The sequence below is a fragment of the Streptomyces sp. NPDC037301 genome, from assembly GCF_055602785.1.
In genome coordinates this window covers 57,672-105,012 of the sequence record NZ_JBVJWD010000015.1, presented here as the reverse complement: position 1 = coordinate 105,012, position 47,341 = coordinate 57,672, and the positions used below count along the sequence as shown (strand labels likewise).

The following is a 47,341-nucleotide window of genomic DNA, read 5'->3' as shown; positions in this document are numbered from 1 at the left end:
ACCCCCACCCCCCCCCCCCCCCCCCCCCCCCCCCCCCCCCCCCCCCCCCCCCCCCCCCCCCCCCCCGCCGCCCTACCGCCCGGCGCCTCGTCAGCTGGTCGCGCGTACCGCATCGCGGATCAGTTCGGCGACCTCCTTGGGCCGGGACACGGCCACGGCGTGCGAGGCGTCCTCGATCTCGACGATGGTCGCCCCGGCCCGCTTGGCTCCGAAGCGCTCGACCTCGGGGTTGATCGCCTGGTCCGCGCCGGCCACGAGCGCCCAGGAAGGCTTGGTCTTCCACGCGGCGGCCGAGGCCGTCTCCGTGAATGCCGAGGCGGCCAGCGGACGCTGCGCCACCGCAAGGACCTTGGTGGCGGCGGCCGGGACGTCGGCGGCGAAAATGTCCGGGAACGCCTCGGCCTTGATGGTGACTTCGACGGCAGGCTCCGATCCCTCCGCGGGGTACGTCGCCTCCTTCAGGTTGCTGACGAGCGGCGAGAGGGGGAAGCGGCCCTGCAACTCGCCCAGGCTCTCGCCCTCTTCGGTGACGTAGGCCGCTACGTAGACCAGCCCGACGACGTTCTCCGCGGCGCCTGCCACGGAGATGATCGCACCGCCGTAGGAGTGGCCGACGAGCACCACCGGACCGTCGATCTGAGCAGCCACGGACGCGATGTATGCGGCGTCGGACGCCAGGCCGCGCAGCGGGTTCGGTGGTGCGACCACGGGGATGCCGTGGTTCTGCAGTTCCGCGATGACCCCGGTCCAACTGGCGGCGTCCGCGAAGGCTCCGTGCACGAGAACAGCTGTGGGGGTGGGGTTCGTGGTCATGTTCGGGTTGTTCTCCCTGTTGTCGGGGGCTTTCGGAGGTCGGCGTGGAGCGCGGTATCAGCCGGTGTGGAGCGCGGTGCGCAGGGTGTCGGCGGCCAGCGTGATGGCGGCCTGGGCGGCGTGGGTTTCGCGGAGGGCGTTGAGCATGACGAAGTCGTGGATGATGCCCTGGAAGCGGACGGCGGTGACGGGGACGCCGGCTGCGCGGAGTTTGTTGGCGTAGGCCTCGCCTTCGTCGCGCAGGACGTCGGCCTCGCCGGTGATGACCAGGGCCGGCGGCAGCCCGGTGAGCTGGTCGGTGGTGGCCCGTAGCGGGGAGGCGGTGATCTGGGCGCGGTCGGCCTCGTCGGTCGTGTACTGGTCCCAGAACCACTGCATGCCGTCGCGGCGCAGGAAGTAGCCCTCCGCGAACTGGCGGTAGGAGCCGGTGTCGAAGTTCGCATCGGTGACCGGGTAGAACAGCACCTGCTGCACGAGCGGGATGTCGCCGCGTTCCTTGGCCATCAAGGTCAGCGCGGCGGTCATGTTGCCGCCGACGGAGTCGCCGGCGACGGCCAGCCGCGAGCCGTCCAGGTTCTTGGACGCGCCCTGCTGGACGACCCACTTCGCGACCGCGTAGTTCTGCTCGATGGCGACCGGGTAGCGGGCCTCGGGGGAGAGGTCGTACTCGGGGAAGACCACGGCGGCGTTCGCGCCGGTGGCGAGTTCGCGTACCAGGCGGTCGTGGGTGTGGGCGTTGCCGAACACCCAGCCCGCGCCGTGGATGTAGAGGATCACCGGCAGGGTTCCTTCCACGCCGGCGGGGCGCACGATGCGTGCGCGGACACTGCCCGTCGGACCGCCCGAGACGGTGATCCATTCCTCGTCGATCTGCGGCTTGTCGATCTCGCCGGACTGCACCTCGTCGACCGCCTTACGTCCCTCGGCGGGCGGCAGGTCGAACAGATAGGGCGGATTGGCGGTCGCTTCGGCGAACGCGGCCGCCGCGGGCTCCAGCACCGGCTGGACCGGGTCTACAACGCCGGACATGTGAGTCTCCTGAGTTTCATGTGATGTGCCGGTCCCTCCGGCGGGGCGACTCCGGGCCAGACATGGAGATCTGTGGGGCCGTCGATCACCACGCTAGGACCCTGAAGGCGGCGGAGATTGACGGTCAGTGCACCGGAGTTGACCCCAGAGCGCATGGAAACGGGATGCAGTGCACTGTAGGAACGAATGCTGTGCACTGCCGGGACACATGGATGCTTCGGCTCGAAATAGCCTGGTGGCGAGGCAGTTGCGGGCTGCCGGAGTTGGGGCTGTGCATCGCACAGAAGGCCCACCCGGAATTCATTTCGGTTGAGCGTAGACGCATTGATTACGTGTTCTCCCGATTCTCTCTGCCCGCCGCTGTCACCTCAGTTAGAAGTCGATGCAGATGGAAAACGACGCTGTTCATGCCGCAGGAGGTTGTCGAAAGGTGTCCACGATGCCGGTCGGTGGGCTGGTTCCCAGCGCCACCGACACCCCCGCGGACCTCATCGTCCGCAACGCGAAGATCCACACAGGAGACCCGGGGCGCCCGCAGGCCGAGGCGATTGCCATACGGGACGGCGTCATCACGGTCGTCGGCGACGACAAGGACGTGGCCCTCCATGTCGGCTCGGCCACGAAGGTGGTCGACGCTCTCGGCCGCCGGATGATCCCCGGCCTCAACGACTCCCACCTGCACGTCATCCGGGGTGGGCTCAACTACGTGCTGGAGCTGCGCTGGGACGGCGTACGCACGCTGCGCCAGGGCCTGGCGATGCTGCGTGAACAGGCGGCCCGCACGCCGAAGGGCCAGTGGGTCCGGGTGGTGGGGGGATGGTCGGCCGAGCAGTTCGCCGAACGGCGGCTGCCGACCGTCGCCGAGTTGAATGCCGCCGCGCCGGACACACCGGTGTTCGTTCTGCACCTGTACCAGTCGGCGGTGCTCAACCGGGCGGCGCTCAAGGCCGCCGGATACACCAGGGACACCCCTGATCCGAAGGGCGGCCAGATCGTACGGGGCCGGGACGGTGAGCCCACGGGCATGCTGCTGGCAGCCCCGAGTGCTCTGATCCTCTACTCGACTCTGGCCAAGGCCCCGGTGCTGGAGGGCGAGGACAAGAGGACCTCCACCCGTCACTTCCTGCGGGAACTGAACAGGTTCGGGCTCACGTCGGCGATCGACGCAGCGGGGGGATTCCAGAATTTCCCCGACAACTACAGCACGGTCGTCGAACTGGCCGAGGCCGGCGAGTTGTCACTGCGCATCGCGTATCATCTTTTCCCGCAGACCGCAGGCCAAGAACTCGACGACCTCGCCCGCTGGATCGAAATGGCACGATCCGAGGACGGGGACGAATGGCTCCGCCTCAATGGTGCGGGGGAGAATCTCACCTGGGCGGCAGCAGATTTCGAGAACTTTGCCCAGCCGCGCCCGGAACTTGCTCCCGGCTATGAGATGGAATTCGAGAAGGCCGTACGTCTGCTCATGGAGAACGGCTGGGGATTCCGGCTGCACGCCACCTACGACGACACCATCCGACGCGATCTCGCGGTATTCGAGAAGCTGGCCGCGGAAGGACTCTTCCCGGCCGGAAACCGGTGGCTGTTCGACCATGCGGAAACCGTCTCCGCGGACAGCCTCGACCGCATCGCCGCCCTCGGCGGCGCCATGTCCGTGCAGAATCGCCTGTCCTTCCAGGGCGAGGCGTTCGTACGCCGCTACGGCCCCGGCGCCGCAGCGGACGCCCCTCCGATCCGGGCCATGCTGGAGCGCGGTCTGACCGTCGGCGGCGGCACCGACGCCACCCGGGTCTCGACCTACAACCCGTGGATCGCCCTGCACTGGCTGATCACCGGCCGCACTGTAGGCGACCTGGTCATGCGCCCGCCGCACAACCGCGTCGACCGGCAGACGGCGCTGTCGATGTTCACCGAAGCAGGGGCCCGGCTGACCGGCGAGGAGGACGTCAAGGGCGTCCTGCGCCCGGGCTTCCTCGGCGACCTCGCGGTCCTGTCCGAGGACTACTTCGCGGTGCCCGAGCCGGACATCGTGCACATCGAGTCCCTGCTGACGGTCGTCGGCGGCCGCATCGTCTACGCCGCCGCCGAGTACGAGGGCCTCGACGAGGAACTGCCGCCGGTCAGCCCCGGGTGGAGCCCGGTCGCGCACTTCGGCGGCTACCAGGCCACGCCCGGTACCGGCTCGTCGGGCGCCCGCCAGGCCGAGTTGCTCGGTCAGGCCGTCGCGGAGTCGGAGCAGCACCGACAGTGGCGCGCCCGACGAGGTCTGGCCCCGGATACCGAGAGCACGGTCTTCGACCCCTGCTTCTCGCTCTGATCTTCCGGGAGAGGCCCGGTCACGAGCCGCCCCTCCCGGGACACCACCCCCACCTCTCGCCGTCGAACGGACGGCTTCGCTCAGCAGCGGACGCCTGTCCGCGATCACATCACTCATGGAAAGGCCCTCTCGTGGTCAACATCTCCGAAGTCACCGCCGCCCCCGGTCCCGACCTGCTGACCCCCGACAACTGCGCCGTGCTGTTCGTGGACCACCAGCCGCAGATGTTCTTCGGCACCGGCAGCGGCGACCGCACCGCCATCATCAACTCGACCGTGGGCCTGGCCAAGGCGGCCAAGGTGTTCGACGTTCCGGTGGTCCTGAGCACCGTGGCCGCCGAGTCCTTCTCGGGTCCGATCATGCCGCAGCTGGCCGATGTCTTCCCCGGCCAGAAGATCATCGACCGCACCACGATGAACGCCTGGGAGGACAGCAACTTCGTCGAAGCCGTCAAGGCGACGGGCCGCAAGAAGCTCGTCATTGCCGGGCTGTGGACCGAGGTCTGCGTCGTACTGCCCACTCTGTCCGCCATCTCCCAGGGCTACGAGGTCTACGTCGTCACGGACGCGTCCGGCGGCGTCAGCCCGCAGGCGCACGAGCACGCCGTCCAGCGCATGGTCCAGGGCGGCGCGATTCCGGTGACCTGGGTGCAGGTGCTCCTTGAGCTCCAGCGCGACTGGGCGCGGACGGAGTCGTACGTCCCCGTCACAGAGGTGGTGAAGGAGCACGGCGGGGCCTACGGCCTGGGCCTGGTCTACGCGCAGGCCGTCATCGGCGCCCACGCGGCCGGCTGACCCCTTCACCTGAGCATCGACGGAACGTCAGGAACAGGCAGGAACGAATGGACACCGGACTGTTGGTCCTCCGGCTCGTGGCGGGGCTCCTCATCGCCGGGCACGGAGTGCAGAAAGTCAGTTTCCGCCTCGGCGGCAACGGCTTGGCGGGCGGAACCGAGGAGTTCCGTCACGACGGCTTCCGCGGCGGCAGGCTCACCGCGCTTGCCGCGGGCGGCAGCCAGATCGGCGCCGGCCTGTTCCTGGCGGCCGGTCTGCTCACTCCCGCGGCGGCGATGGCCGCCATGGGAGTGATGACGGTGGCCGGCACCGTCAAATGGCACAACGGGCTCTGGGTCCAGAACGACGGCTACGAGTACCCCATGGTCCTCGTCGTGGCCTCCGCGGTCCTGGCCCTCACCGGACCCGGCCGCTGGTCGGCCGACCACGCCCTCGGGCTGACCCCCTGGCCCCTGTGGGTCTCGGTCGTGGCCATCGTGGTCGGCCCGGTGAGCGGACTGCTCACCCGTGTGCTGCTGCATCGTCCCTCAGTCAAGGAAGGAACAACTCAGTATGCGCAAGCTGCTGACTGACGCGGCCCGCACGCTGGCTCCGCCCAAGGGGGACAGGCACGGCCCGTTGCCGCCGCTCATGCTGATACTGACGGTGGCGACCGGCCTGGTCGACGCCGTCAGCTATCTGGGGCTCGGGCACGTCTTCGTCGCCAACATGACCGGCAACGTGGTATTCCTCGGGTTCGCCCTGGCAGGTGCCGACGGCCTGTCCGTGCTCGCCTCCATCGTGTCGATGGCCGCGTTCCTCGTCGGCGCGCTGGCGGGAGGCCGGTTCGGCACCCGGTTCGCGGAGCACCGCGGGCGGCTGCTGGCCTTCGCCACGGCGCTTCAGGCGTTGCTCGTCGCCGGGGCGGTCATCACGGCCATGGTCTCGCACGGCAGCGTGACCACCGAGGTCCGTTACGCCCTGATCGTGCTCCTCGGGCTCGCCATGGGGCTGCAGAACGCGGTCGCCAGACGCCTCGGGGTCCCGGACCTGACCACGACCGTGCTGACCCTGACCCTGACGGGACTGGCTGCGGACTCCACCTCGGCGGGCGGGGCCGCACCCCGGCCCGGCCGGCGGATCCTGTCCGTACTGGCCATATTCCTCGGAGCCCTCGCCGGCGCCGTGCTTCTGGAACACACCGGACTCGTCCTGGTCCTGGTCCTGACGTTGGTGCTGCTCGTGGTGACGTCCGCGGCTGCCCACCGCCTCTCGGCCTCCGACGCCCCCTGGGTCAAGCCGCAGGCGTGAACTCGGTGCCGGCCCCGCAGGGAGGGGCCGGCACCCTCGGGCAGTGAGCTGCGGGACCACAGACGCTGCACTCTCGGCCGACGGGCACCCGCGACCGTCTTCGCGGCCACCCTCGGCCAGGCCCGCACGGCACCCGGGACACCGCCGGAAGCAAGGTGTCCGTGCCCCATACCGGTAGGGACCGACGTGAACACCGCACTGTCACCGAAAGACTTCCCGGAGTCCGATTCAGCCTGGGCCCCGCTCGCGGCGCGTGTCTTCCGGGCGCTGTGGATCGCACAACTGGTCTCCAACATCGGCAGTTGGATGCAGACCGTGGGCGCCCAGTGGCTGCTGATCGGCCACGACGCCGCCCTGGTGACGCTCGTGCAGACCGCGTCCAGTCTCCCCGTCGTGCTGCTGGCTCTGCCTTCTGGCGTGCTGGCCGACCGTTTCGACCGTCGTACGGTGCTGCTGGCCGCTCAGTTCGCCATGCTCGCCGCCTCCACCACGCTGTCGGTGCTGGCGTTCGCGGACGCGCTCACTCCGGCTTTGCTGCTCGGTCTCACCTTCCTGCTGGGATGCGGCACCGCCCTGATGGGCCCGGCCTGGCAGGCCATCCAGCCGGAACTCGTGGAACGCCGCCAGTTGGGACAGGCGGCCGCGCTCGGCGCCGTGAACATGAACCTCGCTCGCGCCCTCGGCCCGGCACTCGGGGGAGCGGTGGTCGCGGCAGCGGGCGCGGGCTGGGTCTTCGCCTTCAACGCCCTCTCCTACCTCGGCACCGCGGCCGTTCTCGCACTGTGGAGACGGCCCGGGGCACAACCGCCGACTGCGCAGGGCGAGAAGCTCCTGACGGCTCTGCACGCCGGCCGCCGCTACGTGTGGAACGCGCCCGGCGTCCGCCGAGTCCTGCTGCGCACGGTGCTGTTCATCCCCGGCGGCGCCGCGCTGTGGTCGCTGCTTCCACTGGTCGCCAGCCGCTCCCTCGGCCTGGGCTCGGGCGGGTACGGGGTGCTGCTCGGTGCGGTCGGAGCCGGTGCTGTGAGCGGGGCCTTCGCACTGCCCGCGATCCGCCGCGCTCTGGGCGTCAACGGCACTCTGGCCGCAGGGGCCCTCGTCTTCGCCGGAGTGCTGGCGGTACTGGCCACGGTCCGGGTCCCATGGCTCGCGGCGGTCGTGCTGCTGCCCGCCGGACTGGCCTGGATCGGCGTGCTGTCCACCCTCAACGCGGCCGTCCAGGCACGGCTGCCCGGCTGGGTCAGGGCCCGGGGACTCGCCGTCTATCTCCTGGTCTTCCAGGGCGGGCAGGCGCTGGCGGCACCCCTGTGGGGTGCGCTGGCCGACGGGCCGGGGCTGACCGTCTCCCTTCTGACCGGCAGTGGTCTGCTGCTGCTCGGCGCGGTGAGTGTGCGCCGCTGGCCGCTGCACGGCACGGACGGCATCGACCCGTCCCCGTCAGACCACTGGCCCGTTCCGCCCCTGGTGTTCGAACCCGGACCGGCCGACGGCCCCGTGCTGGTCTCCGTCGTGTACCGGATCGCGGCCGCCAACAGGGCCGCCTTCATCGAGTGCATGGACCATGTGGCCCGTTCACGCCGGCGCACGGGAGCCCTCACCTGGGGCCTCTACCAGGACGGCAGCGATCCGGGCCGGTTCGTCGAGAACTACCTGGTCGCGTCCTGGTCGGAGCATCTCGCCCAGCACCACAGCCGGCTCACGGCCACCGACCGCCGTCACGAGGAGAGGGCCCGCCGACTGCTCGTCGAGGGCACCGCACCGGAGGTGACCCATGCCGTCCAACGCCGCCGCGGGACCCGTGGTGCCCGAGACGGGCGACGCGATGACCACCCCGGGGCGTCGATGCCCACCGGGAGAACGGCCAGGATCGGGCACGTCCGAATCAGCCCACGCCGAAGCCTGCCACTCACTGGGCGACATGCCATAGGCGGCCCGGAAGACCCGGCTGAAGTGTGACGCGCTGGCGAAACCCCAACGGTGCGCCACGGCGGCCACGGCGAGCCTGCGATCCGGTGCCCGGCCGAGTTCGTACCGGCAGGCCTCGAGCCGGCGCAGCCGTATCAACTGACTCACTGTCGTGCCCTCGCTCTGGAAGAGCTTGTGCAGATAGCGGACGGAGATGTGGTGGGCGAGCGCGATCGACTCCGGCGACAGATCCGGATCAGTCAGATGCAGTTCGATGAAGGTCCGGATGCGTGAAAGCGTCTGCGCACCGACGCCTGAGGCGTCGGCCTGCTCCCCCTCGACGAACCCCGTGACGAGTGCGGCGAGGAGATCCACGGCGTTGCGGGCGAGCCGGTCGCCGGTGTGCGACTGGTGGAACGCTGTCTCGGAGGCGAGCGCGGACAGGAAGTTCGACACCAGTGCCCCCACACCCTGTCCGCAGCGCAGGGGCACCCCCATGACCCGGCGCAGGTCGGACTCGGCGACCTCCAGGCGGCGTCGCGGCACACGGAAGACCGTCATCCGGAACGGGGCGCCGAAGCGAGGGGAGTCACGCAGACCCGCACCGCAGAAGACGATGTCGCCCGGTTCCAGGAAGACTTCGCTTCCGTCGTGGGGGAACGCGACCGGACCGTGGACATGCAGGGCGACGTACAGGACTTTCTCATCGCCGGCGTCCGACAGCCATGGCAGGTCGGGGGCGCGTTCCTCGTCGGAACGCAGGACGGAGGTCCGCAGAGAGCCGAGACCGTCCGTGCCGGTCACTTTTCGACGATGCCCGTGCGGTCCGGTACTCCGGCGGCCGGTTTCCCCACGGGGCGCGGACCTTCGCGGCGCCGTCCTTTGCGCTGCGCGTGACATCGGCGCAGAACTCGTGGACAGCATCTCACCGCGCCGCCTCGCGGTGGAGTCGAGGCCAGGGCCGCCGTTCTCCGTGAAGGAACCAAAGATTGCTGACATGCCTGCAAGCGTGACTTTGTGCAAGAGCAGACGCATCAGTCGGCCGACTGGTCTGCGCTCTTTGCCCGGCGGGCCTGGCCGCCTCTCAGTTCAGCAGCCTGCGCAGGAAAGCAGCGCCCTGCCGTACGGCCGCCCGCGTCGGCAGGCTGTCGCGCAATGCCGTCAGGGACACGAAGTCGTGGACCGTGCCCAGGAAACGGGCCGCGGTCACCGCCACGCCGGCACGACGAAGCCGATCCGCGTACTGTTCCCCCTCGTCCCGCGTCACGTCCGCCTCCGCCGTGATCACCAGCGTCGGCGGCAGCCCCGCAAGCTTCGCGAGGCTCGCGCGCAACGGAGACGCGGTCGGTTCGTCCTGCTGCCGGGGATCAGCGGTGTACTGCTGCCAGTACTGGCGCACGGCCTGCCGGGTGAGCAGGTACCCAGTGGCGAACCGCCGCTGGGAGGGGCTGTCGCAATGCGCGTCGGTGATCGGGTAGTACAGCAGCTGGGCACGAATCCTCGGGCCGCCGCACGACTTCGCCATCATGGTGAGCGCCGTGGCCATGGTGGCGCCGGCGCAGTCCCCGGCGGCCACCAATCGGTCCTGCCGGACCACCCAGGTCATCAGGGCGTAGCACTCCTCGATGGCCACGGGATAGCGGGCCTCGGGAGTGCGGCTGTACTCGGGGACGACAGCGGCCACGCCCGCGCTGAGCACGAGCTCGCTGATGAGCCGTGCGTGGGTCTGCGCGTCTCCCGGCATCCACCGGCCCCCGTGGACGTAGAACATGGTGGGAAGCGGTCCTCTTACGCGGGCTGGTCTGAAGACCCAGAAGCCCACCAGCCCGGACGGTCCCACGGGCGCCACCTGGAAGGTGGCGTCCACCTCGAAGTCCTCGACCCGGTGGACCTGGGACTCCCTCAGCGCCTGCCGGCCGTCGACCGGACCCAGCTCGTGCAGAAGCGGCGGGGCCGAGGACGCGTCGACGAGCCGTTGCACCAGCGGATCGAGAACCACTGAGGACGGGCACTTTCCGTCCCTGTCCTCCCCGGAGTCCCACTCCATCCGGTACACCTTTCGCTCGGCCCTCTGGGCTCCGGTTCGTCGCTCAGCGGCCAAAGGAGGATGAACGCTGGTACACCTGCCTGTCGGCCCCTGACGCCACGTCTGCTGCTTCGCGCACGTCACCCGTCGTGCAGCAGAATGTCGCGGAGTTGGTGGCGGCTGCTGATGCCGAGCTTGGGATAGACGTTGTAGAGGTGCGAGCCCACGGTACGCGGCGAGAGGAACAGCCGTTCGCCGATCTCCCGATTCGACAGGCCGTTCGCCGCCAGCCGCGCGATCTGCTGTTGCTGGGCGGTCAACTCGGCCAACCGGTCCGCCGACGCGGGAGCGTGGGCGACCCCGCTCGCGCGCAGCTCGCTGCGGGCCGAGGCGGCAAGATGCCTGGCGCCCAGCCGGGTGGCGACTTCCAGAACCGCGGTCAGCTGTGTGCGCGCTTCCAGGGGCCTTCTGCGCCTGCGCAGCCAGATCGCATAGTGCAAACGAGCCTGGGCCCGTTCCAGGGCCACTTGTCCGCCTCCGGGTTGACCAGGGCCAGCCGGTAGTGGTGCTCGGGGTCGGCATCGTCATCGACGAGGGCCGCCGCATGGTGCATGAGCAGTGTCATCCGTGTCGTCGGCCGGGGGCCCTGGCGTTCTCGCACTTCCATGAGGATGCGCGCCGCCTCCTGCTGCCGGCCGACGCGCTGGGCGGCGGCGGCCAGTTCGCTGATGCAGCGGGGAGAAAGGAAGGGATCAAGGGGCGAGCCGTCGTCCCCGAACAGAGCGCGCAAGTGCCGGAAGGCGCTGTCCCCGTCACCGAGGGCCATCGCGGTCAGACCGCATGCCCGCAGCATCCGGGCATGTGTGGCCCGGTTCTCGTCCAGGCTGACGGAGCGCCAGTTCGGGCCGATGAACTGCATGCCCGATACGCTCTCGCCGAGAAGTGCGCGCAGGGTCGCTCCTAGCGCTTCGAGGTCCATCTCCACGCGAGTCCACCGGTGGACGACAGCGTGAGTGAGGCCCTCCTCGATCAGGGTCCCGGCTTCCGCCCAGCGCCCGATACTCAAGAGTGTGTCCACCTGGGCCGCGAGGGTCCACGCGCGCGGGCCCAGGGCTTCTTGCCGGCGAAGCAGCCCGTCTGCCTGCCGGAACTGCTCCGCGCACAGGTCCGGCACGTCGGCGTAGTAGGCGACCGAGGCGGTCGCCATCAGCCGGATCAGCCGGCCCCGACCGTCGGGGGCGCTGAGACGCGGGATCGTCAACCTTTGCAACGCGCTGTCGGCGTGGGCCGCCGGATCGATTCCGGTCGACACGAGTGCCTCCAGTGCCGCAAGGACGTCAGGCCCGGCGAGCTCGGGGAAGAACCGGGCCTCCTGTCCGCACCGGTCCTTCTCCGTTCGTGCGGCCCGTACCGCCTGATCGAGCAATCGTGGCAGCTGCTGCCGATGCTCGGGGAGTCCGGACTGGAAGGCGATCCGCGGGCGGGGTGACGAGCAGGGCGGCCGGTGTGACAGCCGTGGCGCCAGTAATCGCTGGATTGGTGTACGCCAGCGTCGACCAAGCGCTGTCTCCCGGGCTGAGCGTCACGGCCTGTTCCTGCTGATCGGTGGCTCGCTCGGGGTCCGGGGTGACGGCCTCACCGGCGCCGTTGACGAACGCTACGCCCGGGAAGCCGTACAGCGTGCAGGTGCGGCGGGATCTGTTGGTCAAAACGATAGCGAAGCCTGACTGCCCGGCGCCGGGACGGTTGGGGCCGAGGGACGCCCTCACTTCGGAGGTGTGGCAGCGTCTCACCGTCGGTGCGGTCGGCGATGGCGCCGCCGTCCCCGTGCCGCCGGACGCGGTCGGTGTCGGCGTCGGCTCGTTGGAGGGACCGGAGGTGCCGCTGTCGACGGACCCCGGGCCCGTTACGGAACGACGTCGGGGACGTGGAGCCAACCGCAGGCGGGCCCCCGTCCGATGTGTGGCTCGTGCACCCGGTCAGCGCGGCACAACAGGCGAGCGCGACAAGGAGGGTTCTACGGTGCGTCACGTTGCTTCCTCAGGATTCACTGACGCCGCAGGAGGTACTTGTGCTGGCCGGACAGCACAAGTTCGCCACGTTGGTTGTGGATGGTGGCCGCGGTGACTACGACACCGTTGTCGCCCTGTGGCTCCAGGCCGGTGATGGTGAGCGCCGGGTACAGGGTGTCTCCGGAGTGCACTTCGGCCAGGAACGTGCAGGACAGTTCGAGGAAGCTGATGAACACCTCTCCGATGAAGTGGGGGAACAGGGTGGCGCCCGGCGCGGTGAAGGCGAGCACCTGCAGGCCGTGCACCACCGGTGCCGAGTGGCCGTGCCTGCGTGCCCATTCGGCGTCGTAGTGCACCGGGTGGTTGTCCGCGGAGACTGTCTGGAAGGCCGCGGCGTGGGCGTCTGTCAGGGTGCGGCTGGGGGCTCGGAAGACTTCGCCGATGCGTAGGTCCTCGAAGGTTCTGGCCGGGACGACCAGGAATGCGTCGGGGTCGAACGCGGGCGGTGCGGCGGCTGCCGCCTGATGCGTGTCCTGCCGGCCCATCAACTCTGTCCTCTCGTTCGGTGTCGGGTGCTACCGCGTGCGGCGGCCGCTCCGCCCGCTCGTCGTGCGGCGGATCCGATGGCCCAGGGGTCCCGTGCCGCCACACCGGGCAGGTGCGGCGGCACGGGCGCGCGGTCGGCTTATTGGGCGGGGTTGATCCGGGCGGCCAGGAGGTTGGGGTCGTTGTTGGTGAAGTAGGCGCCGCTGGCGATGTAGGCCGTGTTGCCGCGTACGGCGAGCGAGGTCGGGTTCTCCAGCCCGTCGGCGCCGGTCAGCACGACGGTGTGGCTGCCGCCCGGCCTGACCAGGGCCACCTCGTTGTCCGCGTTGATCGCGGCCAGGAGGGTGTCGCCGCGGCCGGTGAACGCGAAGTCGTCGATGTTGATCAGGCCGGTGGCCCGGGTCTCGACGGGGCCGGCGGTGCCGTACCGGGTGACCGGGATGCGCAGCACGGTGCCCTTGTCCAGGTTGGACACCCAGACCGCCCCGTTGTGGATTTTGATGCCGTTGGCTCCGAGGAATCCGGCGGCGGCCAGTTCGGGGGCGGTGGCCCACCGGGTGGGCGTGCCGCCGGTGACGGGCACCCGCCAGACCGTGCCGAGGACCGAGTCGGCCACGTACAGCCGGCCTTCGTGCCGGTCGAGGGCAAGGCCGTTGGGCAGGCCGTCGGCCGGGAGCGCGGCGATACGCTGCGGGGCGCCGCCGGGGCGCAGGCGCCACAGGCCGGTCAGGTCGCTGCTGCCGGTGGCGTACAGGAAGTACAGGGTCCCGTCGTGGGCACGGACGATTCCGCCGAGGAAGGGCGAGGAGAGAGCCGGGGTGTCGGCGTCGGCCGGAGGCTGGGGCAGGGTGGCGAGGACGTGCACCCGGCCGTCGGGGTGGATGCGGGCCACCTGGCGGCTGAAGGCGAAGGTGACGACGGCGCTGCCGCCAGGCTCCAGGGTGATGTTCTCCGGGCGCTGCCCGGCGACCATGTCCAGGTGTGCCACGAAGCTCACGTCCGGCTTCGGGGCGGCGGTGGCTGCGGTCGTCGGGCCGGCCGCGGTCATGGCGAGGGCCGCCGCCACGGCCGAGGCCAGGAGGCCGGTGCGCGTCCCTGTCAGGAATCTGGGCATGTGGGATCTCTTCTCTTTCTCTCTGATTGCAGGGGGCTGTGGGATTTCGCCGCTGGGGACGCCGGTGCGCCGGGCGCTTGAGACGTCAGTTGCCGCGCGTCGCGGACCTCGTAGAGGGTCAGTCGACGAACCGTTGTCGCAGTTCGCCGATGCCCTGGACGGAGCTGACGAGCTCGTCGCCGGCGGCCAGCCAGCGCTGAGGTGTGCGGCCGAGGCCGACACCGGCTGGGGTGCCGGTGAAGATGACGTCCCCCGGCAGCAGCGGGAGCACCCCGGACAGCTTGGCGACGAGGGCCGGCACGGAGAAGATGAGCTGCCGGGTGCGGCCACGCTGTATCTCCTCACCGTTGACGGCGCAGGTCAGCTCCAGGTCGTCAGGGTCCTCGAACTCGTCCGGGGTCACCAGCCAGGGGCCCGTCGGGGCGAAGCCCGGGTAGGACTTGCCGAGGCTGAACTGGGGGGCTGGGCCGTCCATCTGCAGGGCGCGCTCGGAGATGTCCTGGCCGGCCGTCAGGCCCGCGACGTGGCTCCAGGCATCGGTTTCGGACACCTGGTACGCCTCCCTGCCGACAACCACCACCAGCTCCACCTCCCAGTCGGTGTGGCCGCCCCGTGGCAGCGTCACCTCGGTCACCGGGCCGGTGAGGGCGGTCGCGTACTTGGTGAAGACCGGCGGCATGCCCTCGGGCGTGGTGAATCCGGCCTCGACGACGTGCTCCCGGTAGTTGAGGCCGACGGCGAAGAGTTGGCGGGGGGCCGGTGCGGGCGCACCGAGGTCCGCCGGGTCGAAGGGGACCCCGCCGCCGAGGTCGGCCCGGGCGGCCCAGGCGCGGAACTCGTCCCAGCGGGAGTAGACCGCCTGCGGGTCGGAGGAGAACAGTGCGCCACTGGCTGTGTGGACGTCGGCCGCCCGGCCGTGGGTGATCATGACCAGTCGGCCGGCGAGATTGGCGATGCGCAAGGCGGGCTCCCTGTAGGCTGGAGGGTCGAGTTGCGGGCGGCGGTTCCGCTCCGAAGTGGGCGGGCCGCGCCAGTGCTCAGCTGGTGGGTCGAGTGGCACGTTCGAGTGCGAGCAGCACCGATTGGTACGGACGGCCCGTGACGTGTTGCATGCCGATCTCGCAGGTGCGGTTGGCCGACAGGTACGCGTCGAATGTGCCCGACGTGACCTCGGCGGCCTCGTGCGCCGTCGCCGCCTCGGTCAGCTCCTTGTGCAACAGGCCCCGGTCGCCGGCGAAGCCGCAGCACTCCGCGTAGACGGGCAGGCGGACGTCCTGCGCGACGAACTGCGCGACGGCACGCAGCTGTTCGGCATCGCCCAGGTGCCGCATCGAACACGTGGGGTGTATCACCGCGCTGTCGATCCGGTCGGTCACCTTCAGGTGGGGCAGCAGCTCGGTGGCGGCCCAGACGATCGAGTCGACGACGGTGAGAGCCCGGTGCTTCCGCTCGTTCTCGGGCGTCAGATACGGCGCGATCTCATGCCCGATGCCGAGCGTGCAGGACGACGCGTCGACGACGAGCGGCAGACGTCCGCCGTCGGTCCACTCCCAGGCCCGCTCGACGAAGCGGTTCGCCATGACCGTGTTGCCGTCGTCGTACCCCTTGGAGTGCCAGATGGTCGCGCAGCAGGAACCGGACAGGTCCGGCGGTATCCATACCGGCCGCCCGGCCCGGTGGGAGACCTCGACGATCGCCTCGGGCAGGGACGGCCCGTCCACGCCGTCGGGTCCCGCGAAGATCCGGTTGACGCAGGCCACGTAGTAGACGGCGACGGCGGTCTGCCGGTCCGTTGCGGGCAGCCGCGGACTCGCGGAGGACGGTATGGCGGGAAGCCATTCGGGTACCAGGTCCGGCGAGACAGCCTTCCGCGCTGCCGAGGTGACGCTCCCCAGGACCCGGTCGCTGACATGGTCTGCGATGCCGAGGGCGGTCCGGACCGACGACTCCACGAGGGAGAACCGCTCCGCGACCCGGGCCGCGTTCCGCTCCTCCCGTTCGGTGTGCCGCTGGTGGCGGAAGCGCTTCATCATGGCTCCGGTGTCGATGCCGACCGGGCAGGCTGTTTTGCAGGTGGAGTCGCCGGCACAGGTGTCGACCGCGTCGTAGCCGTAGGACTCCAGCAGGCTGTCCATGACAGCCGAACCGACGGGCTGGCGCATCATCTCGCGCCGCAACACGATCCGCTGACGCGGTGTGGTGGTGAGGTCGCGGCTCGGACAGACGGGCTCACAGAAACCGCACTCGATGCAGGGATCGGCGACCGCCTCGATGGTGGGTATGGTCTTGAGCCCCTGCAGATGGGCTTCGGGATCACGGTTGAGGACCACCCCGGGGGCGAGTACCCCCGCGGGGTCGAGGGTCTGCTTGACCCGCCACATCAACTCGGTCGCGCGGGAGCCCCATTCGGCTTCGAGAAACGGTGTCATGTTCCGGCCGGTGGCGTGCTCCGCCTTGAGCGAGCCGTCGAAACGGCGCACCACCATGGCGCAGAAGTCGTCCATGAAGGCCGCGTAGCGCTGGACCTCCTCAGGGCGGGCGGCGTCGAAAGCGAGCAGGAAGTGCAGGTTGCCGTGCGCCGCGTGACCCGCGACCGCGGCGTCGAAACCATGCCGACGCTGCAGTTCGGACAGGGCCTCGCAGGCTTCTGCCAGCCGCGAGGGCGGCACCGCGAAGTCCTCGGTGATCAATGTCGATCCGGCCGGCCGCGCCTTGCCCACTGCCGTCATGAAGGCCTCGCGGGCATGCCAGTACGTTCTGATCGTGGCCGGGTCCTCGACGAAGCGGTTGGTGACGGACGCCACCGGGGCCACCAGTGCCAGTTTCGCCAGGACAGCGGCGGCGGCCTGCTGGTTGGCCTGGTGCGCCGATTCGTCCGGGGCGCGGAACTCCACCAGCAGAGCGGCGGTCTCCTGGGGCAGGCCGGCCCAGTCCGAGGGAACTTTGTCGACGCTCGCGCAGGCGCGGAGGGTGTTCCCGTCCATCAGCTCGACCGCGCGGGCCCCGGCGCCGTTGAACAGCGGTACCGCCGCCGCGGCCGCGGTGAGGTCGGGGAAGAACAGCAGCGCCGTGTGGGTGAGACGGTCCAGGGAGACCGTCCTGAACACCGTCTCGGCGACGAACCCCAGGGTGCCCTGGGAAGCGACCATCAGTCCGCGCAGGATCTCCACCGCGGTGGAACCGTCCAGGAAGGCGTCGAGACGGTAGCCGTTGGTGTTCTTCAGCTCGTACTTCGCGCGGATCCGGGCGACGAGGTCACTGTCGCTCTCGATATCGGCCTTCAGCGCCAGCAGCCCTGCGTGCAGCTCGGGCTCGGTGGTCCGGAGCATCTCGTCGGCGTCCGGGGCTGCGGTGTCGACCATCGTGCCGGACGGGAGGACAAGGGTGAGGGAGGAAAGCAGACGGTAGGAGTTGCGGGTGACTCCCGCGGTCATGCCCGAGGCGTTGTTGGCGACCACGCCTCCGACGGTGCAGGCGCTGGAACTCGCCGGGTCGGGGCCCATCAGCCGGCCGTACCGGGACAGTGTGATGTTGGCGCGTCCCACGGTCGTACCGGGCCTGATCCTCGCCTCGTTCCCGGCGTCGAGCACCTCGACGCCGGTCCAGTGGCGGCGCACGTCGACCAGGATGTCCTTGCCCTGGGCCTGACCGTTCAGCGAGGTCCCGGCCGCCCGGAAGACGATCTCGCGCCGGTGCTCATGGGCGTACCGCAGCACCGCGGCCACGTCCTCGACGTTCTCGGCGATCACGACCACTTGGGGCACGAAGCGGTAGGGGCTGGCGTCCGAGGCGTACTTCACCAGGTCCGACAGTGTGTGGAGCACTTTTCGGGAGCCCAGTAGGCGGACCAGGTCCTTCCGCAGGGCATCGGGAGTACCGGACGCCCGCTCGTCGGGCACCCGGTCGGTAGCTGGGCCCTGGGTCTGCCGCGGGCGCAGCTTTCCCGGTTCCGGATCGAGCAGTGCCATACGGCTCTCCGTTCCATTGCAAGGTGTTCGGTCGGCAACGCGTGCGGCACTTCGCGAGGTGACGCCGGCCACGAGGAATCGAGGAGGGGGACCGCGGCCGGACGGCCACGGTCGCGGCCCCATGTCCTCTTGCGGAATGTCGCGGGCGTGGCGAGGAATGCGTCCGGTCAGTGGTCGGAGCGGACGGAACGGACCGCCCGCAGGATCAGGCCGGTGACAGGGTCGGGGTCGCTCACGGCGGCTGCGTGCGGGGCGCGGACAGTGACCGTGTGGGCGCGGGCGCGCTCGGCCATCCAGCGCTCGGCGGCCGGCGGGATGTTGCGGTCCTCGGTGGCCACGAGGTACCAGCTGGGGATCCTCTTCCACGCGGCCGCGGTGGCCGGCTCCTGGAGAGCTGCCAGGGTGATCGGACGCTGTCCCGCGGCCATGACCTGGGCGGTCGGTCGGGGGACACCGGCCGCGAACTGCTTGCGGAACAGGTCCTTCTTGATGACCAGTTCCTCCCCCTGTCCGCCGTCGGGCAACGGGTAGTACTGAGTGGCGGTGGCCTGTCCCAGGGTGCTGCCGGGGAACTTTTCGGTGAGCTGGAGCGCGCTCTCCCCGATGTCGGGAACGAAGGCGGCTATGTAGACCAGTGCCTTGACCTGCGGGGCGTCGGCCGCGGCCTGGCTGATGACCGCTCCGCCGTAGGAGTGCCCCACCAGCACGATCGGTCCGGTGACGCTGTCCAGAACGCTGCGAATGTAGGCGGAGTCGCTTGCCAGTCCGCGCAGTGGCAGGGCCGGTGCCATTACACGGTGGCCCTGTCGCTGCAGGCGTTCGACGACCGCGCTCCAGCTGGAGGCGTCGGCGAACGCGCCGTGGATCAGGACGATGGTGGACGCGGCCGGGCGCCCGTGTCGTTCGGCCGGACGGTCGGCCGTCGCGGCCTGCGCGGCCTGCGCGGCCTGCGCGGCCTGCGCGACACCGGTGGTCCCCAGGGCGGCTGCGCCGGCCAGGAGGGACACGGTGACGGTGCGGCGTGAGATCGGTGGGTTCATCGTTCGCTCTCTGCGAAGGGGTGGAGGCGGCCGTGGTGTGACGGCCGGTCGGTCGAACGGGCGCGAGCGGGTGCGCGTGGGGTCAGTCGGAGGTGGCCCGTACGGCTTCCTCGATCAGGTCGGCGACGCGCTCGGGGTGGGCGAGCATCACCAGGTGGGAGGAGTCGACCTCGACGGTGGTCATGCCGGCCCGCTGGTAGCCGTAGCGCTCCACGTCGGGGTTGATGGTGTGGTCGGACGAGGCGACCAGGCCCCAGGACGGCTTGGTCTTCCAGGCCGCGGCCGGGGCCGCGTCGGCGAAGGCCTGCGCGGCCAGCGGGCGCTGGGATACGGCGAGGACGGCGGCGAGCCGCGGGTCGACGTCGGCGGCGAAGATGGCCGGGAACTTGTCGGTCCGGACCGACACGTCGGTGCCGGGCGTGGCGGAGCCCTCGATCGGGAAGGGGGTGTAGACGAGTGCGGCGGCGAGGTCGCTGTCCGGGAAGCGGCCCTGCAGTTCGCCGAGGCTCTCGCCCTTCTCCAAGGCGTAACCGGCCAGGTAGACCAGTGCCTTGACGTTGTCCTCGGTGCCGGCGACCGTGATGACCGCGCCACCGTAGGAGTGGCCCACCAGGATGACCGGACCGGGTATCTGCCGGACGATGGAAGCGACGTAGGCGGCGTCCCCTATCAGGCTGCGGTTGGGCACGGCCGGGGCGACCACGTCAAGGCCGCGGGAGATCAGCCGGGGGATGACCTGGGCGTAGCTGGAGGCGTCGGCGAAGGCGCCGTGCACGAGGACGACGGTCGGCTTGTCGGAACTGGGCATGGGGAAACTCCCTCATCAATGGGGTGGTCGGCTGTCGCGCGGCCTGTCGGCCGGGTCGGGGCTGCCGTGGTGGCCCCTTTGCCGTGAGATGTCGCGGGCCGGCCTCGGGATCGGTTGGTGTGCGGTGTGCACTGACCGGGCGGCCGTGGACTCTGCCGGAGGGTTCCCGTCGGACTCCGCGCGGGAGTCTTGCCGAGCGGGAGATCGCCGACACGTGAGTAACTCTAGGGACTGCCCGGCGGCGTGATTGTCTGTCCGCGTCCTGGCTGTGGCCTGTGCGTGCCCACGTTGTCGGGCGGGCACCGGCTGGGCGGCGTTGCCCTGGCACGGAAGTGGGCCGGGGCCGCAACCGGCCCCGCCCCACGTTCCGCTGCTGTTCCCCGAGTTCGGGATGCGGCGCCCCGTTCAGCCGTTCCAGTCCGCGAGGAAGTCGAGGAGTTCCCGGTTGACGACGTCGGGGCGTTCCTCCTGGCAGAGGTGCCCGCACTGGGCGATGGGCAAGCCGCGGACATCGCGGGCGATCCCCTTCCATACGTCCAGGACGTCGTATGCCTGTCCGACGGCGCTGAAGTCCTCGCCCCACAGGGTCAGTACCGGGCAGTCGATGAGCTGGTCGGCGTCCTCCCGGTCCTGGGCGACGTCCTGGGGCGCCGCGCGGTAGTCCATGCAGGACCCCCGCACAGCGCCGGGCTGCTGATAGGCGCGCACGTAGACCGCGATCTCCTCGGGAGTGAGCATGTCGGGGTTGTACGACCAGTTGCGGTAGAAGTGGGTGAGCCAGATCTCCTCGCGGCCGGCGATCAGCGCCTCGGGAAGGTCGGGTACGCCGAGGAAGGTGAAGAACCAGTAGCCCTGCCGGGCCAGGTTCACGTCGTAGGTATCGGCTATGACCCTGGTGGGAATGTTGTCCATGGCCACGAAACGGTCGATGCGTTCTGGGTGGTCCTTGGCGAACCGGGTGCCGACGCGTGCCCCGCGGTCGTGGCCGACGAGGGCGATCCGCTCGTGCCCGAGATGGTCCATCAGCGCGATCACATCGTTGGCCATGGTCCGCTTGTCGTAACCGGAGGCGGGCTTTTCCGTGTCACCGTAGCCGCGAAGATCCGGCGCGATGACGGTGAACCGCTCGGCCAGTACGGGAATCTGCTTCCGCCAGCCGTACCAGGTCTCGGGGAAACCGTGCAGCAGGTACACCGGCGGGCCCTGTCCCGCGCTCACCCAGTGCTGCTTGATCCCGTTGAGTACGGCGGTGTGATGTGTCATGCCTGTCAGGTCTGCCATGAGTGTCCGCTCGGGTCGGGGGATGGGTATGCCGGGCGGGGCCCGGCCTCTCACTCGGTGGGCCGCAACGCGGCGAGGTGGTGCTCCAGGAAGGCGTTTCGAGGTCGCCCTCGGCGCAGCCGGGAAGACGGTTCGGCCGCCGACGCGACGCACAACGCTGCCTCGAGCGAGCCGTCTGCAGAGAGTTCTTCAAGATCCTCGAACGCTCCGACCGCACCAGCGGAACGAACCTCGACGATCCGCCTCAAGCGGCTTGGCGCGATCTAGCAGCCTCGGGGGCATGGTCGATGGCGCCCTGGGCTCTCAGAGCCTTGTTATGGGCGCGGAACGTTTCGGATGTTTGCCCGGGCGAGCTGGATCATGCGTCCGACGCCTCCGGTGAGGACGGTGCGGCTCGCCGACAGGGCGAAGCCGGTGAGCTGCTCGGAGGTGATCTTCGGCGGGATCGCGAGTGCGTTGGGATCGGTCACCACGTCGACCAGCGCCGGCCCGTCGTGGGCGAAGGCCGCACGCAGGGCGTCACGCACCTCCGTGGGCTTCTCGACCCGGATACCCCGCGCACCGGCGGCCGTGGCGATGGCCGCGAAGTCTGTGTGCGGGTACCCGGTGCCGTACGGCGGCAGCCCGTCCACCATCATCTCCAAGTCGACCATGCCCAGCGAGGAGTTGTTGAAGACCACCACCTTCACAGGCAGCCCGTACTGGACCAGCGTCAGGAAGTCGCCCATGAGCATGGAGAAGCCGCCGTCGCCCGAGAGTGACACCACCTGACGCGTCCGGTCGAGGAACTGCGCACCGATGGCCTGCGGCAGGGCGTTGGCCATCGAACCGTGCACAAAGGAGCCCAGTATGCGGCGGCGGCCGTTCGGCGTCAGGTAGCGGGCGGCCCACACGCAGCACATCCCGGTGTCCACGGTGAACACCGCGTCGTCGGCAGCCTCCTCGTCGAGCACCGCCGCCACGTACTCGGGGTGGATTGGAGTGTGCTTGTCGACGTTTCGGGTGTAGGCGCCGACGGCACCCTCCAAAGCGTGGACGTGCCGGTTCAGCATCCGGTCGAGGAACCGGCGGGACGGCTTCTCCTGCACGGCCGGGATCAGGCACCGCAGCGTCTCGCGGACGTCTCCCCAGACGGCGAAGTCCAACTGGGTGCGTCGGCCCAGACGTTCGGGCTGAACATCGATCTGGACCGTTCTGACGTTGCGGGGCAGGAAGTCCGTGTACGGGAAGTCGGTGCCGAGGAGCAGCAGCAGGTCGCATTCGTGCATGGCCTCGTACGCGGCGCCGTATCCCAGCAGTCCGGACATGCCGACGTCGTACGGGTTGTCGTACTGGATGTGTTCCTTGCCGCGGAGCGCGTGGCCTACCGGGGCCTTGATCTTCTCGGCGAACGCCATCACCTCGGCGTGGGCGCCGGCGACACCCCGGCCGCAGAACACCGTCACCGTCTCGGCGGCGTCCACCAGCTCCGTCAGCCGGGTCAGTTCCTGATCGGCCGGACGGACCGCGGGCCGGTCCAGCGGTATCGCGAGTTCGGCCCCGCCGACCGGAGAGTCCTCGGCGGCGATGTCTCCGGGCAGCGCTACGACGGACACTCCACGCCGGCCGACCGCGTGCTGAATCGCCGTCTGCACCACCCGGGGCATCTGCCGGGGCGAGGAAATCAGTTCCGAGTAGTGACTGCACTCCTCGAACAGCCGGTCAGGATGCGTCTCCTGGAAGTACCCGGTTCCGATCTCGCCGCTGGGGATCTGCGCGGCCAGCGCGAGGACGGGAGCCATCGACCGGTGGGCATCGAACAGGCCGTTGATCAAGTGCAGGTTTCCGGGCCCACAGGAGCCCGCGCACGCCGCCAGTCTGCCGGTGAGCTGCGCTTCGGCGCCGGCGGCGAAGGCCGCGACCTCCTCGTGTCGGACCTGGACCCACTCCAGGGCGTCGTGCCGTCTGACCGCGTCGACAACGGGGTTCAGGCTGTCGCCCACCACCCCGTACATGCGGCGCACTCCGACGCGGGCCAGGAGGTCGACGTACTGCTCGGCAACGGTCTGCTTGGGCATGGGCGCTCCTCGGATGGTCGCTCACGGGGCGGTGGCCAGGGTAATGAGGCGCCGAGCAGACCAGTTGTCCCTCCGTGCACCGTGCGGGGCCCGGCAGTGCACCACGGCCGCGCTCGGCTCCGGGCACAGGGGCGCCGGGCAACCGCCGGTTGGATCGGGCTTGGTGCGACGCCGGTCAACGGCTCACCCGGTCCGCGGGCGGCCTGTGCGGCGAGGCCCGGCCCGATGTCCACCGGCACGCACTGCGTCGTTGCCGGAACGGCTGCCGTCGGGGCGGCGACATTCATGGGGACGTGAGCCGGACCGTAGTGCTTTTACGGGCAATGCTCCGTGCGTTCCTCGACAACTGTGCTGGCCACCGGAATTTAGGGTCGGGCGTAGAAAATCGCTTCTGCAATCATTCTTTGGGGCAACCATGGATCAGCGTCTCAGCACAGTCACGTGCACAGTGACGGCGCACGTCAGCGTCCCGAAGAGCATGCCCGCTCCGTTGTCCGCGGAGCTGCACTACGACATGGCGGACCCCTACGCCATCCGCCTTTCCCTCGGCGCGCCGATGAAGAGACCCGTCGACTGGGTATTCGCTCGCGAGCTGCTGACTGAGGGGCTGCGCCGGCCGACCGGCTCCGGTGACGTGCTGGTCATTCCCCGGCACCGCTGCCATCCGCACTCCCTACGTGTCGTCTTGAGGAACCTCGCCGGCACAGCATCGGTCGAAATGGCGGTTTCGGAGGCTACTGCATTCCTTCGGCAGACCTTCGCACTGGTGCCCGAAGGAGCGGAAGGCCTCCACATGGACCTCGACCGCGCCATCAGCGAGCTCACAGGCAGAAGAGGCTGACGGACCCCCCGGTCGCACCCTGACGGACGCCCAGACACGGGCACTGCGCTACAGCCGTCCACTCAGCTCGTATTCACCCGAGAGGAATTCCGAGTGACCCAGAAGAGCGAAACGACTTCCATACAGTTCGGCATCTTCACCATCGGTGATGTCACCCCTGACCCGACCACGGGCCGTACGCCGACCGAGCGTGAGCGCATCAAGGCCATGGTCGCCATCGCGCTGAAGGCCGAGGAGGTCGGGCTCGACGTCTTCGCGACGGGCGAGCATCACAACCCGCCGTTCGTGCCCTCGTCGCCGACCACGATGCGCGGCTACATCGCGGCGCGGACGGAGCGGCCGCCCGGGCCGCCGGGCGGACCTCGGCGGACGTGACCGTGCTCGAGCTGCGCGACCTCGCCGTGGAGATCGCGCACAACTTCACCAACGGGTTCCCGGGGCGGGCGCTGGGCGCCGCGTTCGACGCGGTGGCGGCAGCCGACGGCCTGATCGTCGTCACGCCGGTGTTCTCCGCGTCGTACAGCGGGGGCTGTTCAAGTCGTTCTTCGACGCGCTGAGCGTGCACGACGAGGGCGCCCTGGCCGGCAAGCCGGTGCTGATCGCCGCGACCGGCGGCACCGCCCGGCACTCCCTCGTCCTGGACCACGCGCTGCGCCCGCTCTTCGTGTACCTGAAGGCCGTCGTCGTTCCGACCGGGGTGTACGCCGCCTCCGAGGACTGGGGCGCCGAAGGGCTCGACGGCCGGATCGCACGGGCCGCGGGCGAACTGGCGGCACTGATGACCGGATTGTCCACGGTCAGGAAGCCGGCCGGCGAGAGCCCCGCCGTGGTGCCCTTCGAGGAACAGCTCGCCGCGCTGAAGCCGTAGACCCGGCCAGCGCTTTCCCCGTCAGGTCACGGGACTGTTCCTCCCTCAACAGCTCCTCAGGTACATGGAAGGAGAATTCGATGAAGACACAGACCAAGCCGCTCCTGTGGGTATGGGAATGGCAGGCCGACGCCGCATGCCGCGGAATGGACAGCTCAGTCTTCTTCTCGCCGACCGGCGAGCGGGGCCATGCACGCCGTCGACGCGAGGAAGCGGCACGCGCCATCTGCCGTCGGTGCCCCGTAAGTGATCACTGCGGCCTCTTCGCCATGACATCCGATCAGAACTTCGGTGTCTGGGGCGGACGAACCGAGGCCGAGCGCCGCTCCGGGACCGACGTCATTCGCCGGCCCGGCACACAGCCCGAGGGGAAGGGACAGGGGTTCATCGGCAGCCCTGATGGTCTGCTTCCAGCGTCCGTTGAACGTCGAAAGGCAGAGCCATCATGAGCACACAACCGCTCCGCGACGAAGGGGGACAACCACCGAACGGCGTCATCACCGTGGATCTCGCGGTCGACTTGGTGATTACTTCCACCGAGGCGGTGCCGATGTCGGCACGCCTCGTCTACGACCCGCAAAGTCCCTTCACCGCGCTCCTTGAGGTGTCCAGCCATGGCGACCGGGAGAACGCCCGGTGGAGCTTTGCGCGAGACCTTCTTCAGACGGGCCTGGACAAGCCCTCCGGGGACGGTGACGTCCGCATCTGGCCACCGTGTCGCTGCAGCAACAGACCCGAAGTGCGGATGCTCCTGCGAGGAACCAGCGGCTCAGCTCTCCTGGACGTACCCAGCGAGCCCCTGCGTGAATGGCTGGTGCGCACGTGGGAGGCCGTCCCTCCGGGCGAGGAAAATGCGCGGATCAACTGGGACGCCATCCTGAGCGCGCTGCTCAGCAGCTGACGATGCTCGCCACGGGGCGACGTGATGCCCCGGTAACAGCCACCTCGTTCGGCGTTTCCAGCAGTACTTCGAGGCAGCCCATTGAGGCCCGCCTCCACTCGGTCCGGACTCCTTCACAGATGGAGACAGTCCGTCGGCGCCATGGCAGCGTCGCACGCTCTGCCCCCACGCAACCCTCACTCCACGCACAATCCCGACACGCCTGAGAGGCACGCAATGACACGACCCGCCGACGCTCCGATCGTTCAGCGAGTGGCCGACAAGCACCGTTACGAGATCCTGGTGGACGGCAAGGTCGCCGGCTTCACCGCCTACCGCGACAGCGCCGACCAGCGCGTCTTCTACCACACCGAAATCGACGACTCCTACGCCGGGCTGGGCCTGGCCTCACAGCTCGTGCAGCAGGCGCTGACCGACGTCCGCGCCTCGGGGCAGCGCATCGTGCCTGTCTGCCCCTACGTCGCGAAGTTCCTCAAAAAGCATGACGAGTTCGACGACATCACCGACCCCGTGACCCGTGAGATCCGGCAGTGGCTGGCCGCCGTGCTGTCACGTTGATCGTTTCCGCTATTGCATGCCCAACAGGTACCGGGCGACGCTGCTGGTCATCTCTGCATGAGATGACTGATATCCCCGATCATCGCTCCTGGTGAGGAAGGGAGAGCAGCGTTCCCGTGGTTGTGCCTGCGTGACGAAAGAAGGTGCACATGTCCACAAGGTCTAACCTCCGCACTTCGCCCCGGTCCATGGGGGCCTCACAAGGCGTGCCAGGCTGGCTGGTCGCGCTCCTGGCCGTCGCGTCCGGGATGACGGTCGCCAATCTCTACTACGCCCAGCCTCTGCTGTCCTCGCTGAGCGGTGTCTTCCACATCAGCACGGCCACGGCCGGGACACTGATCACGCTCACCCAGGTCGGCTACGTCTTCGGCATGATCTTCCTGGTTCCGCTCGGCGACCGGCTGGAGAAGCGCAATCTGGTCACCGTCCTCCTGATGATCACGACCCTCGCCCTCGTGGCAGCCGGCCTCGCCACGAGCTTCCCCATGCTGCTGATCGCGTCGCTGATCAGCGGTGCCACCTCCGTCGTGGCTCAGATCCTGGTGCCCTTCGCGGCGAACCTGGCCCCGGACCATGCCAGGGGCCGCATCGTCGGCCGGGTCATGAGCGGTCTACTCACCGGCATTCTGCTCTCCCGAACCCTGAGCAGCCTGGTCTCCGACATCGCAGGCTGGCGCGTCGTCTTTCTCGGCTCCGCCGCTCTGATGGCCGTGCTCACGGTGGCCCTGCGTGCGGCCCTGCCACAGCACGCACCCACCACATCCATCCCGTACCACCACGTGCTGCGCTCCACCGTCCAGCTGGTGCGCACGCATCCCGTGCTGCTGCGTCGAGGGCTGTACCAGGCGGCGATGTTCAGCGCGTTCAGCGCATTCTGGACCACTGTCTCGTTTGTTCTGACCGGTCCCCGCTTCCACTACTCACCGGTCGGAGTCGGCGTCTTCGCCCTCGTGGGCGCGGCCGGAGCAGCCATCGCTCCGTTCGCCGGGCACTGGGCCGACCGAGGGCTCGTACGTCCCATGACCGGGGCTGCGTTCCTTGTGACCGCGCTGGCTTTTGCTGTCGCGGGTCTGGGCGGGCGCAGTATCGTCCTGATCGCCCTGGCTGCGATCCTGATCGACATGGCTGTGCAGACGACACTCATCCTGGGGCAGCACACCGTTTACCAGCTCGACCCGACCGCCCGCGCCCGCCTCAACAGCGCCTTCATCGCCATGTTCTTCGTCGGCGGTGCGATCGGCTCCCAGCTCGGGGCGATCGTCTACCACGCTGCCGGCTGGGCCGGCCTGACCGGCTTGGGCGCCGTTCTCCCACTGGCCGCTCTTGCCTACTGGGCCTTCGAACGCCAACCGCAGGCGGATTCGAAACTTACCGGTCGACAGGCATGACATGCGCTGCCTGCCGCAGGCGCACACGAACCGCAGTGTGTCCCGCGGCAGTCACGCCGGCTGTGCGCGGTGGGTGCGGCAGCCGGTGCACGCGACGTTCGTTCCGACAGGTCACCTCGTCCCGTTCAGCGTCCCGAGCAGTCCGTAGTCGTGATCAGCGACATTCCGAGGGATTCATGGGACTTTGCGCTTGAAGAACTCTTCCTGCGGACCGGAGCCCGCTTCGCCCGGGTGGAGGCTCGGCGCCGGATGCGGGACTACGTGCGCGGACTGCTCGGCCCGGTGGGCCGCAAGAACAGCTGGTAGCTCGCCGAGTACGCCGGCCACGCCACCCCCGACGGGCTGCAGCACCTGTTGTCCAAGAGCCGCTGGGACGCCGACGGCCCCCGCGACGACCTGCAGGCATACGCAGCCGAACAACTCGGCGAAGCCGACGGTGTGTTGATCGTCGATGACACCGGCTTCGTGAAGAAGGGCACCACCCTCCGCCGGGGTTCGCCGAGCATGTTGCTGTCGACCGGCCTGCAACTTCACTGACTTGGTGGCCACCCTCATCATCGAGCGGGTCGCCGGTGATGTGGCGGACACGGTCGGTTCCCGATACACCCAGGCCTGGGAAGTCTGCGCCTGCGTGGACCGGCACCTCGGGGGTCCGGAGCTCGGACCGGGATATCATCGCTGCTGCTCACAACATGTCCGTCCGGTCCCTCCACAACCTCTTCGAAGCGGAAGGAATCACCGTCAGCCGCCTGATCCAGCGCCGTCGGCTGCGGGAGTGTGCCAGGGGTCTCGCCCGGGGCGACTGCGGTGAGAGGATGGTCTCCGGCGTGGCCCGGCGTTGGGGCTTCACCAATCCGGCCTACTTCAGCCGACTCTTCCGCACTGCCTACGACATGTCTCCGAGCCGTTGGCGCGACACTCGGGGCGGCGCCGCGTCGTCCGAACCCTCAGTTGTGGTGGACGGACCTTTCCCGATTTCCGCCATGCTACGACTGGTCACGAGAAGCGCGATTGGAAACCCGTCGATGACGAAGCACTCGAAGACGGTGGGCCTGACCTGCGGCGAGGCAGCCACGCATGGCGTGTCCACGGAGAGCCGCGACCTCCTGGACCTCCCGCCCGCCCTCGTGCGTCTGCATGCTGACAGAGAGCCTGAGCCCGTGATCGATCTGCTGCCCGACGTGTTCGCCGGCCTTTCCGACGATGAGACCTTCCGGCACCGGCAGGCGATACCGAAGGGCGGAGTCACCGGTCGGCATGGGCCGAGGCCGGCTTCGGCAGGCGAGTGCGGACAGGAAGGGGCATAAGTGGCGGGGTCAGGCGGTTCGCTGTCCCGTAGCGGTCTACGCGGCCGGGAGGTCGAGCTCGAAGAGCTTCAGGCACTGATCGCCTCGGTGGCCCGCGCCGGAAGCGGCGGGTTGGCGCTGATCCAGGGGGAACCGGGCATCGGCAAATCCACGCTGCTCGGCGAGGCCGTCGCCAGGGCCAGGACAGCGGGATTCTCGGCCGGCCTCGGCAGGGCCGATGAGCTGCATCACATCGTGCCGCTCTCCTCGTTGGCGGCCTGCATCCTGCACGGCGATCAGCCGCTGCTGTCCGGCGATGCCTTTGTCGATCTCGCGCGCAATCATGATCAGCGGATCTGGCTGGTGGAGCGCCTGGCGGAGGCGATCGAAGCCAGAGCCGGCAGCGAGCCGGTGCTGATCGCCCTGGACGATGTGCAGTGGGCCGATCCGCTGAGCCGGTTTGCCCTCAGGCAGCTTCCGGCACGCTTGCGGACATCGCCGGTTCTGTGGATGCTGACCGGGCGGCAGGAGCCCGCCGGCCCAGCGGATGAGGTCGTTGCAGCCGCGGCCGGCAACCTCCCGGTGGTCACGGTGCCGTTGGGGCCACTGTCCGGCGCGGCCATCGGCCAACTGGCCGGCGACACACTGGGTGCAGCGGTTGACGAGCAGGTACGGGACTTGCTCGACGGGGCTGGCGGGAACCCGTTTCTGGCGGTCGAGATGCTCGCGGGACTGCGGACCGCCGAGGCCTCGGGTGAGCTGGTGCCCCCAGGGCTCGTGGTGGGTGTGCGCGGCAGAATCAGGTCCCTGCAGCCCAGCACACTGCGCTTCCTTCAGATGGGAGCGGTGCTGGGACGCAGGTTCGTCTTCCACGACGCCGCCGCGCTCTGTGGCCAACCGACTACCACGTTGATCGCGGCGCTCGAGGAAGCCGTACGCGCCGGGCTCCTGGACGACGACGGTGATCATCTGGCCTTCCGGCATGATCTGCTGCGTCAGGCGGTCTACGTCGACATCCCGCCGTCAGCCAGGAAGGCTCTGCACCGAGAGGCTGCCCACCGCCTTGTCTCCGCGGGCCACCAGCCGATCGACGCGGTGCCGCACATCCTCAGGGGAGCTCTGCGTGGAGACGAGGAAGCCGTAGCGCTGTTGCGGCGAGCCGCTGACGACGTACTGCCCGTCACGCCGGGCCTCGCGGCCGACCTGATGACGCACGCCCTGGAACTGGTGCCATCAGCACGGCCGTTGAGGTTCGTAGTGGGCGAGCAGACGATCCTGTGCTTGACACGGGCCGGCAGGAACCGAGAGGCGCTGTCGGCCGGCGACCGGCTACTGGCAGGCCGACCACCGCTGGAGGTGTTCAGTCGGCTGCAGGCCGCCCTCGGCGGGACGCTGTGGAACATGGATCTCGCCGGCGAATTGCGCCGCCGGGCCGAAACTGCCCTCGCCATGGAGGGCGCCGCCCCGGAGATCGGGGCGAGGCTGGCCTCCCTGCGCGCACTGGCCTTGTCCCGGGACCGTGATCTCGTCGCGGCGCGTGAGGCCGGCGAGACCGCGCTGCGTGCCGCCACCGCGATCGGTGACCGGGAGGCGCACGTCCTGGCCCTGTCCGGGCTCGGCGAGATCGCGCAGAATGCGGGTGAGAACGCCGTCGCGCTGGAGCGCTTTGCCGCGCTCAGCGCCGTCGATTCTGCTTTCCTGCCCGAAGAGATCGTCGCGCACCTGCACATGGACGACTTCGAGTCCAGCGAACGACTGCTCTTGCAAGCAGCGGACAATGCCGGGTCGATGCGTCAGGCGATGATGCTGTGGGCGCAGGGACAGCACGATCTGGGGCTCGGACGGCTCGACGACGCCGACGCCGACTTCGCGACAATGGAGCGCCTGGAAGACGACGTACAGGTATCCGTCCAGCAGGTGAACGCTCGCGTGATCCGCTCCCGGATCGCCCTTCTGCGCGGCGATCGGGGAGCGGCGCGGGGGCACCTGGCCGCAGCGCAGGAAAGACTGGCGGTCAAACCGAACCCGGGCAACACGGCCGCGGTGCGCTTCCTGGAAGCGGTCCATGCCGAGGCCGACGGGGACATCGGCCTTGCCATCGACAAGATTCGGCAAGTACAGCAGGAAGGTTCCTTCATGCGCTGGCGGCTGTTGCGCAACTGGGTCGATTCGGCGATACGCATGGCCCTGCGAGGCACGGACCACGAGCTCGCCGGGGACCTGGCCGCACAGGCCGAAGCCCACGCCGAACGCAACCCGACCGTACCCACCGCCACGGGCATCGCGGCGCAGGCCCTCGGGCTCGTGAAATACGATCTAGCCCTGCTGGAGCGCGCCGTAGCACTGCTCAAGGCAAGCCCTCGCCCGCTGGTCCGGGCCGCCGCCTACGCCGATCTCGGACAAGCACTCCTGGCAGCAGGCCGGAAACCTCAGGCAGTGGCCGCGCTGACTCATGCCCGTGGCATGTTCGCCGAGTCGGGCGCCCACGCCGCAGCGGCACGCGTACAGCGTGATCTTGATGGCGCAGGGGGCGGCAGCCGCAGGGCAGCAACCACGCAGCGCCCCGTCCGGGGATGGGGGGCCCTCACAGCCTCGGAGAAGAAGATCGCGCGCCTTGTCGCCGAGGGCCACACCAACCGGTCGGCCGCCGACCTGCTCGTCGTCTCCCCGCACACGGTCAACACTCATCTGACCTCTGTCTTCCGCAAGTTGTCGGTCAACTCCCGTGTTCAACTTGCGAACCTGGTCATGGCCTTGCCCGACAGCTGAGCGGACCGGTTGGTACGTTCACGCGATGTCCTGCCACACCTGAATGCGCTTGGCTGGGGGGCACCCCCACACTCAGTCGGAGGTCACCGGCATGCACAAACGCACCCCCGTACCGCCGACCATCGTGCTTGTGCATGGGGCGTTCACCGATGCCTCGTCCTGGGCGGGGGTCATCAGCCTTCTTCACGCCGCCGGATTCACCGTGCGCGCTCCGGCGAACCCGCTGCGCGGCCTGGCGCAGGACGCCGCCTACATCAGGAGCGTGGTGCGCGACATCGACGTTCCCGTCGTGCTGGTCGGCCACGACTACGGTGGCGCGGTCATCACACACGCCGCTACCGACGCCGACAACGTCGTGGCCTTATGCTACGTCGCGGCGTTCGGCCTCGACGCGGGCGAGTGCGTCCTGGACATCACGAACCGCTTTGCCCCCGTGCTGGTGGCCGATGCGACCTTCACCGCGGCCCTCCCCACCCAGATTCCCCGCGGCCCGGAAAGCGAGCTCTACATCCGTAAGGAACGGTTCCCGCAGGTGTACGCCGCCGACCTGCCGCCCAGCGTCAACGATGTGCTGTCCGTGGCGCAACGCCCGATCGCCTGCAACGCGCTGACCAGTAGATCGGGCCCGCCGGCATGGGCCTCCACGCCGTCCTGGTACGCCATCGCGACCGCCGACCGGATGCTCAACCCCACCGCTCAGCGCTTCATGGCACAACGCATGGCGGCCATCGAATACGTGCTGGACGGTTCGCACGCCGTTGTGCTGTCGCAGCCCGCCGCCGTCGTGGCGATGATCCAGGAAGCCGCCGAACAGGGCAATGGTCACGGCGACGGGCTGCGACAAGCCTTCTGAGCAGGTGAAAGAGGTGATCACACGTCTTCGTGTACACGGGGCCGCCGCCCGTTCCTGGGGAAGCCGATCTTCCGAATGCCTCACGCAATCGGCCGCCCAGGGCCCTATAACATGCGTTCGAACGGAAGATACCGGTATGGGCCGTCTTGACGGCACCCCGGAGTCCGCTCACCCTCCCGACATCGGCCCCGGCCACAGACATCACTCGGTAAAGGCGCCAGCATGATCTCACCGGCCAGACCGCCGGCGCGGCGGATCGCCGCCCTCTTGACCGCAACCCTCGCCCTGGTACTGGCTGCCACCGGGTGCGGTGCCGGAACCGGTAGTGGGTCCGCCACCGGCAAGGTCGTCTCCATCACGGCACTCGACTATTACACCGACGAAGCCGAACACACCCAATGGGGCGAGGTGCTCACCGCCTGCGGCAAGACCGCCGGCGTAAGGGTCGAGCACACAAGCGTTCCGGGGGCGTCACTCATCCCCAAGGTCTTGCAGCAGGCTTCTTCGCGGACCCTCCCCGACCTGTTGATGCTGGACAACCCCGATATGCAGCAGATCGCACAGACCGGCGCGCTGACCCCGCTGGACCAGTACGGCATCGACTCCAGCGGCTTCGCCAAGGGCATCCTGTCGGCGGGCACCTACAAGGGAAAGGTGTACGGACTGGCGCCTGACGTCAGCACGGTCGCTCTCTTCTACAACAAGGACATGCTCTCCAAGGCCGGTGTCTCCGTGCCGAGGACCTGGGGCGAGCTGAAGGCAGCGGCGGCCAAGCTGACCCGCCCGGGGCGCTACGGCATGGCGGTCGACGCAAACGCCACTTTTGAGGGTAGCTGGCAGTTCCTCCCGTTTCTGTGGTCCAACGGCGGGGACGAGAAGCAGTTGGACACCCCGCAGGCCGCGCAGGCACTTCAGCTGTGGGTCGACCTGGTGAAGAGCGGATCCATGTCGAAGTCGGTATTGAACTGGACACAGGCCGACGTCCACGATCAGTTCGTCGCCGGCAAGACAGCCATGATGATCAACGGCCCCTGGCGAATCCCTGCCCTGAACAAGGACAAGAACCTGCACTGGGGGGTGGCCCCCATCCCCGTCCCCCGGACGGGGCAGACCTCTGTCACACCGCTCGGCGGTGAGGTGTGGACGGTCCCGCAGAGCGCTTCCAAGGCCCGGCAGGAGAAGGCCGCCCAGGTCCTCGCCTGCCTGAACAACTCCCCGAACATGCTCGCCCTGGCCAAGCAGCACTTCACCGTGCCCTCCCGCTCCGCGGTGGCCGCCCAGTATGCAGAGCAGGTCCCTTCGATGGCTGCCTTCACCAAGAGCGTTGAAGCGGCCCGGGCCCGTACCAGCGAACTCGGCGTCAAGTGGCCCAAGGCGGCGACCGGGATATACACCGCGATCCAGTCCGCGCTGACGGGCGAGCAGACACCGGAGGAAGCCCTCAGGTATGCGCAGCAGATCGCGACCGGTAACTGACGCGTCCCCGACCCTCTGGATGAGTACCTGGCAAGACGACGGCGCCGTCGACGCGGGGGCGCCCGCCACCGGGGCGGCGGAGCAGGTCGAGGACGCGCACAGCAGGGACCGGGCCGTGGCCCGGGCACGCTTCTGGGAGCCGCTGACCCAGTGGATGTTCATCGTGCCCGCCGCTGCATACCTGCTGCTGTTCTTCGGCTACCCGATCGTCAAGAACATCGTGATGAGCTTTCAGCAGTACACGACCACGACTTTCTACACCGGTGCCGCGCCGTTCGTGGGGCCGCAGAACTACGCAAAGATCCTGTCGTCGGACCTGTTTTCCAAGGCCCTGTTGAACACGGCCCTGTTCACCGCTGGTTCGATACTGGGGCAGTTCGTGCTCGGTCTGGCCTTCGCCCTGTTCTTCCAGCGGCGCTTCCCGCTCGGCCGCGTTCTGCGATCGCTCCTGTTGCTGCCGTGGCTGTTGCCGCTGGTCGTCTCCGGAACCACGTGGAGGTGGATGCTCGCCCCCGACACGGGAGTCGTCAACGACGCGTTGCGCCACCTCCATCTCTCGTCGTCCGGGATCCCCTGGCTCACCGGCACCTCACAGGCGCTCGTGTCGGTGATCCTCATCAACATCTGGGTCGGAATCCCTTTCAACACCGCGATCCTGTACGGCGGCCTGCAGGACATCCCGACGCACCTGTACGAGTCGGCGAGGCTGGACGGCGCCGGCCCAGTGACGTCGTTCCGCTATGTCACCTGGCCACTGCTGCGGCCCGTGGTGAGCGTCGTGCTGGTGCTGGGCGTGGTCTACACGGTCAAGGTGCTGGACATCATCCTCGTAGTGACGGGCGGAGGACCGGCCAACGCCACAGAGACCATCGCCACCCAATCCTACGAACTGTCCTTTCAGCATTTCGAGTTCGGGCGCGGTGCCGCAATGAGCAACGTACTCATCGTCATCTCGCTCGCCTTCGCCGTCGTCTACCTCCGCGCCAACCGTCGCGCCCGGAACGTCTGAGAGGCGATCCCGTGAAGCGCGCATCCAACCGTGGCTGGCCGGCCACCATCGTCGGGATCGTCCTGCTCGCGCTGATGCTGTTTCCCTGCTACTGGATGGTGAACGCCTCCCTCCAGCCGGCCGGCAACACACTGCAGGGAGGCTGGTTCCCCTTCCATCCGGATTTCAGTGGTTACGCCACCGCACTGCGCGATCAGGGACGCAACCTCGTCACCAGCCTTGTCGTAGCCCTCGGCAGCGTCGCCCTCAGCCTCGGGCTGGCCGCCCCAGCGGCCTACGCGCTGGCCCACTTCCCCATCCGAGGAACCAACCTCGTGCTCTTCGGCATCCTGATCACACAGATGGTGCCGAGCATCGTCGTGGCCAACGCGCTCTACAGCGTCTATAATGACCTGGGACTCCTGAACTCCTACCTCGGGCTGATCCTCGCCGACTCCACCGCCGGGGTCCCCTTCGCGATCATCATCATGCGTTCGTTCATGCAGAGCATTCCCAGGGAGATCATCGATGCCGCGCGAGTGGACGGCGCCGGGAAGCTGCGCACCTTCCGCTCCGTGGTGCTCCCGGTGAGCAGGAACGCATTGATCACTGGGGCCGTCTTCACCTTCCTCTTCACCTGGAGCGACTTCCTCTTCGCTCTCACGCTGACCACCACGGAGACCGTACGGCCGATCACTCTGGGCATCTACCAGTACATCGGTGCTCACACGAACCAGTGGAACGCCATCATGGCCACCGCAGTCATGGCGTCCATCCCCGCCGCCGCACTGCTCGTCGTCGCTCAGCGCTACGTCGCCGCCTGTGCCGGCAGCGGAGCCGTCAAGTAGTGAGGGGCGGTCCCGTCTCCGTCCGGTCCGTAGTCGGCCTGCGGATGGTCATCGCAGGTTTCAGCTGTTGAACCCACCGTCGAGGGACTGAGCTGGGCATCGCCCCTGGCCGCGAGAACTGCCCTCTTTGTCTCAGTCCTGCATCCCGGATCTAGCGGATTCACGCGATGTGCTGCCCCGGGCCCGCTGGCACGGTGTTTCAGAAAGCACACCGGTTGAAGGGCGGAGATCATGTCGTGGGATTCATCGAGACCGGAGCCCGGGCAGCTCTCGGGCACCTCCATACCACGGATTCGGCACCAGCCCACCAAAGACGGACGTACTCGCGTGAAGCCCTGCCCCAAAGAGGAGGGACGGATCTGATGACGCCTGCCGCACTTGTCCAAGGCGACGTAAGTATCCCCGGCAGCCTCCACACCATCGACTCGCCGCCCGTCCACCGCAGACGGGCGTACTGGCGCGAAGCCCTGTCCCGGACGTTCGGCGCCGTGGACATGACCGTTCCCGATGAGGTGTGTTCCGGCACGATCCGTATGACACCGCTCGGCCGGCTCCAGGCAGTCACCGTGGACGGCGACCGCCTGTCCGCCCTGCGAACTCGCCAACTCGTCGCGCAGGGCCACGAAGACGGGTACGTTGTGATCGCACTGCTGGACAGAGGAGTCGCCCGAATCGAGCAGGACGGCCGTGAAGCGCTCATTGGGCCAGGGGACATTTTCGTCTACGACATGGCGCGTCCCCTTCGGCTGAACTTTCCCCAGCCCTTCCGGACGAAGTCCCTCGTCCTGCCGAGAGACGTTCTGGGCCCGAGCGAGTCCGATGTGGCTCACGTCACGGCATCCCCGCTCGGCCCCGACACGCCCCTCGGCGGTCTGCTCTCGCCTTTCCTGGCCGGGCTCGTGGACGGCGCGGGAACCTACCCGCCACGCATCAGCGAGCTGATGGCCCGTAACGTCGTGGACCTGCTCGGCGTGCTGGCCGACGAGCGGCTCGGCCGGACGACCATGGACACGCCCGGCGGGAACCGGGCACTGCTGTTGCGAATCCAGGAGTTCATCGACCGTCACCTCTCGGACCCCGATCTGACCCCGCAGGCCGTCGCCCAAGCCCACCACATATCCCTGCGCTACCTGCACAAGCTGTTCGAGAGCGAAGACGCCACTGTCGGCAGGTGGATCCAACGGCGTCGTCTGGAGGAGTGCGGGCGCGATCTGGCGCGCCGCGCAAACGGCTCCACGATCGCCGCGGTGGCGCACCGATGGGGTTTCACCAGTGCCACCCATTTCAGCCGGGTGTTCCGGGCCGCCTACGGGATGTCCCCCCGTAAATGGCGCGACTCCCAAGGCGTGACACCGCACACCCCGTCCCCCCGCGGGGATCACCGATACCTGAAGCCGGTGCTCGATTCTTTCTCATGCCATATTCCGTGCATTCCGCGACAACATGTAAGCGCTGTGGGATTTTAGGGCTATTCGCAGGAAATTCGCTTCTGCAGCCATTGTTGGGGAATGAAATGATCCAGCCTCTTTCCTCGGTCACGTGCATGGCGACAGTGCACGTCAGCGTCCCGGACGGGCTGCCGGCCCCGCTGCCCGCGGAGCTGCGCTGCGACATGACCGACCCCTACGCCGTCCGACCTTCCCTCGGCGCATCCGCGGCCAGAACCGTGGACCGGGCGTTCGCCCGCTCGCTGCTCGCGGAGGGCCTGCGCCTGCCCACCGGCACCAGGGACGTGATGGTGATTCCCCGGCGCCGTTGCCTTCCGGACTCCGTGCGCATCGTGCTGAAGTCGATCGCCGGCGCGGCGCTGGTCGACATCGCGGCGTCCACAGTCGCCGCGTTCCTGCAGAATGCCGGGGAAGTGTCCCTTGAGCTCTGGTCTCGGATCCCTGGCTGTGTGTTCGGCGGTGGCGTCATGTGTCCGTGCACATCTCGGCGGATGACCGGCCAAGACCTCCGACGACAGGCTGGCTGTACTGGATCACGGTACTGACCGATGACCAGCGGGAGTCATGACGACGCCGGCCCCGACGGACTCGCGCGTATGCGTGAGCCCCGAAGCCGACGGGTGGACGCTGGTCATCGGACCGTGCGCGATCCATGCGATGGCGAGCGCAGAGACAGGTGCTCCGTCTGAGCGGGTTCGCGAGCGCGATGACCGGAATGCCGTCGCGCTGGAGTTCGCCGATGCCCCCGAGCCGGCCGGCCGAGTCGGCGAAGGCTCCGTGGACGAGGACGGCGGTGGGAATGGCAGCGGACATGCGGGGGCTCTTCCTGAATCGGCGTGGGCCGGGGGATCCCGGCAAGGAGCATTTTCCAACCTGACTGTGCCGGCCGCGGGTTGGACGTATCTGCAGAACGACCAAGCTGCTGGCAGACGGCTCCGATGGGCCTACGGCCACTACCTGATCTTTGCGTCGGCAGCCGCCGTCGGGGCGGGCCTGGCAGTCAACGCCGACCAGGTCACCCGCCGCGCCGGTTGAGCAACGTCGGCGGTTCAGTGGGGGGCGGGGTCGGGCAGGCGTTCCGGGGCGGCTGTTGCCGCCGCCCTGAGGCTGGGCCCGGAGAAGCACGCCGTAATCTACCGGCGGGGGAGGACAGGGAGGATTTGTGGCCGGGGAGAAGCCGTTCGGGGTTGCTCTGCGTGGTCTGCGGCAGCAGTGCCGTTTGACGATGGAGGAGTTGGCTGAGGCGTCGGGTGTGAGTGTCCGGGCGATCGGTGATATGGAGCGGGGGCGTAGTCGGGTTCCGCAGCGGCGTACGGTGGTGGCGCTGGCGGAGGGGCTGGGGCTTGCGGATGCGGAGCGGGAGGCGTTGCTGGCTGCGGCGCGGGCGGCGCGGGCGGCGCGTCCGACGCGTGCGGTGACGGGGACGGCTGTGCCGCCGCGATCGGTGGGGGACTTCACGGGGCGCGGCCCGGAGTTGGCCCGGCTGAGGGAGGCGGCGGAACGGGCCTGCGCCGGCGTGGGGGTGTCGGTGTCGGTCGTCTCGGGTCCTCCGGGGTGCGGGAAGACGACGCTGGCGCTGAAGGCGGCAGCGGATCTGGCGGAGGAGTTCCCTGACGGGTGCTTCGTGGTGGACCTGCACGGGGTGGAAGGCCCCGTGGACCCGGGGGAGGCGCTGCTGAAGCTGCTGAAGGCCCTTGGGGTGTCGGACCGGCGGCTGGCGCAGGAGGATCCGCAGGGCCGCGCGGGGCTGCTGAGGGCGCTGTTGGGTGAGCGCCGGTGCCTGGTGGTGTTGGACAACGCCCGCGACGAGGGGCAGGTCCGTGCGCTGCTGCCCGCGGGCGGGCGGAGTCTGGTGCTGGTCACCAGCCGGCGGCCGTTGACCGGGCTGGAGGATGTCGACCGCCTGGCGCTGTCGGAGATGGCACAGGACGAGGCGGTCGAGCTGCTGCGCCGGATCCTGGGCGAGGAGCGGGCGGACGCGGAAGCTGAGGCTGTGGCGCAGGTGGCGGAGCTATGCGGGCGACTGCCGTTGGCCTTGCGGGTGGCGGGAAACTGGCTGACGGTCCGTTCTGGATGGAGCGTTGACCACCTGGTCCGCCGCCTGGCCGACGAAGAACGCAGACTGGGCGCGCTCGCTGCCGGCGATGTGCGGGTGGAGGCGGCATTCGAACTGTCCTACCGGCAGCTGACCGGCCAGGCCGGACGCATGCTGCGGCTGCTGAGCCTGGTTCCGGGGCCGGACATGACCGCCGCCTACGGCGCCGCTCTGACCTCGACCGGGGTCTTCGAGGCCGAGGATGTGATGGAGGAGCTGGTCGAGGCCGGGCTGCTCCAAGCCACCTTCACCGGCCGCTACCAGCTGCACGACCTGCTGCGGCTTTTCGCCCGCGCCCGGCTGTCCCGCGAGGAGGAACCCGGCGAGCAGGAAGCAGCCGACGACCGGCTGCGCACCTGGCTGCTGGAGACGGCTGTGATCGCCGGCCGCTGGTACAAGCCCAGGTACGGGGCGCCGTCGTCCTCCTGGCAGGGCCTGGTCCCGCTGGAGAGTGCCGAGCAGGCCCGTGCCTGGCTCCAGAGCGAAGCCCCCGCCTGGCTCGCCGCGCTGCGCAGCGCCGCCCACAGGGGTGAGCACACCCGGGTCGTGGAGACCGCCTATGCCATGGAATGGTTCTGCGACCTGTGGGTCCACTGGGGACACTGGCCCGAAGCCTTCCGCTTGGCCAGCGAGGCCGCTACCGCACTTGACGACCCGTACATGCAGGCCTTCCACCTCAACATGTACTCCTGGGCCCTCTCCTGCGAGTCCCGGTACCGGGAGGCCATCGAACGGGCCGACGAAGCGCTGGACTGCGCCCGCCGCGCCCAGGACGCTTCCCAGCAAGCCTCGGCACTGGCGCAAGCGGCATGGGCCCAAGCGGAGCTCGGCGAGGTCCAGGAGGCCGCCGACAAGTCGCTCGCCTCCATAGACCTGTACGAAGAGGCTGACGACCGCGAGGGCTGGCTGGGTGCCATGTTCACCTACGGATCCTCCCTGCGCCTGCTCGGCCGTGCCGAGGAAGCCCTGATCCAGCACAAGCGCATCATCGCCTTCCTGGATGCGCCCGACTGTCCGGTGAGCGGGCACCTCGCCGACATCTACCGTGCCAACACGACCCGCGCACTTGGTCGCGGCTACGCCGTCCTGCGGCGGTGGCGCGAGGCCGCCGACCACTATCGCAATGCTGTGGTCCAGTCCAGCCGCATCGGCATTCCCCACATAGAGGGCAGCACGCTACTGCATCTGGGAGAGGCCCTGATCGAACTGGGAGAAACCGAGGAAGCCCGCTCCTGCCTCCGTCAGGCCCTCGCTTTCGGCGACGCGGCCGACAGCAAAGACCTGAAGACCGCACAGAAGCTCCTGGACTCGCTCCCCGCCGAGTGAGCAACGCCCGCCGCCGTGACAGGCTCTGGGTTCGGCATCCCACGGGGCTGCCGCCGGCCCTGGTGATCACGGCGGAGGCCGACGTGACGTGGGACGAGGGGAAGCAGTATCGATCAGCTGCGCTGCGTCGCGGCCTGTTTCCCGGCCTGGTCCATGACTTCGTGTCACTCACGGCCTTGCGCGACCGTCCGCCGACGCGGGCGGCCGTCCGGCAAGCGGTGCTTTCCTGCGCAGAGCGGACCGGCCGCAGCGTTGAAGCGGTGCCGGGGCGGTCAGATGTGCCCCGATGTCGGCAGGGTGCGCTCCGGCTACGGCTTGGGGTGCCGCCGCTGACGGAACATCAGCGCGATGGCTGTCACCGACGTCGGCAGCCGGCTCGCGCAGCTCGACGACCTGGACGTCGACGGGGCGGGGCGATCGGTCCTCGAGCGACCGTCGGGTCGCGTCGGCGAGACGGTCCGCCAGCAGGCGTGTCGACGACGGCTGGCCGAGGCCGGCAGAAACAACCACGGTCCTGAAGGGTTGTGAGCTGCTGTCGGTTTGCTGAGCTGAAGTGCGTTGTAGTGAGCAGAAGTGAGTCCTGTCGGCGGCTTCACGGGACGGGAACGGAAGTTCTGGGGCCGAATGGGTGACCTTGGCGTCTGCTGCTCGTTGGGCAGGTGGCAGGTTTCCAGTCTTGGGGAGGGGGTGATGTGGTGGGTGGTGTGCGGGAGTTGGCGGCATCCTTCGTGGTGCCCGGGCCTTGCGGGGTGGCGGTCCGGGACCGTCTGAAGCACCTCACGCCCAGGACGAGAGTGTTCTGCGCGCGGTCGGTGAGCATCAGGGGCGTCTGGCTTCGCGTGATTTCAGGGCCCGTTGTGCGGATGGTCTGGAGCACAGCAAGGATACCTGGGCGTCGCGCAAGCGGGACCTGACGCCGCTGTCGTCGTCGCGGATCGCCGGTGCGATCACCAAAGCCACCCATGATCAGTGGGCGCTGGCCCGCCGTTGCCAGGCCGCGCACATCCAGACGCTGGAAGCCGGGATCGGGACGCTGCGGCGTCGCCTGTCCCTCCCCATCGGGGAGCCCGGGACGAAGCGGGCCGCGGGCGGCTACCGCTCCCAGGGTGAGTGGTTCCACAAGTCCCGCCGCCTCGCGGCGCTGGAAGCCCGGCACGATGCCGCGGTCCGTGACCGGCAGGCCGGACGCGTCCGGGTCGTGCGGGGCGGCAGACGCCTCCTCAACACCCGCCACCACCTCACCCGGGCCCAGCTGACCGAAGAGCAGTGGCGAGAACGCTGGGAAGCGGAACGCTGGTTCATCGCCGCCGACGGCGAATCCGGGAAACGGTTCGGGAACGAGACCATCCGCGTTACCCCGGACGGTGAAGTGTCCATCAAGCTGCCCGCCCCGCTCGCCCACCTGGCCAACGCCAAGCACGGCCGGTACACCCTCAACTCGACCGCGGCGTTTGCGCACCGGGCCAGGAGTGGGCCGACCGCATCACCGCGAACCGGGCCGTCGCCTACCGCATCCACCTCGACGTGGACCGTCGCCGCTGGTACCTCACCGCGTCCTGGCAACGCCCCGTCGTCCAGACCATCCCGCTGGCCACCGCCCGCGCCCGGGGCATGGTCGGCGTCGACACCAACGCCGACCACTTCGCCGCCTACCACCTAGACCCACACGGCAACCCCATCGGCGAGCCCCGGCGGTTCTTCTACGACCTGTCCGGCACCACCACGCACCGCGACGCACAGATCCGCCACGCCCTGACCCGCCTGATCAACTGGGCCAAGCGGTGCAGCGTGACCGCGATCGGCATCGAAGACCTCGACTTCACCACCGAGAAAACGCGGGAGAAACACGGCCGCAAGAAGCGGTTCAGGCAGCTGCTCTCCGGTATTCCGACCGGCAGACTCAAGGCCCGGCTGGTCTCCATGGCCGCCGAACAGGGCCTGAGCATTGTCGCGGTCGACCCCGCCTACACCTCCCTGTGGGGTGCCCAGCACTGGCAGAAACCGCTGGCCACCCCCAAGCGAAAGATGTCCCGTCACGATGCCGCCGGCATCGCGATCGGACGACGCGCCCTCGGACACCCGATCCGGGATGGGGTATCCCCTGCTCGAACGGAGTTGAGAGCTTGGGGAAGGACGGCACCGCCCCCACACGACCGGAGTGATCGTGCGGGGCATCGGACCGCCCAGGCCAGGCCAGGCACCCGAGGACGTGACGGAACCCGCCCACCCGCAACGGACCACGCCCCCAGAGACGTGCCGCCGAACGGGACGCGAAAGCGGGGACCGAGTGCATCCAACACCGTTCGGGATGCGCCCAGTACACATCGGTGGGTCCAGGACTCACTCATGCACACTGGCTAGGAACGGTTCCTCCCCGTCGTCTTCCTCGCTCTCGGGCGTGTGCTGCGGCTCGTACCGGTCCGTTCTCCGTCCCGCAGCCGCACCCCAAGTCGACCCGGTACGGGCGCAGGCGCCTGCCTGCTCGCGCACGGGGGATGTGCTCTGTGCGCACCTTTGTGTACCTGTCCCGGAGCGGAAGGAATCAGCCGCGGTGCCGGTGCAGGGCGACATGCACAGTGTCGAGGGCCTGGATGAGGGCTGCGCGGGCGGCGTCCGTGTCGCGCAGCGGATCGAGCACCATGAAGCCGTGGATCGTCCCGTGGTACCGCATGGAGACCACCGCAACGCCGGCCGCCCGGAGCTTCGCCGCGTAGGCCTCACCCTCGTCGCGTACCACGTCGGCCTCGCTGGTGACCACCAGCGCCGGGGGGAGTCCGGTGAGCTGCTCCAGGGTTGCCTGCAGCGGTGATGCGGTGACCTCGCTGCGCTGCCGTGCGTCGGGCAGGTACTGGTCCCAGAACCAGCGCATCGTCTCGCGGCCGAGGAAGTAGCCCTTGGCGAACTGGTGGTACGAGGGGGTGTCGAAGTCGGCGTCGGTGACCGGGCAGAGCAGCACCTGCTGCAGCAACCGCACCCCGCCGCGCTCCTTTGCGAGCAGGGTCAGCGCCGCCACCAGGTTGCCGCCGGCCGAGTCGCCCACGGCGGCCATCCGGCTCCCGTCCAGACCGATTTCGCCGCCTCGCTCGCAGATCCACTTTGCGACCGCGTAGCACTGCTCGACGGCGACCGGATACCGCGCCTCGGGGGCGCGCTCGTACTCGACGAAGACCACGGCCGCGTCCGAACCGAGGGCGAACGCGCGCACTAGGCGCTCATGGGTGCCGGCGTCACCCAGGACCCAGCCCAGCCCGTGCAGGAACAGCACGACGGGGATCTTGCCGACGCTGCCGGCGGGCCTGACCACTCTCACCCGTACGTGACCGGTCGGCCCGCCCGGCAGTGCGAACCACTCGGTGGAGGTGGCCTCCGCGTCGAGGGGGTCGTCCTCGCCCTGCAGACGGGCCAGGTCCAGCCGGACCTGTTCCAGGTCCGGGTCGCGCGCCCACGGTGGGCAGGTGTGGCTGTCCACGAACGCTCGGGTGGAGTGGTCCAGGACCGGGTGCCGAAGGGGCGAACGAGTGAAGTCGGTCACACGGTCTCCTGTCGAGGGTCAAGGGAACTTGGAGGGAAAGGGTTGTTCGCTGCACGGGGTGCCTGGTCGAGAGGCAGAAAGCGATGCTGCGGCTGCCGGGCCGGGGCACTGACGCCGCGGGCACAGGGCGGCCGCACGGCTCCGAGCGGGCACCCTACCCCCTGGAACGTGGGAGGTCAGCCCCCGGCCGATCGGCCACCGTGGACGACGGCGCCGGCGTGCCCGCCGGAGACTGTCCGACGTCGTCCTGGGCGGTGCGCAAGTTGCGCCATTCACGGGGGGAGACGCCGTAGGTGGCGCGGAAGGCCCGGCTGAAGTGGGCGGGGTTGACGAAGCCCCACCGCTGGGCCACGGCGGACACGGTGGGGGCTGTCCTGCCGCGGCAGGACAGTTCCCGGCCGCACTCCTCCAGGCGCCGTCGCTGGATGAGTCGGCCGACGGTGGTCCCCTCGCCTTCGAACAGCCGGTGCAGGTACCGGACGGAGATCCGGTGCGTCCGGGCGATGCTCTCCGGCGACAGGTCCGGGTCGCCCAGGTTCCGGTTGATGTGGTCGCGGACGCGCAGCAGCAGGTGGCTGCGGGCGGTGTCCGCGTCCGTGCCGCCCGGGTGGGCCCGCTCGGCGATCAGGGTGGCGAACAGGTCGACGACATTGCCGGCCAGCCGGTTCGCGACGGCCGGCGGGTAGTCGTCGGCCGAGGAGGCCAGGGTGGCCAGGAACGGGAGCAGCATCGCGCCGAAGCCGTCCCCGGTGCCGATGGCGTTGCCTGTGACCTGCCGGATGTCGCTGTCCGGCACGCCCAGCGTGCGGCGGGGCAGTTGGAAGACGTGCGTGGCGAACCGCTGCGGATAGTCGAAGGAGTACGGCCGGGACGTGTCGTACACCACCAGGTCTCCCTTGCCCACCTCGGCCCGTCGGCCGTCCTGGATGAAGGTGGCCGTGCCAGATATCTGGACACCGACCGCCACCAGTGCCTCGGACGATCGGGTGATCAGTGCCGGGGTGCGGCTGACCCTCTCCGCGTCGGCCTCCATGGTGGAGACCTGGAGATATCCGAGGCGGGCGGTGGCGATCCGGCCGTCGAACGGGCCGTCGCCTCGCGGGGCGACCGTCATTGGCACCAGCGTCCTGCTCACCGCATCGTTCCAGTACGCGACCTTGTCCCGGTCCGGCACGGAGGCGGTCGTCAACACCAAGCTCAAGTTGCTCTCCGCTCAGGGGAAGTGGCTTTGGGGCTGCAACGGACGGGAACAGGACGGACGGCTGCACCTCCCCGGAAGGCGGCGGCCGGTGCCCGGCAGGGCCGGACGGCTCGTCGTACGGGCAGCGACCTCGCTGGAGCGCAACCGGACCGCTTCGGCGAGGCCCGGGTTCCCGCCCGCACCGAACAGCCAAGCAGCGGACCGCTTCTGTCTCCAGGCAGAAAAATAGGCAGAAATCACGGGAGCGGACGGGCACGTCCGGTGCTGTGCAGCACCGGAACAGCACAGGGCGCCGTGAGGATCGGATCTCGCGGCAGGGCGCCTTTCGTTGTGCGGACAGGCAGTGGCGGTGGAATGTCGGTGATCCGCGGGATCGCTGGTTTGGCCAACCGGCGATCCCGCGCTATGTTGCCCCGCTTCTGCATCGTCGGAATCAGGTGAAGTAAGAGACTTTGCAGGCGCCCGGCGCGACCTCGACAACGCAGATTGCGAAAGTGGCGGAGTTCCGTCTGAATCAGCATTCGGGAGATGCGCCCAGCTAACGAGCTCGTGCATGGTTGGCGGTGGAGCGTCGACGTCCGCGGTTTCGCTCCAGGGCTCACATTCGCAGATCGACTCGGAATCGGGGCTCTCGGACGTAAAACGACAGACCCGGCGGGCTGCCTGCGTACGCGTGTCGAAGGGCTACGGCGGTCATGGTGCCGGATCTGCGGCGTGGGGCAACACTGTCCACGACGCGTGGGTGTTGACCTGCGCCACTGTGGCCTGGGCCAGCTTCTTGTAACGGTTCGAGATCTCCTCGGCCCGGCCGACGGGCAGCGGCTCCCCATGCTCCGCGGCTCGAGCGATGATCTCCTCCGGTCCCAGATCCCGATTGCCCAGCACGACCGCGTTGACCATCGGCCGGCGCAGCTCGTCGTAGCGGCGGAGCGCGGCTACGGGGTCGCGCTCCCGGGCCAGGCACCAGGCCAGTACGCGGGCGTCGATGATGGACTGCGATCCGCCGTTCATGCCCATCGGGAACATCGGGTGTGCGGCGTCACCGAGCAGGGTGACCCGTCCGAAGCTCCAGCGCGGCAGTGGGTCGCGGTCGAGCATCGGGTACTCGAAGATCGCCGGGGAACGCTCGACCAGCGTCGTCAGGTCGATCCACGGCAGGCTCCAGTCCGCCAGGCCGGCGCGGGCCTCCGCCGTCGTGATGCGACGGTTCGAGCGGTCCAGCGGTCTGCCGGACGGCCCGTGCCGTACCTCCAGCACTCAGTTCATCAGGGCTTCGCCGCCCTCGGTCGCCGGGTCCTCGATCGGGTAGGCGACAAATTTCGCACCGGGGGTGCCCCCGGCGACCACGATCGAACGGCCGTCGAAGATGTGCCGGTACCGTGCGACACCGCGCCACATGTGGACGCCGTTCCAGTGGGAAGGAGTCTCGTGCGGGTGGAGCTGGGCGCGGACCGCGGAGTCGATGCCGTCGGAGCCGACCAGCAAGTCGGCGTCCTCAACCGTCGACTCGCCGCTCGACCGGTCCAGGAAGTGTGCCCGGACGCCGCCCGCCGCCTGATCGAGGCGCTGGAACTTCAGGCCGGTGCGGACAGCGTCCGGCCCCAGGCGCTCACGCACCGCCGCCAACAGCATCACGTGCAGGCGGCCACGGTGCACGGAGTACTGCGGCCAGTGGTAGCCGGCCGCGAGCCCGAGTGGCTCCTCCCACACCGGTTCGCCCGCCCGGTCGCGGTAACTCAGCCGATGCGGAGGCAGCGCGACGGCCGCCAGTTCATCGGCCAGACCGAGCTCGGTGAGCTCCCGTACGGCATGCGGCAGCAGGTTGATCCCCACCCCGACGGCCTCGATGGTCCGTGCCGCCTCCATCACCCGCGGCTCGAAACCGGCGGCGTGCAGGCCCAGGGCGCAGGTCAGCCCGGCGATGCCCCCGCCCACGATGGTGACCCTCATCCGCCTGCCC

37 protein-coding genes and 6 pseudogenes are annotated in these 47,341 nt (G+C 69.1%); 25 read left to right on the top strand and 18 right to left on the bottom strand.

The genetic code is table 11. The features are described from left to right. Nucleotides 1-90: 90 nt before the first annotated feature. Both ACZ7IB_RS23970 and ACZ7IB_RS23965 read right to left on the bottom strand, forming a co-directional pair. The gene (locus ACZ7IB_RS23970; protein WP_470915483.1) at nucleotides 91-813 is read right to left on the bottom strand and encodes an alpha/beta fold hydrolase; all 723 of its coding nucleotides are present in this window, start codon (nucleotides 811-813) and stop codon (nucleotides 91-93) included. A gap of 57 nt (nucleotides 814-870) precedes the next feature. After that, nucleotides 871-1,842, bottom strand: coding sequence for an alpha/beta hydrolase (locus tag ACZ7IB_RS23965; RefSeq protein ID WP_470915481.1), 972 nt, complete (start codon nucleotides 1,840-1,842; stop codon nucleotides 871-873). A 439-nt stretch (nucleotides 1,843-2,281) separates the two neighbouring features. Here ACZ7IB_RS23965 and ACZ7IB_RS23960 point away from each other — a divergent pair, with 439 nt between their 5' ends. The 5 genes from ACZ7IB_RS23960 (at nucleotide 2,282) to ACZ7IB_RS23940 (ending at nucleotide 8,202) form a co-directional block, all read left to right on the top strand. Then, nucleotides 2,282-4,162, top strand: a complete 1,881-nt coding sequence (locus ACZ7IB_RS23960) for an amidohydrolase (protein WP_470915659.1) — start codon at nucleotides 2,282-2,284, stop codon at nucleotides 4,160-4,162. A gap of 131 nt (nucleotides 4,163-4,293) precedes the next feature. Continuing rightward, a complete protein-coding gene (locus ACZ7IB_RS23955) occupies nucleotides 4,294-4,956 on the top strand; it encodes a hydrolase (RefSeq protein ID WP_470915479.1) in 663 nt (220 codons plus the stop codon). 47 nt (nucleotides 4,957-5,003) lie between these two features. Next, nucleotides 5,004-5,528 (top strand): DoxX family protein, encoded by a 525-nt coding sequence (locus tag ACZ7IB_RS23950; protein WP_470915477.1) that lies wholly within the window; start codon nucleotides 5,004-5,006, stop codon nucleotides 5,526-5,528. Then, nucleotides 5,509-6,246, top strand: coding sequence for a YoaK family protein (locus ACZ7IB_RS23945; RefSeq protein ID WP_470915475.1), 738 nt, complete (start codon nucleotides 5,509-5,511; stop codon nucleotides 6,244-6,246). The genes ACZ7IB_RS23950 and ACZ7IB_RS23945 overlap by 20 nt, the downstream gene beginning before the upstream one ends. A 186-nt stretch (nucleotides 6,247-6,432) precedes the next feature. After that, nucleotides 6,433-8,202: an MFS transporter gene (locus ACZ7IB_RS23940; RefSeq protein WP_470915473.1), complete on the top strand. Its 1,770-nt coding sequence runs from the start codon at nucleotides 6,433-6,435 to the stop codon at nucleotides 8,200-8,202. Here ACZ7IB_RS23940 and ACZ7IB_RS23935 read toward each other — a convergent pair. The 13 genes and pseudogenes from ACZ7IB_RS23935 to ACZ7IB_RS23875 all read right to left on the bottom strand — a co-directional run. Further along, nucleotides 8,194-9,051, bottom strand: a pseudogene (locus ACZ7IB_RS23935) (helix-turn-helix domain-containing protein); the annotation flags it as partial. The gene ACZ7IB_RS23940 and the pseudogene ACZ7IB_RS23935 overlap by 9 nt on opposite strands. 184 nt (nucleotides 9,052-9,235) lie before the next feature. Then, the gene (locus ACZ7IB_RS23930) at nucleotides 9,236-10,198 is read right to left on the bottom strand and encodes an alpha/beta hydrolase (RefSeq protein ID WP_470915471.1); all 963 of its coding nucleotides are present in this window, start codon (nucleotides 10,196-10,198) and stop codon (nucleotides 9,236-9,238) included. A 119-nt stretch (nucleotides 10,199-10,317) separates the two neighbouring features. Beyond that, a complete protein-coding gene (locus ACZ7IB_RS23925) occupies nucleotides 10,318-10,677 on the bottom strand; it encodes a LuxR C-terminal-related transcriptional regulator (RefSeq protein WP_470915469.1) in 360 nt (119 codons plus the stop codon). Beyond that, a complete protein-coding gene (locus ACZ7IB_RS23920) occupies nucleotides 10,617-11,603 on the bottom strand; it encodes a hypothetical protein (protein ID WP_470915674.1) in 987 nt (328 codons plus the stop codon). The genes ACZ7IB_RS23925 and ACZ7IB_RS23920 overlap by 61 nt, the downstream gene beginning before the upstream one ends. Continuing rightward, nucleotides 11,515-11,946 (bottom strand): DUF4232 domain-containing protein, encoded by a 432-nt coding sequence (locus ACZ7IB_RS23915; RefSeq protein WP_470915468.1) that lies wholly within the window; start codon nucleotides 11,944-11,946, stop codon nucleotides 11,515-11,517. The genes ACZ7IB_RS23920 and ACZ7IB_RS23915 overlap by 89 nt, the downstream gene beginning before the upstream one ends. A gap of 278 nt (nucleotides 11,947-12,224) precedes the next feature. After that, complete coding sequence (locus tag ACZ7IB_RS23910; protein ID WP_470915466.1) at nucleotides 12,225-12,734, bottom strand: MaoC family dehydratase; 510 nt, start codon at nucleotides 12,732-12,734, stop codon at nucleotides 12,225-12,227. Nucleotides 12,735-12,874: 140 nt separating this feature from the next. After that, on the bottom strand, nucleotides 12,875-13,849 hold the full coding sequence (locus ACZ7IB_RS23905; RefSeq protein WP_470915464.1) for a hypothetical protein: 975 nt from the start codon (nucleotides 13,847-13,849) through the stop codon (nucleotides 12,875-12,877). Nucleotides 13,850-13,967: 118 nt separating this feature from the next. Continuing rightward, nucleotides 13,968-14,810, bottom strand: coding sequence for a fumarylacetoacetate hydrolase family protein (locus ACZ7IB_RS23900; protein ID WP_470915462.1), 843 nt, complete (start codon nucleotides 14,808-14,810; stop codon nucleotides 13,968-13,970). A 76-nt stretch (nucleotides 14,811-14,886) separates the two neighbouring features. Continuing rightward, complete coding sequence (locus ACZ7IB_RS23895) at nucleotides 14,887-17,817, bottom strand: FAD-binding and (Fe-S)-binding domain-containing protein (protein WP_470915460.1); 2,931 nt, start codon at nucleotides 17,815-17,817, stop codon at nucleotides 14,887-14,889. Nucleotides 17,818-17,984: 167 nt separating this feature from the next. Continuing rightward, nucleotides 17,985-18,857 carry an alpha/beta fold hydrolase gene (locus ACZ7IB_RS23890; protein WP_470915458.1) on the bottom strand — a complete coding sequence of 291 codons (873 nt, stop codon included), beginning with the start codon at nucleotides 18,855-18,857 and terminating at the stop codon, nucleotides 17,985-17,987. A gap of 82 nt (nucleotides 18,858-18,939) precedes the next feature. After that, a complete protein-coding gene (locus tag ACZ7IB_RS23885) occupies nucleotides 18,940-19,665 on the bottom strand; it encodes an alpha/beta fold hydrolase (RefSeq protein WP_470915456.1) in 726 nt (241 codons plus the stop codon). 405 nt (nucleotides 19,666-20,070) lie between these two features. Continuing rightward, nucleotides 20,071-20,946 carry an alpha/beta fold hydrolase gene (locus ACZ7IB_RS23880; RefSeq protein WP_470915454.1) on the bottom strand — a complete coding sequence of 292 codons (876 nt, stop codon included), beginning with the start codon at nucleotides 20,944-20,946 and terminating at the stop codon, nucleotides 20,071-20,073. A 314-nt stretch (nucleotides 20,947-21,260) separates the two neighbouring features. Beyond that, nucleotides 21,261-23,003 (bottom strand): pyruvate dehydrogenase, encoded by a 1,743-nt coding sequence (locus ACZ7IB_RS23875; protein ID WP_470915452.1) that lies wholly within the window; start codon nucleotides 23,001-23,003, stop codon nucleotides 21,261-21,263. Between the two features lie 490 nt (nucleotides 23,004-23,493). On the opposite strand from ACZ7IB_RS23875, the gene ACZ7IB_RS23870 reads away from it, so the two are divergent. From ACZ7IB_RS23870 to ACZ7IB_RS23775, 20 genes and pseudogenes are all read left to right on the top strand, one after another. After that, nucleotides 23,494-23,844: an SsgA family sporulation/cell division regulator gene (locus ACZ7IB_RS23870; RefSeq protein ID WP_470915450.1), complete on the top strand. Its 351-nt coding sequence runs from the start codon at nucleotides 23,494-23,496 to the stop codon at nucleotides 23,842-23,844. Nucleotides 23,845-23,964: 120 nt separating this feature from the next. Next, a pseudogene (locus ACZ7IB_RS23865) lies at nucleotides 23,965-24,183 on the top strand (LLM class flavin-dependent oxidoreductase); the annotation flags it as partial. Continuing rightward, a pseudogene (locus tag ACZ7IB_RS23860) lies at nucleotides 24,171-24,712 on the top strand (CE1759 family FMN reductase); the annotation flags it as partial. The pseudogenes ACZ7IB_RS23865 and ACZ7IB_RS23860, both read left to right, overlap by 13 nt. Before the next feature lie 80 nt (nucleotides 24,713-24,792). Further along, nucleotides 24,793-25,161: a WhiB family transcriptional regulator gene (locus ACZ7IB_RS23855; RefSeq protein ID WP_470915449.1), complete on the top strand. Its 369-nt coding sequence runs from the start codon at nucleotides 24,793-24,795 to the stop codon at nucleotides 25,159-25,161. Next, nucleotides 25,158-25,613 carry an SsgA family sporulation/cell division regulator gene (locus tag ACZ7IB_RS23850; protein ID WP_470915447.1) on the top strand — a complete coding sequence of 152 codons (456 nt, stop codon included), beginning with the start codon at nucleotides 25,158-25,160 and terminating at the stop codon, nucleotides 25,611-25,613. Before ACZ7IB_RS23855 ends, ACZ7IB_RS23850 begins: the two co-directional genes overlap by 4 nt. Nucleotides 25,614-25,829: 216 nt before the next feature. Then, nucleotides 25,830-26,171: a GNAT family N-acetyltransferase gene (locus ACZ7IB_RS23845; RefSeq protein WP_470915445.1), complete on the top strand. Its 342-nt coding sequence runs from the start codon at nucleotides 25,830-25,832 to the stop codon at nucleotides 26,169-26,171. A 149-nt stretch (nucleotides 26,172-26,320) separates the two neighbouring features. Continuing rightward, nucleotides 26,321-27,559 (top strand): MFS transporter, encoded by a 1,239-nt coding sequence (locus tag ACZ7IB_RS23840; RefSeq protein ID WP_470915443.1) that lies wholly within the window; start codon nucleotides 26,321-26,323, stop codon nucleotides 27,557-27,559. 249 nt (nucleotides 27,560-27,808) lie between these two features. Next, nucleotides 27,809-28,061: pseudogene (locus tag ACZ7IB_RS23835) on the top strand (transposase); the annotation flags it as partial. Nucleotides 28,062-28,134: 73 nt separating this feature from the next. Then, the gene (locus tag ACZ7IB_RS23830) at nucleotides 28,135-28,866 is read left to right on the top strand and encodes a helix-turn-helix transcriptional regulator (RefSeq protein WP_470915441.1); all 732 of its coding nucleotides are present in this window, start codon (nucleotides 28,135-28,137) and stop codon (nucleotides 28,864-28,866) included. Next, nucleotides 28,867-31,614 (top strand): helix-turn-helix transcriptional regulator, encoded by a 2,748-nt coding sequence (locus ACZ7IB_RS23825; protein ID WP_470915440.1) that lies wholly within the window; start codon nucleotides 28,867-28,869, stop codon nucleotides 31,612-31,614. A gap of 91 nt (nucleotides 31,615-31,705) precedes the next feature. After that, the gene (locus ACZ7IB_RS23820; RefSeq protein WP_470915438.1) at nucleotides 31,706-32,467 is read left to right on the top strand and encodes an alpha/beta fold hydrolase; all 762 of its coding nucleotides are present in this window, start codon (nucleotides 31,706-31,708) and stop codon (nucleotides 32,465-32,467) included. 222 nt (nucleotides 32,468-32,689) lie between these two features. Continuing rightward, nucleotides 32,690-33,943 carry a sugar ABC transporter substrate-binding protein gene (locus tag ACZ7IB_RS23815; RefSeq protein WP_470915436.1) on the top strand — a complete coding sequence of 418 codons (1,254 nt, stop codon included), beginning with the start codon at nucleotides 32,690-32,692 and terminating at the stop codon, nucleotides 33,941-33,943. Nucleotides 33,944-33,962: 19 nt separating this feature from the next. Beyond that, entirely contained in the window at nucleotides 33,963-34,952 is a 990-nt protein-coding gene (locus tag ACZ7IB_RS23810) for a carbohydrate ABC transporter permease (RefSeq protein ID WP_470915435.1), read from the top strand. An 11-nt stretch (nucleotides 34,953-34,963) separates the two neighbouring features. After that, nucleotides 34,964-35,779, top strand: coding sequence for a carbohydrate ABC transporter permease (locus ACZ7IB_RS23805; protein WP_470915434.1), 816 nt, complete (start codon nucleotides 34,964-34,966; stop codon nucleotides 35,777-35,779). Between the two features lie 362 nt (nucleotides 35,780-36,141). Further along, nucleotides 36,142-37,245 carry an AraC-like ligand-binding domain-containing protein gene (locus tag ACZ7IB_RS23800; RefSeq protein ID WP_470915432.1) on the top strand — a complete coding sequence of 368 codons (1,104 nt, stop codon included), beginning with the start codon at nucleotides 36,142-36,144 and terminating at the stop codon, nucleotides 37,243-37,245. A 77-nt stretch (nucleotides 37,246-37,322) separates the two neighbouring features. Next, nucleotides 37,323-37,772, top strand: coding sequence for an SsgA family sporulation/cell division regulator (locus tag ACZ7IB_RS23795; RefSeq protein ID WP_470915430.1), 450 nt, complete (start codon nucleotides 37,323-37,325; stop codon nucleotides 37,770-37,772). A 55-nt stretch (nucleotides 37,773-37,827) separates the two neighbouring features. Then, complete coding sequence (locus ACZ7IB_RS23790) at nucleotides 37,828-38,262, top strand: hypothetical protein (RefSeq protein ID WP_470915428.1); 435 nt, start codon at nucleotides 37,828-37,830, stop codon at nucleotides 38,260-38,262. Nucleotides 38,263-38,389: 127 nt separating this feature from the next. Next, a complete protein-coding gene (locus ACZ7IB_RS23785) occupies nucleotides 38,390-40,648 on the top strand; it encodes a helix-turn-helix domain-containing protein (protein WP_470915426.1) in 2,259 nt (752 codons plus the stop codon). A gap of 348 nt (nucleotides 40,649-40,996) precedes the next feature. Then, nucleotides 40,997-41,176: a hypothetical protein gene (locus ACZ7IB_RS23780; protein ID WP_470915424.1), complete on the top strand. Its 180-nt coding sequence runs from the start codon at nucleotides 40,997-40,999 to the stop codon at nucleotides 41,174-41,176. Nucleotides 41,177-41,343: 167 nt separating this feature from the next. Further along, a pseudogene (locus ACZ7IB_RS23775) lies at nucleotides 41,344-43,009 on the top strand (IS200/IS605 family accessory protein TnpB-related protein). A 181-nt stretch (nucleotides 43,010-43,190) separates the two neighbouring features. Here ACZ7IB_RS23775 and ACZ7IB_RS23770 read toward each other — a convergent pair. The 3 genes and pseudogenes from ACZ7IB_RS23770 to ACZ7IB_RS23760 form a co-directional block, all read right to left on the bottom strand. Next, the gene (locus tag ACZ7IB_RS23770) at nucleotides 43,191-44,180 is read right to left on the bottom strand and encodes an alpha/beta hydrolase (RefSeq protein WP_470915423.1); all 990 of its coding nucleotides are present in this window, start codon (nucleotides 44,178-44,180) and stop codon (nucleotides 43,191-43,193) included. 154 nt (nucleotides 44,181-44,334) lie between these two features. Continuing rightward, nucleotides 44,335-45,381, bottom strand: a complete 1,047-nt coding sequence (locus tag ACZ7IB_RS23765; RefSeq protein WP_470915422.1) for an AraC-like ligand-binding domain-containing protein — start codon at nucleotides 45,379-45,381, stop codon at nucleotides 44,335-44,337. Between the two features lie 598 nt (nucleotides 45,382-45,979). Continuing rightward, nucleotides 45,980-47,331, bottom strand: a pseudogene (locus ACZ7IB_RS23760) (FAD-dependent monooxygenase). Nucleotides 47,332-47,341 lie beyond the last annotated feature (10 nt).

What these genes read in the sequence shown, in the direction of transcription:
- ACZ7IB_RS23845 (WP_470915445.1), top strand. Translation starts at nt 25,830, where the DNA reads ATGACACGACCCGCCGACGCTCCGATCGTTCAGCGAGTGGCCGACAAG.
- ACZ7IB_RS23970 (WP_470915483.1), bottom strand. Translation starts at nt 813, where the DNA reads ATGACCACGAACCCCACCCCCACAGCTGTTCTCGTGCACGGAGCCTTC.
- ACZ7IB_RS23945 (WP_470915475.1), top strand. Translation starts at nt 5,509, where the DNA reads ATGCGCAAGCTGCTGACTGACGCGGCCCGCACGCTGGCTCCGCCCAAG.
- ACZ7IB_RS23795 (WP_470915430.1), top strand. Translation starts at nt 37,323, where the DNA reads ATGGCGACAGTGCACGTCAGCGTCCCGGACGGGCTGCCGGCCCCGCTG.
- ACZ7IB_RS23840 (WP_470915443.1), top strand. Translation starts at nt 26,321, where the DNA reads ATGTCCACAAGGTCTAACCTCCGCACTTCGCCCCGGTCCATGGGGGCC.
- ACZ7IB_RS23875 (WP_470915452.1), bottom strand. Translation starts at nt 23,003, where the DNA reads ATGCCCAAGCAGACCGTTGCCGAGCAGTACGTCGACCTCCTGGCCCGC.
- ACZ7IB_RS23810 (WP_470915435.1), top strand. Translation starts at nt 33,963, where the DNA reads ATGAGTACCTGGCAAGACGACGGCGCCGTCGACGCGGGGGCGCCCGCC.
- ACZ7IB_RS23780 (WP_470915424.1), top strand. Translation starts at nt 40,997, where the DNA reads ATGGCTGTCACCGACGTCGGCAGCCGGCTCGCGCAGCTCGACGACCTG.
- ACZ7IB_RS23910 (WP_470915466.1), bottom strand. Translation starts at nt 12,734, where the DNA reads ATGGGCCGGCAGGACACGCATCAGGCGGCAGCCGCCGCACCGCCCGCG.
- ACZ7IB_RS23815 (WP_470915436.1), top strand. Translation starts at nt 32,690, where the DNA reads ATGATCTCACCGGCCAGACCGCCGGCGCGGCGGATCGCCGCCCTCTTG.
- ACZ7IB_RS23800 (WP_470915432.1), top strand. Translation starts at nt 36,142, where the DNA reads ATGACGCCTGCCGCACTTGTCCAAGGCGACGTAAGTATCCCCGGCAGC.
- ACZ7IB_RS23830 (WP_470915441.1), top strand. Translation starts at nt 28,135, where the DNA reads ATGTGGCGGACACGGTCGGTTCCCGATACACCCAGGCCTGGGAAGTCT.
- ACZ7IB_RS23885 (WP_470915456.1), bottom strand. Translation starts at nt 19,665, where the DNA reads ATGCCCAGTTCCGACAAGCCGACCGTCGTCCTCGTGCACGGCGCCTTC.
- ACZ7IB_RS23855 (WP_470915449.1), top strand. Translation starts at nt 24,793, where the DNA reads ATGAAGACACAGACCAAGCCGCTCCTGTGGGTATGGGAATGGCAGGCC.
- ACZ7IB_RS23930 (WP_470915471.1), bottom strand. Translation starts at nt 10,198, where the DNA reads ATGGAGTGGGACTCCGGGGAGGACAGGGACGGAAAGTGCCCGTCCTCA.
- ACZ7IB_RS23965 (WP_470915481.1), bottom strand. Translation starts at nt 1,842, where the DNA reads ATGTCCGGCGTTGTAGACCCGGTCCAGCCGGTGCTGGAGCCCGCGGCG.
- ACZ7IB_RS23880 (WP_470915454.1), bottom strand. Translation starts at nt 20,946, where the DNA reads ATGGCAGACCTGACAGGCATGACACATCACACCGCCGTACTCAACGGG.
- ACZ7IB_RS23890 (WP_470915458.1), bottom strand. Translation starts at nt 18,857, where the DNA reads ATGAACCCACCGATCTCACGCCGCACCGTCACCGTGTCCCTCCTGGCC.
- ACZ7IB_RS23905 (WP_470915464.1), bottom strand. Translation starts at nt 13,849, where the DNA reads ATGCCCAGATTCCTGACAGGGACGCGCACCGGCCTCCTGGCCTCGGCC.
- ACZ7IB_RS23850 (WP_470915447.1), top strand. Translation starts at nt 25,158, where the DNA reads ATGAGCACACAACCGCTCCGCGACGAAGGGGGACAACCACCGAACGGC.
- ACZ7IB_RS23950 (WP_470915477.1), top strand. Translation starts at nt 5,004, where the DNA reads ATGGACACCGGACTGTTGGTCCTCCGGCTCGTGGCGGGGCTCCTCATC.
- ACZ7IB_RS23895 (WP_470915460.1), bottom strand. Translation starts at nt 17,817, where the DNA reads ATGGCACTGCTCGATCCGGAACCGGGAAAGCTGCGCCCGCGGCAGACC.
- ACZ7IB_RS23960 (WP_470915659.1), top strand. Translation starts at nt 2,282, where the DNA reads ATGCCGGTCGGTGGGCTGGTTCCCAGCGCCACCGACACCCCCGCGGAC.
- ACZ7IB_RS23820 (WP_470915438.1), top strand. Translation starts at nt 31,706, where the DNA reads ATGCACAAACGCACCCCCGTACCGCCGACCATCGTGCTTGTGCATGGG.